41 protein-coding genes are annotated in these 41,481 nt (G+C 37.6%); 17 read left to right on the forward strand and 24 right to left on the reverse strand.

Annotation, left to right across the window (positions count from 1 at the left end):
- Window positions 1-189: 189 nt before the first annotated feature.
- Entirely contained in the window at window positions 190-558 is a 369-nt protein-coding gene (locus tag BUB12_RS11380) for a DUF4870 domain-containing protein (protein WP_234982682.1), read from the reverse strand.
- 171 nt (window positions 559-729) lie between these two features.
- Window positions 730-2,097, reverse strand: coding sequence for an FAD-binding oxidoreductase (locus BUB12_RS11385; RefSeq protein ID WP_072890995.1), 1,368 nt, complete (start codon window positions 2,095-2,097; stop codon window positions 730-732).
- 263 nt (window positions 2,098-2,360) lie between these two features.
- On the opposite strand from BUB12_RS11385, the gene BUB12_RS11390 reads away from it, so the two are divergent.
- A complete protein-coding gene (locus BUB12_RS11390) occupies window positions 2,361-3,959 on the forward strand; it encodes an amidohydrolase (RefSeq protein WP_084063314.1) in 1,599 nt (532 codons plus the stop codon).
- A gap of 305 nt (window positions 3,960-4,264) precedes the next feature.
- Here the strand turns inward: BUB12_RS11390 and BUB12_RS11395 are convergent, their stop codons facing one another.
- Window positions 4,265-5,818: a Na+/H+ antiporter NhaC family protein gene (locus tag BUB12_RS11395; protein WP_072890998.1), complete on the reverse strand. Its 1,554-nt coding sequence runs from the start codon at window positions 5,816-5,818 to the stop codon at window positions 4,265-4,267.
- 229 nt (window positions 5,819-6,047) lie between these two features.
- Here BUB12_RS11395 and BUB12_RS11400 point away from each other — a divergent pair, with 229 nt between their 5' ends.
- Complete coding sequence (locus BUB12_RS11400) at window positions 6,048-7,205, forward strand: acyl-CoA dehydrogenase family protein (protein WP_072891000.1); 1,158 nt, start codon at window positions 6,048-6,050, stop codon at window positions 7,203-7,205.
- 103 nt (window positions 7,206-7,308) lie between these two features.
- Here the strand turns inward: BUB12_RS11400 and BUB12_RS11405 are convergent, their stop codons facing one another.
- On the reverse strand, window positions 7,309-7,758 hold the full coding sequence (locus BUB12_RS11405) for a hypothetical protein (protein WP_072891062.1): 450 nt from the start codon (window positions 7,756-7,758) through the stop codon (window positions 7,309-7,311).
- A gap of 169 nt (window positions 7,759-7,927) precedes the next feature.
- Here BUB12_RS11405 and BUB12_RS11410 point away from each other — a divergent pair, with 169 nt between their 5' ends.
- Window positions 7,928-8,890 carry a hypothetical protein gene (locus BUB12_RS11410; protein WP_072891002.1) on the forward strand — a complete coding sequence of 321 codons (963 nt, stop codon included), beginning with the start codon at window positions 7,928-7,930 and terminating at the stop codon, window positions 8,888-8,890.
- A 117-nt stretch (window positions 8,891-9,007) separates the two neighbouring features.
- Here the strand turns inward: BUB12_RS11410 and BUB12_RS17710 are convergent, their stop codons facing one another.
- Complete coding sequence (locus BUB12_RS17710; RefSeq protein ID WP_159431575.1) at window positions 9,008-9,148, reverse strand: hypothetical protein; 141 nt, start codon at window positions 9,146-9,148, stop codon at window positions 9,008-9,010.
- A 313-nt stretch (window positions 9,149-9,461) separates the two neighbouring features.
- The gene (locus BUB12_RS11415) at window positions 9,462-10,838 is read right to left on the reverse strand and encodes a leucyl aminopeptidase family protein (protein WP_072891004.1); all 1,377 of its coding nucleotides are present in this window, start codon (window positions 10,836-10,838) and stop codon (window positions 9,462-9,464) included.
- Between the two features lie 131 nt (window positions 10,839-10,969).
- On the opposite strand from BUB12_RS11415, the gene BUB12_RS11420 reads away from it, so the two are divergent.
- The gene (locus BUB12_RS11420) at window positions 10,970-11,431 is read left to right on the forward strand and encodes an SRPBCC family protein (protein WP_072891005.1); all 462 of its coding nucleotides are present in this window, start codon (window positions 10,970-10,972) and stop codon (window positions 11,429-11,431) included.
- A gap of 102 nt (window positions 11,432-11,533) precedes the next feature.
- Here BUB12_RS11420 and panD read toward each other — a convergent pair whose 3' ends face one another.
- The 5 genes from panD to cyoE all read right to left on the reverse strand — a co-directional run bounded on the left by panD (window position 11,534) and on the right by cyoE (window position 15,917).
- Window positions 11,534-11,914 (reverse strand): aspartate 1-decarboxylase, encoded by a 381-nt coding sequence (panD, locus tag BUB12_RS11425; RefSeq protein WP_456093737.1) that lies wholly within the window; start codon window positions 11,912-11,914, stop codon window positions 11,534-11,536.
- Between the two features lie 39 nt (window positions 11,915-11,953).
- Window positions 11,954-12,796, reverse strand: a complete 843-nt coding sequence (gene panC / locus BUB12_RS11430; RefSeq protein ID WP_072891009.1) for a pantoate--beta-alanine ligase — start codon at window positions 12,794-12,796, stop codon at window positions 11,954-11,956.
- Between the two features lie 26 nt (window positions 12,797-12,822).
- On the reverse strand, window positions 12,823-13,650 hold the full coding sequence (gene panB, locus BUB12_RS11435; RefSeq protein WP_072891010.1) for a 3-methyl-2-oxobutanoate hydroxymethyltransferase: 828 nt from the start codon (window positions 13,648-13,650) through the stop codon (window positions 12,823-12,825).
- Window positions 13,647-14,489: a Rossmann-like and DUF2520 domain-containing protein gene (locus BUB12_RS11440; RefSeq protein ID WP_072891012.1), complete on the reverse strand. Its 843-nt coding sequence runs from the start codon at window positions 14,487-14,489 to the stop codon at window positions 13,647-13,649. The genes panB and BUB12_RS11440 overlap by 4 nt, the downstream gene beginning before the upstream one ends.
- Before the next feature lie 552 nt (window positions 14,490-15,041).
- Window positions 15,042-15,917 (reverse strand): heme o synthase, encoded by an 876-nt coding sequence (cyoE, locus tag BUB12_RS11445; RefSeq protein ID WP_234982684.1) that lies wholly within the window; start codon window positions 15,915-15,917, stop codon window positions 15,042-15,044.
- 142 nt (window positions 15,918-16,059) lie between these two features.
- On the opposite strand from cyoE, the gene BUB12_RS11450 reads away from it, so the two are divergent.
- Window positions 16,060-16,500 carry a YndM family protein gene (locus BUB12_RS11450; protein ID WP_072891015.1) on the forward strand — a complete coding sequence of 147 codons (441 nt, stop codon included), beginning with the start codon at window positions 16,060-16,062 and terminating at the stop codon, window positions 16,498-16,500.
- Window positions 16,501-16,548: 48 nt separating this feature from the next.
- Here BUB12_RS11450 and BUB12_RS11455 read toward each other — a convergent pair whose 3' ends face one another.
- A complete protein-coding gene (locus tag BUB12_RS11455; protein WP_072891016.1) occupies window positions 16,549-16,863 on the reverse strand; it encodes a hypothetical protein in 315 nt (104 codons plus the stop codon).
- 124 nt (window positions 16,864-16,987) lie between these two features.
- Between BUB12_RS11455 and BUB12_RS11460 the strand changes: the two genes are divergently transcribed.
- Complete coding sequence (locus tag BUB12_RS11460; RefSeq protein WP_072891018.1) at window positions 16,988-17,866, forward strand: superoxide dismutase; 879 nt, start codon at window positions 16,988-16,990, stop codon at window positions 17,864-17,866.
- A gap of 13 nt (window positions 17,867-17,879) precedes the next feature.
- Here BUB12_RS11460 and BUB12_RS11465 read toward each other — a convergent pair whose 3' ends face one another.
- Window positions 17,880-18,269: a hypothetical protein gene (locus BUB12_RS11465; RefSeq protein ID WP_084063316.1), complete on the reverse strand. Its 390-nt coding sequence runs from the start codon at window positions 18,267-18,269 to the stop codon at window positions 17,880-17,882.
- 333 nt (window positions 18,270-18,602) lie between these two features.
- Between BUB12_RS11465 and BUB12_RS11470 the strand changes: the two genes are divergently transcribed.
- Window positions 18,603-19,937, forward strand: a complete 1,335-nt coding sequence (locus tag BUB12_RS11470; RefSeq protein WP_143155629.1) for an MBL fold metallo-hydrolase — start codon at window positions 18,603-18,605, stop codon at window positions 19,935-19,937.
- Between the two features lie 12 nt (window positions 19,938-19,949).
- The gene (locus BUB12_RS11475) at window positions 19,950-20,213 is read left to right on the forward strand and encodes a DUF3006 domain-containing protein (protein ID WP_072891020.1); all 264 of its coding nucleotides are present in this window, start codon (window positions 19,950-19,952) and stop codon (window positions 20,211-20,213) included.
- A gap of 296 nt (window positions 20,214-20,509) precedes the next feature.
- Here BUB12_RS11475 and BUB12_RS11480 read toward each other — a convergent pair whose 3' ends face one another.
- From BUB12_RS11480 to pxpB, 3 genes are read right to left on the reverse strand one after another with little or no spacing between them, the layout of a single operon-like run.
- Window positions 20,510-21,445, reverse strand: a complete 936-nt coding sequence (locus tag BUB12_RS11480) for a 5-oxoprolinase subunit C family protein (protein ID WP_072891022.1) — start codon at window positions 21,443-21,445, stop codon at window positions 20,510-20,512.
- A complete protein-coding gene (locus tag BUB12_RS11485) occupies window positions 21,432-22,208 on the reverse strand; it encodes a 5-oxoprolinase subunit PxpA (RefSeq protein WP_072891023.1) in 777 nt (258 codons plus the stop codon). The genes BUB12_RS11480 and BUB12_RS11485 overlap by 14 nt, the downstream gene beginning before the upstream one ends.
- Window position 22,209: 1 nt before the next feature.
- Complete coding sequence (pxpB, locus tag BUB12_RS11490) at window positions 22,210-22,905, reverse strand: 5-oxoprolinase subunit PxpB (protein ID WP_072891067.1); 696 nt, start codon at window positions 22,903-22,905, stop codon at window positions 22,210-22,212.
- Between the two features lie 753 nt (window positions 22,906-23,658).
- Between pxpB and BUB12_RS11495 the strand changes: the two genes are divergently transcribed.
- The 4 genes from BUB12_RS11495 to BUB12_RS11510 all read left to right on the forward strand — a co-directional run bounded on the left by BUB12_RS11495 (window position 23,659) and on the right by BUB12_RS11510 (window position 26,798).
- Window positions 23,659-24,201: an SCO family protein gene (locus tag BUB12_RS11495; protein ID WP_234982686.1), complete on the forward strand. Its 543-nt coding sequence runs from the start codon at window positions 23,659-23,661 to the stop codon at window positions 24,199-24,201.
- 21 nt (window positions 24,202-24,222) lie between these two features.
- A complete protein-coding gene (locus BUB12_RS11500; protein WP_072891027.1) occupies window positions 24,223-24,681 on the forward strand; it encodes a FixH family protein in 459 nt (152 codons plus the stop codon).
- A 149-nt stretch (window positions 24,682-24,830) separates the two neighbouring features.
- Entirely contained in the window at window positions 24,831-25,610 is a 780-nt protein-coding gene (locus BUB12_RS11505; protein WP_072891029.1) for a Cof-type HAD-IIB family hydrolase, read from the forward strand.
- Window positions 25,611-25,676: 66 nt separating this feature from the next.
- A complete protein-coding gene (locus BUB12_RS11510; RefSeq protein WP_072891030.1) occupies window positions 25,677-26,798 on the forward strand; it encodes an amidohydrolase in 1,122 nt (373 codons plus the stop codon).
- A gap of 891 nt (window positions 26,799-27,689) precedes the next feature.
- Here BUB12_RS11510 and BUB12_RS11520 read toward each other — a convergent pair.
- A complete protein-coding gene (locus tag BUB12_RS11520; protein WP_072891035.1) occupies window positions 27,690-29,555 on the reverse strand; it encodes a DUF2207 domain-containing protein in 1,866 nt (621 codons plus the stop codon).
- A gap of 84 nt (window positions 29,556-29,639) precedes the next feature.
- On the opposite strand from BUB12_RS11520, the gene corA reads away from it, so the two are divergent.
- Window positions 29,640-30,590 carry a magnesium/cobalt transporter CorA gene (gene corA / locus BUB12_RS11525; RefSeq protein WP_072891037.1) on the forward strand — a complete coding sequence of 317 codons (951 nt, stop codon included), beginning with the start codon at window positions 29,640-29,642 and terminating at the stop codon, window positions 30,588-30,590.
- Window positions 30,591-30,625: 35 nt separating this feature from the next.
- On the opposite strand, the gene BUB12_RS17715 is transcribed toward corA, so the two are convergent.
- From BUB12_RS17715 to BUB12_RS11540, 4 genes are all read right to left on the reverse strand, one after another.
- Entirely contained in the window at window positions 30,626-30,769 is a 144-nt protein-coding gene (locus tag BUB12_RS17715; protein ID WP_159431576.1) for a hypothetical protein, read from the reverse strand.
- Between the two features lie 164 nt (window positions 30,770-30,933).
- Window positions 30,934-31,782: a hypothetical protein gene (locus tag BUB12_RS11530; RefSeq protein WP_072891039.1), complete on the reverse strand. Its 849-nt coding sequence runs from the start codon at window positions 31,780-31,782 to the stop codon at window positions 30,934-30,936.
- Window positions 31,783-31,903: 121 nt separating this feature from the next.
- Window positions 31,904-32,980 (reverse strand): AbrB family transcriptional regulator, encoded by a 1,077-nt coding sequence (locus BUB12_RS11535; RefSeq protein ID WP_072891041.1) that lies wholly within the window; start codon window positions 32,978-32,980, stop codon window positions 31,904-31,906.
- Window positions 32,981-33,021: 41 nt separating this feature from the next.
- Window positions 33,022-33,492, reverse strand: a complete 471-nt coding sequence (locus BUB12_RS11540) for a VanZ family protein (RefSeq protein ID WP_072891043.1) — start codon at window positions 33,490-33,492, stop codon at window positions 33,022-33,024.
- Between the two features lie 354 nt (window positions 33,493-33,846).
- Between BUB12_RS11540 and BUB12_RS11545 the strand changes: the two genes are divergently transcribed.
- Complete coding sequence (locus BUB12_RS11545) at window positions 33,847-34,827, forward strand: proline dehydrogenase family protein (protein ID WP_072891044.1); 981 nt, start codon at window positions 33,847-33,849, stop codon at window positions 34,825-34,827.
- Window positions 34,828-35,556: 729 nt separating this feature from the next.
- Here the strand turns inward: BUB12_RS11545 and BUB12_RS11550 are convergent.
- Window positions 35,557-35,757 carry a hypothetical protein gene (locus tag BUB12_RS11550; protein ID WP_072891046.1) on the reverse strand — a complete coding sequence of 67 codons (201 nt, stop codon included), beginning with the start codon at window positions 35,755-35,757 and terminating at the stop codon, window positions 35,557-35,559.
- 154 nt (window positions 35,758-35,911) lie between these two features.
- Here BUB12_RS11550 and BUB12_RS11555 point away from each other — a divergent pair, with 154 nt between their 5' ends.
- Window positions 35,912-36,946, forward strand: a complete 1,035-nt coding sequence (locus BUB12_RS11555; protein ID WP_072891048.1) for an N-acetylmuramoyl-L-alanine amidase family protein — start codon at window positions 35,912-35,914, stop codon at window positions 36,944-36,946.
- Between the two features lie 68 nt (window positions 36,947-37,014).
- Here BUB12_RS11555 and cbpA read toward each other — a convergent pair whose 3' ends face one another.
- Together cbpA and BUB12_RS11565 are read right to left on the reverse strand one after the other, a co-directional pair.
- Window positions 37,015-37,641, reverse strand: coding sequence for a cyclic di-AMP binding protein CbpA (cbpA, locus tag BUB12_RS11560; RefSeq protein WP_072891051.1), 627 nt, complete (start codon window positions 37,639-37,641; stop codon window positions 37,015-37,017).
- Window positions 37,642-37,907: 266 nt separating this feature from the next.
- Window positions 37,908-38,144 (reverse strand): glutaredoxin family protein, encoded by a 237-nt coding sequence (locus BUB12_RS11565; RefSeq protein ID WP_072891055.1) that lies wholly within the window; start codon window positions 38,142-38,144, stop codon window positions 37,908-37,910.
- Between the two features lie 167 nt (window positions 38,145-38,311).
- On the opposite strand from BUB12_RS11565, the gene BUB12_RS11570 reads away from it, so the two are divergent.
- Window positions 38,312-39,703 (forward strand): TldD/PmbA family protein, encoded by a 1,392-nt coding sequence (locus BUB12_RS11570; protein ID WP_072891057.1) that lies wholly within the window; start codon window positions 38,312-38,314, stop codon window positions 39,701-39,703.
- A 3-nt stretch (window positions 39,704-39,706) separates the two neighbouring features.
- Window positions 39,707-41,059, forward strand: coding sequence for a TldD/PmbA family protein (locus BUB12_RS11575; protein ID WP_072891059.1), 1,353 nt, complete (start codon window positions 39,707-39,709; stop codon window positions 41,057-41,059).
- Window positions 41,060-41,481 lie beyond the last annotated feature (422 nt).

Genomic DNA, 41,481 nt, shown 5'->3' on the forward strand with positions numbered 1-41,481 from the left:
CTCGGTACAAGGCAGCAAAGAAGTTTATTCAAGTAGTCGCCTGGCTGAGGCCGTGCCCGCGGAAAGCGACTGTCCGCAGTGCAAATCAACAAAGCAGTTACATCAGAATTGAATAATTCATTGAAAATTAGACTTCCTCTATAGTATCTTTAACTCGCAATGATATCCTGCCATGACTACATTTTTCAACTACGAAAGAATGTTGATTCCTCCAATTAATGGTAATGCTTTTTTCTTTCCATTAGCTGCATTGATAATGCCCATAATTGCCAATACCAACCACGCTAAGTATCCAAAAGGTAGAATAATCAACCATCCGATAAACGGTATAATGGATCCTACTATTGAAATAGCAACACCAAGTATAAATAATAGAATTCCTTGATTTGTGTGGAACTTCGCAAACTCCGATTCTTTTGCTGCTAATAGTGGTACGATAAATAAGAAACCAATATAAGCTAGAATTGCCATCCCCTTATTCTCACTTGCATCCTTAGACATTTCCTCTGACTCTTCCTGTTCCTCCACTTTTTCATCTACTACATTCTCATCTGCCATATAACCTACACCTCCTTCATTAAATTTGCACTACAATACAAGACATGAGTCTTGCTTAATTTATATGATAAAAAAATCAAAATAGTGCTTTTAAATTAGAAAAAATTTCTTTTCCTGACTCAAATTTGAAAGATAGGCTAGAGTTTAGTAAATATACTCTAGCCTTTTTGCCTATTCTTTCGGTGCTATATTATGGTTATGACAAAATAAATTATCCGGATCATATTTTCCTTTTATTTTTGCGAGTAGCTCGTAGTTATTTCCGTACGTACTTTCCGTAATGTTCGCATCAATTCTAGCTCCGTTGACGTAAGCTGATTCTCTCAAAGAGTGTGGTAGTAAGTCTTTATGCAATTGGTTCACCCAATCCCTACATTTTTGTGGGTTATCTTCTGGAACGATAGCATCTACAAGGAGTAGATAACCTGCATCTCTTATAGAAAAGGCTTTTTCATCTGCAGGTATTCGATTCATTTTTCCATGTAATGCCCAAATTTGAACTAACGTCATTGGTAAATCTGCATTTTCAATTGCATTCATGAGTGTAGAGATTGCATCCTCTGGTAGGTCTTCAAAAAACAATGAAGTTCCATCAAATGGTGCAACATCTATCATTGCATCTAATTTTTTCTGTAGTTCAACATAAGGCAATATGCCAGTTTGATCCATGATAGGTTCGGCAAATGACACTAAAGGTTCAATCACATTTTCTTCTATTTCACGATTCAGTTCACCGATATACATTCCTGATAGTGAAACCACTCTTTTATTATGAAGAGCTTCTGGCAAAAATGGTGCCGGTGGAAGTTGCATAATTGCTAGATTAACAGATATCTCATCAATAGCTGATTTCATATACTCTTTTAGACCATGCAAGATTTGTTTTAAATCTCTGTAATCATACATTACATCTATTCCTAATACATTCGGTCCTACTGGATATAGCTGAAATTCAAAACTAGTAACTACCCCAAAATTACCCCCACCACCACAAATGGCCCAATATAGATCAGGGTAATTGTCTTTATTAACTGTTATTGCTTTTCCATCCGCTGTTACCATTCTAGCACTTACTATATTGTCGCACGTTAAACCGTATTTCCCACGTAAATAGCCAAAACCACCACCAAGTGCAAGGCCAGCAATTCCCGTTTCAGATACAGTTCCAGTCGGGGTTGCTAAACCATATTTCTGCGTTTCTGCATCTACATCTGCTAATGTGGCACCACCCTCAACGACTGCTACCTTCCTATTTTCATCTACCTTTACGTCTTTCATATTCGATAGATCGATCATGACACCACCATCACAAACAGCTGTACCATCAATATGATGCCCACCACCACGAATGGAAATCTCTAAATCTCCTTGTCTCGCATAATTAACTGCAGAGATTACGTCTGCTTCACTTTTACATTCAAAAATAACTGCTGGTCTTCGGTCAATTCTAGCATTCCAGACTTTCCTTTTTTCATCATATCGATCATGGTTTGGTAAAATGATGGTTCCACTTTTTTCTACACGTACTTTCTCATTCATCGTATTCCCTCCATGTTCCTTCAACAATGACTAATGAAGCTACCTTACTTCCAAAGGAAAAGATTTCTTTCAAGCTTTTAAAAATCGTATCATAGACAGACTTACTTGTAATGTATACTTAGGTATACTCTTTTTAAATCGGGATAATTGCTTGTATGGTGGGAAACTATCTGATACGATTATCTCAATTTCATTGACCTTAAACAAGCCATAAAAGAGGTCTAATACAGTAGAGTCTGATAGTCAATAAGGGGAATTCGATGATGAAGAGAATATATAAAAATGGGCAAATTTATACATTTGAACCAACTAAACCAATCGTACAGGCGGTTGTGATTGACAACAATCGTTTCATTGATATGGGGTCAACAAATGAGATGATGTTGCAGTGGGAATCTCAAGTAGATGAAGTTATTGATTTAGAAGGAAAAACAGTGACACCTGGACTTATGGACAGTCACCTGCATCTTTCTTTGATCGCTTATAACTTCATAAACTTGGACTTAACCGGTGTACCTACCAAACAGTCTATGCTTGAAAAGATTAAAGAGAGAGCATCTGACTTACAACCTGGCGAATGGCTAGTGGGAAGTGGTTGGGATGAAAACATCTTTACTGACGGGAAAATCCCTACAATTAATGAACTAGATTATGTTTCACCACAAAATCCATTACTATTAACAAGGATTTGTACACATGCTTCTGTCGTTAATAGTAAGGCATTGGAAATTAGTCAATATCATCCAGACATGACAATTCCTGAAGGCGGCTCAATTGTACTTGACGAACAAACAAAGAAACCCACAGGACTTGTCTTAGAATCTGCTGCTGAGATTTTCAAAGCACATATCCCTGACCATACGTATGATGAATTAAAAAAAGCGATGAGAAAAGCCATCCAGTTTTCGATAAAAAACGGCTTAACGAGTGTTCATACGAATGACACGCTTTTCTTAGGTGGACTTGATCAAACGTACCAACTATATGATGAATTATTAAACGAAGAAAATCTCGGGCTTCGTACAAATCTACTTATTAATCATGACTTCTTGGGTGATTTACGTAGAAATGGAATGTATGCAGGTTTCGGGAATGACACTTTAGCAATTGGCGCCGTAAAAATATTTGCAGATGGTGCTTTTGGAAGAAGAACAGCTTTATTATCGGAAGCTTATTCCGACGATCCAACGAATTACGGAGAAGCGATGTATGGACAAGAACAGCTTTATGATATCGTTCGGGAGTCAAGAAAGCTTGGTATGCCAATTGCGGCACATACAATAGGAGATCAAGCGCTAGAAAATGTGTTGGATGTACTAGATCAATTCCCTCACGTTTCCTATCGTGACCGACTCATTCACACACAGGTTTTACGCCCTGAATTAATTCAGCGTTTGGCCGTTCCAAGCCGAATTGCTGATATTCAACCTAGGTTTTTAGCAAGTGACTTTCCATGGGTACAGGTTCGCTTAGGAGAGGAGCGTATCCAATTGTCATACGCATGGAAATCTTTATTACAAGCAGGGGTACTTTGTGCAGGTGGATCTGATTCACCCGTTGAACCTGTCAATCCATTACTTGGCATACATGCCGCTGTTACTAGAAGAGTACCAGGAGACAGCCGAGAATGGGGACCCGATGAGAAACTCTCCATGCATGACGCGTTTCGTTTGTTTACAGAAATGGGAGCTTATGCTACCAATGAAGAATTATTGAAAGGTACGATTTCAAGAGGGAAGCTAGCTGACATGACCGTCTACTCTAAAAATCCATTTACAATGGAGGACCCAGATGAACTCTTTTCTACAGAAATTGAAATGACCATTATTGGTGGAGATATTAAGTGGTGTCGAGAGGGTTAGTTCTCAGTTCGTGGCTGTAATACTGTGTGGCGACGGTTGTGGCGATGGTGATGGCTATGGCGATGGGACATTTATTCCGTTATTGTTGGTAAAATAGTAGTTTGTGGGTTTTCACGGACATTTTTTCCTTTATTAGGCCAATAGAGGAGTAGTTTCTTATAAACTCTGCTGTATAGCGTACTATTTGTCATCTAAATTAATATATAGAGGGAATTATCAAAAATAACGCATCTGATGTCCTAAAAACTCCCTTCATAATCAAACAAACGCTTGGATTCGCAAAAAATCCAAGCGTTTGTTCTTTCCTACGCTGCTTTATAATCTCCGTTTGTTTCCTTCAATCCCCATATTCGCTTAAATACATATGCTAACAAGATTAATACAATAACCCCGACAACGATCGATAGTATTACTGAACCTGTAAATCCAGCTACTAAGAAGGATACGATACCACTTAAGCCTGCTGTTATTGCAAATGGCATTTGGGTATTGACGTGATCCACGTGATCACTTCCAGCCCCTGCTGAGGAGAGGATCGTTGTATCTGAAATTGGTGAGCAGTGATCCCCAAAAATTCCACCACTAAGTACTGCTGCAATCGCAAGAAGCATTGAAATATCCATTGTTTCAGCAAGTGGCATAGCAATTGGAATCATAATAGCGAAAGTTCCATAAGAAGTCCCAGTTGTGTAAGCAACAATTCCAGCTACAATGAAAATTAATACTGGAATAATTGCTGGAGAAGTAAATTGTTCTGCAATCCCAACAATATAGGCTGCTGTACCAAGTTCAGAAGTCACACTTCCAATAGACCATGCTAATGTTAAAATAATATAAACTAACATCATACTTTTAAACCCAGATACAATTAACTGCATAGATTCTTTAAAATTGAACAGCTTCTGACTCATTCCCATAATTAAACCAACAATAACGGCAGCAAATGCCGCTATCAAAATTGATAACCCTCCATTGGATTCTCCAACTGCTGTGACAAGATCATTCTCTGGGAAACCACCTGTCCATAAGAACAGAGGAGGAATTAATCCAATTAGCACGACTAGTGGAACAATCAAATTACGCATTTTTGGTGTATGTCCTTCTACCATTTCCACATCTGTCATGGAATCTTCTGATGGAGGCTCAGCATCATCACGCATTACTTTTCCAGTTGTTCTAGCACGATGTTCTGCCTTTGCCATTGGTCCATAATCCCAACGTTTATAAATAACAATTGCAACTAATAGTAGAGCTAAAATGGAATAAAAGTTAAAAGGAATCGTTCCCAAATACGTTACATATTCTGATCCTGAAATCCCTAATTCAACAAACTGTGCTCCAATTAAACCCATAACAAACACTACCCAAGTAGAAACTGGAGCCAATAAACACATCGGTGCAGAAGTCGAATCTACTATATAAGCCAACTTCTCTCTAGAAACTCTCATTTTATCGGTAACCGAACGCATCACACTACCCACCGTTAAAGCATTGAAGTAATCCTCGAAGAAAATAATAATACCAAATAACATGGTAGATCCCTGTGCTCCACGGTCTGACTTTACTTTTCTTGAAATGGCATGTGCAATCGCATGCGCCCCACCTGTCTTTTGCAAGATCGCTACTAAAACACCAAACAAACCACAGTAAAGGAGGACAGTCGCACTCCATTCATCCCCTAAATTCGGCAAAATAAACTCACTGAAACTAGTATAGATTCCCATTAACGGGTTTAAATCATGAATCATCGTAGCACCTAACCAAACCCCAGCGAATAGTGCAGGTATTACGTTTCGAGTGACTAGAGCTAGTACAATGGCAAGGATTGGTGGTAACAATGAAAGAATTCCATATTCCATTTCCAAACACCCCTCTCCATATTCATCCTTAACCGTACCAACTACCCTCCTTTTATAAGTTTGATCTTAAAAAGCTTCTTTTAATAGTAAGAATTTTCTATACATTATATTTCTATCCAAATTCATATATGCATGATTGTCTCATCTGAATTGAACATTAAATCAATACATGAAATAATATATATAATCCCTACTTAATTAATAGGAATTATAGGTATAGGAGGTAACTATGAAACTATTAGAATTGAGTACACATGAGGAGCGGTTAGACTTACTAAAACAAGTCGTCAAACCTTTTCTAGAACGAGCAGATAAACATGATAAAGAAATAAGCTTCCCTTTTGATAATTTTCAGGATTTAAAAGAAATAGGCTACCCTGCTGTCACAATCCCAAAACAATATGGAGGATTGGGAATTTCTTTAAGTGAATTGTTACAGTTCCAAGAAGTAATAGCAAAAGCTGATGGTTCGACAGCACTAGCGATTGGATGGCATATGGGACTTGTCAAACATATAGGAGAAAATCATAGTTGGAAAGAGGATCAATACCGAAAACTTGTACAGGACATTATGGAAAAAGGATCCCTGATAAATGCTGCCGCTACAGAACCAGCAACTGGGAGTCCTACCCGTGGTGGAAGGCCAGAAACTACAGCTAGAAAAGAAAATGGGAAATGGATAATCTCAGGAAGAAAAACCTTTACTACCCTAGCACCAACATTAGACTATATTATCGTTCGAGCAAGTATAGAAGGAACGGATAAAGTAGGAAATTTCCTCGTTAAACATAACCTTAAAGGGGTTAAGATTGTAGAGACGTGGGATTCGATTGCGATGCGCGCAACAGGAAGTCATGACCTAGTGTTGGAGCAAGTAGAACTAGAGGAAAATGACTTTTTAGAAGAATTACAAGGAGGAAAAGCCCCTGCAACGGGTTGGTTACTCCATATTCCAGCTTGTTATAACGGAATTGCAAAAGCAGCCAAAGAGTATGCAACTCATTTTGCAACAACGTATTCCCCAAACAGTATGGAAGGAACCATCTCCACCATCCCTTCAGTTCAGCAAAAAATTGGAGAAATGGAATTACTAACAATGCAAAATGACCAATTCTTATATGGTGTCGCTGCCAAATGGGACCAGAGTGACTACGAAACAAGACAGAAAATGCAGTCAGAACTGGGAGCAGCAAAATATACAATCGTTAATCAAGCCGTGAAAATAGTTGATTTAGCAATGCGAATTGTTGGAGCTAGAAGTCTTTCAGAAAAAAATCCACTCCAACGGTATTACCGTGACGTCCGGGCTGGAATCCATAATCCCCCAATGGATGATATGATCATCACGCAACTAGCTAAAAAAGCAATAAATGAAATAGAAAACTAATTAAGAAAAGCGCAGAGCACTCGGAACTAGATATCACTGAAATTTTATACTTTCTTACCTTAGAACAAAGGCTAACTTTCCTTACATCAGGAAATGTAGCCTTTTACTTATTATAGTCCCATAAGATTTTCCACTCTCCATCAACCTTAGTTGCATAAACATCTTGACTGATCGTAAAATTTCCATACTTGCCTTTATATGTTTTATAAACAGGAACGACAAATGCTTCACCTATTGCTTCCGTTCCTTCTTCCATTACCCAATCTTTCACCTTTTTGACTGATCCCAATTCAAAGGAAAATGTCGTTACCCCAAAATGATTCATAAATACATGAGCACGATCTTGGATGTAATGGCCTTTATTAAATTTTTCCTCCATTTTTGGATGAAATAGCTTCCAAGACTCAGAAAAGGCTCCATCCTGTTCATAAAGATAAAATTCCTCCACTATACTTTTCGCTTGTCTGTCCTCCGACTGATTCAAAAGGACAAACACTAGAACGCCTAACCCAAGAATGATAACAACTGCTAGTAATATCTTCTTCTGTTGCATCATGAATCCCCTCCCTATTCCATCTATACGTTCCAACATGTCCTTTTTATAACAGAAACCATTATTTCCTGCATGTGAACTCTTCCACTTGCATAGTGTTCATTTATAAGAACATTTTGGAAGTTATAGAATGGCTAGTTGTGTTCTATAACGGAAGGGGGAAGACGAAATGTCTGTTGTTGGATTGGTTAGAAAAACATTACCATTTATTTTTGCTCGACTCGCAGTATATGCACTATTTGCTGTCATTGCTTTTGTTTTTCTAGGAATTGTGATTGGGATTAGTCTATTTTTATTTAAAACCTTTGAATTTGGTTCAGGCTTTTTCATTTTAATTATTATTATTAGTTTCTTTTCAGTTATTGGTGGACTCAAATTTTTCGAAAGGTATGCATTGTATATTGTTAAAGTGGGCCACATTTCTGTAATAACTGAGCTACTTGCTAATGGAAAAGTACCAGATGGTAAAGGTCAATTAGCATATGGAAAAGATCAGGTGAAAGAAAACTTTGGATCAGCTAATGTTTGCTTTGTAGTAGACCGATTGGTGTATGGAGCTGTAAAACAAATTCAAAGATGGTTAATGCGAATAGGAAACTTTTTTAGTTTTGTACCGGGTTCTCAAAATATCATAGCCATCATAAATCGAATTTTATCAGTCAGTCTAAACTATATTGATGAAGCGATTTTAAGTTATATTTTACTTCGTAAGAAACAAGAAAAAGATGAAACGGTTTGGAAGTCTGCTGCTGATGGTGTTGTGTTATATGCACAAAGTTGGAAAAAAATCATTATGACTGCAATTGGTGTTGTTGTATTTATCTATGTACTAAGTTTCACTGTATTTTTAGTCTCTGTATTTCCACTAATGGGATTAGCAAATATGATTGCAGATAATAATGAAGCTGCCTCTGTCTTTGGATTCTTTGCTGTTGTTGGGGCATTTATTATTACTTCCTTTGTTAAACGTGCACTAGTAGACCCTGTTGCTACAGTAGCTATGATCCGTACTTTCCAAAAGAACATAGAAGGTGTCGAGCCGTCTATGGATTTACACGAAAAACTAACAGGCGTATCGAAGAAGTTTAAAAAACTAGCCGACAAAAAAGATGACCCTGAAGAATCTAAATAAAAAAGAAAGAAAGAGTAGTCCTGGGGATGGGCTACTCTTTTCTTTGAAGATGGAGGGCACTAAAGATAGGATGGTTTGAGGGATTTAGAGAAAATGGAGTATCCTATGAAAGCCGACTCAAACATAATATTTATTTGTTAACTCCGAAATACGACGATTCGTTGCAGCAATGATTTCTAATAATTGAACAATTGTCTCTTCATGCTGCTCTACCTTTCGTCTTAAATCTTGTAGAGTTATTTGATCGTTATCTTTCATGGTTACTCCTCCTCTCTATGCACTATAGTTAATATATACCATGAATAGGTATTTAAGCCCAATTCCCCTTTTCCTTTTTTGGCTTTATTTATAGGAGCAAAATCCCTAAAACAATATCCATATTATTACTTTAGAATAGAAAAATAATAGAACACCAATTAATTATTATTTATTTCAAATTTTTAGATATTCTATTGACATATTTCGACATCCATCTAAATCATCACTTTCAAAAACTTCTTGAACATATGAAAACGTTCTGTAAAACAAAAAACCGGTCATATGAAGACCGGTTTTTAAACGTAACAATCACTTATTTAGAGACTAATTCGGTAAAATCGGCTAGCAATCTAGCTCCAAAACCTGTTGCCGCTTTTGAATAATAGCCTTTTTCTTGGCCCATCATTACTCCTGCCATATCAACGTGGAGCCACTTGCTATCTTCTGGTTTAAAGCGTCTTAAAAAGAGACTAGCAGTAATCGATCCTGCATGTGCTTTCGAACTTGTATTACTAAAGTCTGCAAAATCACTAGCTAAATAATTATCATAATCATCAACGAGTGGCATTGGCCAGTTATAGTCCCCATTGATATCTCCTAGCGTCTTCATTTGAAGCGCTAATCCTTCATCACCAAAGACCCCTGCTAGTTTTGTACCGAGGGCATTTAAAATGGCACCTGTTAATGTTGCAATATCAACTATATATTCAGCACCTAATTCACCTGCTCTTATTAATCCATCGGCTAATATTAGGCGACCTTCTGCGTCTGTATTCCCAACTTGAACGGTATGCCCATTTTTATAATGAATCACTTCACCAGGTAATACAGAAAGTTTATCTGGCATGTTCTCAACGATAGGTATTAATGCAACTACATTTACGTTTGCATTGGAATCAGCTAATAGTTTCATAGCACCAGAAACAGCAGCTGCTCCCCCCATATCCATGCGCATGCTACTAATGTCTTTTCCTTTTTTCAAGCTAATTCCACCTGTATCAAAGGTAACACCTTTTCCAACTAGAGCTACTAGTGGTTTGGAATAATCACCCTTATAAGTTAATTCAACAAAGGATGGTTCATACTTACTTCCCCTTCCAACCGTGAGAACACCATTCATTTCCATCTCTTCTAATGCAGCTTTATTGTGTACTTTCACTTCTACATTCGTTCCAGAAAATTCATTGGATAGAATTTCAGGGAATGTTTCCGGATTCAATGTGCTTGGAATTTCGTTCATTAAATTACGTGAAAAGGCAACTCCACTTGCACGAATTTTTCCTTGTGTTACGTATGTATCCCATTCTTTCCCATTTAGAATGAATTTTGTTGCAAAGCCTTCTTTCTTTGTTTTATATTCTGTGAAAGTATATGTACCTAGTTCCCAACCTTCCACAAATGCTGTCACAACTTTCTCAGCTTCTAAATTAGAATAATGGTTCACCAAGGCAGCTCCTGATAGAACGGCTTCTGGTAGATTTTGTTTACTTAATGAACGAGCAATCGAACCTGCTGTCATACGAATATCTTCATATGTCGGTGCATCTGAATCTTTGATCACTACTAACTGTTCATCATTTAGGAATACATCCACGAATGAAGATGATTGTTTATCCACAAATTGTTTTACTGATTCACTAGATTGAATACGACTATTATTCTCGAAAACAAGGCTTATTGAGTTTGACATAATTATTTCCCCCTTTTTAATAGTTTAATATAATTCGACACCCGAAGTAAAATTCCTGCTACTTTTTTCATTTGTTGTGAATAATTACTTTTGTATTTAATATACTTAACACTATGTAAAGGAGGGGTCACATGCCACGTGGGACATACCAAGTGGAGCTGAATATTCCCATACATCAAATTTGGGATTTTATTAGTGATTCAAAGAATTGGGCACCTTTAGTACCTGGATACCAGAAACATGAAGAACATAGTTACCGAGAATCAACTTGGACGTTAAAAGGGGACATCGGGGTTTTGCAAAAAACGGTCAAGATGAAAGTCAATATTACAGAATGGCAAGAGCCAACGAAAGTTTCCTTCATTTTAACCGGTTTAAATGAAAAATTTAATGGGAAGGGTACCTTTGAAGCACAGGCTTTACCTAATTCTCACACAAAGATGACCAGTAATTTGGAAATTGCTGCTAAGGGAATGAAAGGTTCGATTGTAAATCCTGTTTTAAAAACAGTTATTCCTAAACAAACGAAAGAATTAACGGAGAGAATCATAGCAAAAATAAAAGAAAGAAGATATGTACGGCAAGTGGACTAAAGTAAATTACCATTAGAATTTAGAACAAAAACGAACTTCTTCAAATCTTCTACATTTTAAGCTAAATACCTGGGACATTGACCAGTCCCAGGTACCTCTACCTTATATCAATTCAATTAGCTTACCATGCTTCTCATAATTGGTAACTGATGCAATCCGATTGCCGTCATCAACAAATACGACTTTAGGTTTATGCTCTTTTGCTTCTTCTGGTGTCATTTCGGCATATGCCATGATTATTATTTTATCATTAACACTAACACAGCGTGCGGCAGCTCCATTCAAACAAATCATACCACTTCCACGCTCACCTGCAATCGTATAGGTTTCAAAACGCTGACCGTTATTAATATCGACAATCTGTACTTTTTCATATTCTAAAATACCTGAGGCATCTAATAAATCCTCGTCCACCGTAATACTGCCTACGTAATCCAATTCAGCTTGTACCACCGTTGCACGATGAATTTTACTTTTTAACATTTGTAGTCTCATCTGTTGAAAATCCCCTTCCTACAACCATCACTCCACTATAAAGTTATCAATTAATCTAGTTTTTCCAATATGAACAGCCATTGCAACCAATGTTTGTGGTTTAATCGTTGCTACTGGTTTCAATGTTAGACCATCTACTACGTTGACATATTCCACCTTAGCTAATGGTTCTGAATCTACTATATTTTTCATTGTGGTAACGATTTTTTCTGCGTCAATTTCACCACTCTTCACCAATTCTTCTCCAGCAAAAATGGCTTTACTTACAATCTGTGCTGCTTTTCGTTCCTCGGATGATAGATAAGCATTTCGGGAGCTCTTTGCCAACCCGTCTTCTTCTCGGATAATCGGACAGCCAATGACCTCTACATTCATATTCAAATCAGTAGCCATTTGTTTAATAATCGCTAATTGTTGGGCATCCTTTTGACCAAAGTAAGCACGGTTCGGTTGTACAATATTAAATAACTTATTAACTACTGTACATACACCGCGAAAATGACCTGGTCGACTGTCTCCACAAAGTCCTTCCGTTAAACCAGACATATCGACGTAAGTATAAAAATCTTTCGGATACATCTCTTCTGGTGTTGGATGGAAGATGACATCTGCTCCAAGCTCTTCACATATCTGACGGTCTCGCTCAATGTCATGTGGATAGCTATCATAATCTTCTGTTGGCCCAAACTGTAATGGATTAACAAAAATACTGACAACTACCTTCTCATTCTGCTGTCGTGCAGAAGTAATAAGGCTACCATGCCCTTCATGTAAAAATCCCATTGTGGGGACAAACCCAATCGTCTGGCCTGCGCTTTTCCACTGGTTTACTAGATTTTTAACTTGTTCTATCGTTGATACGATCTTCATGATTCATTAACTCCTTTTCAGTACGACTAGTATAACCGATCAATGATATCATCAGAAATAGAATAGGAATGCTCTTCTGCAGGGAATTTCCCTTCTTTTACTTCGGTTATATAATCCTGGAATGCTTGTTGCATCATTCCTCCAACATCGGCAAACTGTTTTACAAACTTTGGTGTGAAATCAGAAAAAATTGTTAGCATATCTTGATATACTAGTACCTGTCCATCACAACTCGCCCCAGCTCCTATACCGATTGTCGGGATGCTTATCTCTTTTGAAACTAATTCTGCTAATTTTGCCGGAACCCCTTCTAGCACAACGATAAATGCTCCTGCTGCCTCAACCGCTTTGGCATCCTCGATCAACTGTTTAGCCGCTTCTTCCGTTTTCCCCTGTATTTTAAACCCACCAAACGCATTGACAGACTGTGGGGTTAAACCGATATGAGCACACACTGGGATAGAAGCATCAACAATCGCTTTAATCTGTGGGCAAACCTTGACTCCACCTTCCAATTTCACACCATGTGCTCGGCCTTCTTTTAGTAATCTACCAGCATTGGATACGGCATCATAAATAGAAGTTTGATAGGACATAAATGGTAAATCTGCTAGCACAAAGGCATTACTTGCTCCTCTAGAAACCGCTCTTGTATGGTGAATCATATCCTCCATCGTAACCGACAACGTATCTTCATACCCGAGTACAACTTGACCAAGCGAATCCCCGATTAATAGCATATTAATTCCTGCTTCATCCATTAACTTAGCCATGGAATAATCATAGCAAGTGAGCATCGTAATCTTATCGCCTTCATTTTTTTGCCTTTGTAAAGATGTTACGGTATTCTTCATTCTTTCATCATCCTCCTAATATTTGTATAGTTTCGATCTTTATGTTTCTCCTCTGCTAGCTTCAGCACAAGATTGGATAATACTTGATAAACTTCCTTTTCTTGTGACTCTAAAATTTCCAAATGGTTCCGAATCGTTTCGGTATCATTTCTTTCGATGGGTCCTGTTAGCGCACGCTGCGGTCCATAGGAGAGGATATTTGCTGTATTCCCCTGTATCAATGGTATCAGTGCTTGATGAGCCTCATCTGATTCAAAACCACAATCCTCTAGCATCTTCTCACCTAAAGACACTAGCCCTACATATAGATTACTAACCATTGTTGCCGCAGCATGGTAGCGAGTCTTTTCTTCAGATGGAATGACCTTTACTTTGTTTCCTAAACGCTCAAAAAGTTGAACTAACGTGTCTAAATATTTTTCATGTCCTTCGATAGTGAAAAAAGACTCCGATAACTCTTTATACGACTGATGCTTATCATTAATTGCAAATAGAGGATGGATTGAATAACCATATGCATGATAATTACGTATATCCGTAAACAAAGCTGAGCTTAGGGAGCCGCTAAAATGACTAATTACTTTATTTTCTATTGAAAGCACTTTCAATTTGTCCCATACTTGTTGAATCATTCCATCTGGAACAGTTATAAATATCGTATCACTAACTTCCACTAGCTCTCGCATATGTTCATACGCTGTTGTGTTCGTGAATTCTGCTGCCTCTAAGGATGATTGCCAGGTTTTACTGTAATAGCCTGTCACATGTACACCATGTTCCGCAAAATACTTTCCAATAGAAACCCCTACTTTTCCTGCCCCAATAAATCCAACCTTCATCTGCATCCCCCCTATTAATCCAACATTCGTTATATTGATAATCCCTTCGTTTCAACTAAAAGGAAGCTATTATCTACTACATTATAATATAATAGAAAAAAATGTAACTCTTTATTTAATATTCTACACAAAGTAAAGTGAAATAGGCTGGGATAAATAATAATAGTCGCTCTAAAGACAAATGATTTAAAAAACTAGGGTTTGAATGTTTGGTTTCTAGAGGTTTGGTTATCACTTATAGGGAATAAAATTCAAAATCAGAGTTTTACTAATTGCCAGTGATTCCCAAACTAGTGGAGGAAATACACGTAGACTCCTACGGGAGCAGAGGCATAGGTGAGACCCTTGATGCGCTTGCGTCTACAAGTAAAGCTACGATGCAGGATTCCTCAGCGCAAGGGAGCAAAGAAGATTAATCATGTAGTTCCCTGGCTCACCAGCCGCCCGTGGAAAGCGAAGTGTATTTACGAAACGGCGGAAATTACGTCAATCTAAGAAATTCTTATAATCTAAAAAATTCCTTAGTATTAATAGCCAAATACTATTTTCTACTTAAATCGTTACAACAATCATCATTAAAAACATCACTGTTAAATAATATACCGAGTATTTGAACATTCCATTTGCCCACTTCAAATTATCCTTAACAAAGAAACCGACGATCGATAATATCAGCCAACCAATATGTATAATGGTGGATAACACAACAAAAAGCATCCCTAACTCTGTTATTAAAAATGGTAACGGGATTAAACAGGCAATCCAAAATGTAGTATGCCATTTCGTAACCGTATATCCCCGAACAACTGGTAACATAGCAACATTTGCTGCTTTATATTCATCATACTTCCGAATAGCAATCGCATATGTATGTGGCATTTGAAAAATAAACAGAATCAACGCAACGACAATTGGTACCATATGCCACGCATCATCAACGACAGCCCAACCAATAAGAGGCGTTACTGCACCAGAGATACTGCCAATAATTGTGTTCATCGTATAACGGCGTTTTGACCACATCGTATAAAAGATCACATAGGTTACCCATCCTACCAATGCATAAATAGCTGACTCAATGGACACGAAGAAAATAAAAATTATCCCGATAATACTGAGAACAATCCCGATAGTTAGTACGCTTGATAAAGACATGTTCCCCGTCACAGTGGGGCGCTTTTGGGTTCGCTTCATAATTCGATCGATATCAACATCATACCAATTATTTAATGTGAGTGCCCCAGCCATAACCAGTGTACTTCCAATTAGGACAAGTAGAAAATTGCCCCAAGATTCACCCAATGTATAATCTGTAAAAGCAATTGCCAACCAAAATCCAGTTATTACAGGAAGTGCATTTGCTATTAATACGCCACCTTTAAAAAGATATTTTAAATCAGTAAGTAGTTGGCCTTTTTGTTCCCCCACTGCAGTCACCTCGTTCTTTCTATTCTTCCTCAATCTTATCACGAATTGTTTAGGTATTCTATTAACTCTATTGTCATCGTACTAATATTTCCCATATAGCACATAATAGTACTAATTTCACTTCTAGAAAGGATGAATAAAAATGGCACATCTAAAAACACTTGGAATTAAACTAATCATTAATATTATCGTTGTGTTTTCGATTTTCGGTATATTTAACAATTCTTCATTAAATAATTTATTTTGGATAAGTCTGGTCGTAACCTTAGCTGCTTATTTAATTGGAGATTTATTTATTTTACCAAGGTTCGGGAACTTAGCTGCGACAATAGCTGATTTTCCATTGGCATTTTTAGCGTTATGGTTACTAGCCAATATGTGGATTAGTGCACCATTACCAATTGTATTGGCATCTCTATTTGCAGCATTCTTTATTACATTTACTGAGCCATTTCTTCACATGTATATAAAGAATCAAACTGAGGACAAGGAAGAAACTCCAAGAAGAGTAGCTTCTCACCAGTTACAAACAGAGTTTGCCGAAGAAACAGATGCACAGGACATTAAAAGAAGAGATAAGTAATGCAAAAGGCTGTCCCACTCATCTCCTAGCTGGGACAGCCTTCACTTTTTAATTATCTTTATGTCGTTCACTATGAATAATTTCTTCTAGGTGGGTTTCTGACCGTGTGTGATCATGAGCGTCACAATAATAAACCGTCGTTTTTATTCTATGAGAAATTTGACATGTACGTTTCTGACGGATAAAATTTTTCCAATAGGTATATTCATGTGTCCCTACATCAATTTCTTCATAATCCGTACTATACACCTGCCAGTTATGTTTATTAGCTTGTGATTCATCGTTCACTTCTTCTGCAAAGCTACTTCCCAAAGGTAAAAATACTACAAGAATAAGCAACACACTCGTCCATTTTCTAAGCAACTTCATCATCCTTTGCTTCTAGTCTAGGTAGCTTCCCATTAGTTTATCCCAATTGTTGGAAAGTATACTACCCTTACAAGCACTCGGAAACATCACTAGGCATATGCTAATCCGGGGTGATGAAATGGAAAATACGAATCAAAACTATTTAGAAAGTCTTATCGAATGGGGCGAGAGAATTAAAGATATTTTAAAAGAGAAAAATATCCCAGAAGAAGAATTACAGGATTGGACCATACAAATTGAAGACTGGCAGAAAACCGTACAATTACAGATGCACGAAGAAAGAGCGAATTCACAAGATATAGCTAATATCAAAGAGGAAGGAAAACGTATTTTAGATTCTATAAAAGGACAAAAAGGCACTCCAATCAATGACAGTCATATCTCCTACGGAAAACATAAATTACCTGAATTACCGTATGCATATGATGCTTTGGAACCTTTTATTAGTGAGGATATTATGCGCCTTCATCATGATGAACATCATAAATCATATGTAGATGGATTAAACAAGGCTGAAGATGCATTGTATTCCACAAAAAAGGATAGGGAACCCATTAAACATTGGCTTAGAGAACAAGCATTTCATGGGTCTGGACACTATTTGCATACGATTTTTTGGAATAATGTGTCTCCTAATTCCAGTAAAAACCCTACAGGTGAGTTTTTGATGCAACTTGATCAAGATTTTGGGTCATTTAAGAATTTCAAAACTCTCTTTACAGAAACCGCGGCTTCAGTAGAAGGTGTCGGATGGGCCGTATTGGTTTGGGAACCTAGAAGTGGACGATTGGCAATTCAATCGTTTGAAAAACACCAAATGTTTCATATAGCTGATACCATTCCATTGCTTGTTTTAGACATGTGGGAGCATGCATATTATTTACAATATCAAACGGACAAAAGAAGTTATATTCAGAACTGGTGGAATGTCGTTAACTGGGATGATGTTTCTAAGCGATATACGGAGGCAAGAAAACTTAAATGGAAGTTATCTTAGAGTGTAAGCCAGGTTATTTTAATGACCTGGTTTTCTTTTCCCTTAGTTGCTCTAATAGTGCTTTACTTTTATTCATTTGTTCATGTTTATAATTTTGATCGTGATAAATATATAACACTTCCCCCTCCCTGTTTAAAACTAAATGAAAGCCACTTTGAACCGTACTTCCAAATGGCAAAGCATACTTAGGTACGATAATCTCCTCCCCAGTAGATTCGATCAATAGTACAGCATAATAATTGTTTTCCAGCCTGTCGAATATTCCTTTCACACTCCGATAATAACTTTGATCATTTTCATTAATGATTGGAGTACTCGTAAGATTAAGTTTCATTGCATAGCTTGATTGATTAAACACTAACAACAATAAAATAATCCCAATAATTTTTACTAAGTGACTCATCATATCCTCCTTTTTTATTCATTATCTCAATTCCTATCATTTTACGCACATAGCTAAAATTGAAAAATAGAGGGGAAAAACATGCTGAAAATACAATTTTGTGCTAGAGAAAATTGCATTTTACGATACCTTTTCATGGTCAAAATAAAATTTTAGCCAATTTTGAGGAATTTTCCTATCTTACCATCCATTCATCTAGATTTTCGTCTTTGCATTTGATACGCTAAGAATTAGAAAAGCTAGAGAGCGCCCCTTTTCGACGTAAGGACTGCACTGAGGCGCTCGGATTTAGGCATCTATGGATGTAAAAATACTTCAAAAGGGGGAAGCCCATTGTTTAAAAAACTCATCTTGGCCATGATTCTTTCAACATTATTAGTGGCCTGTGGACAAGACACAGATGATTCTACGAACGAAAATGATGAGTTAGTAGAAGAATCTCAGGAAACTGAACAGAACAAAGAGAAAGATAATAACTCTGAAGAAGAAGAGGAGCAGCCTGATAGCAATAATAATGATGCTGACAATCAGGACTCCAACAACTCTCAAACAACAGAGGAAGAAGAAACAGAAGAAAACGAAGAAAAAGCGAAGACAACCAACGTTTCCTCTGATTTAAACGTACATTTTATGGATGTTGGACAATCAGATGCTACCCTTTTCCAATACAGTGATAACAATAAAACCTATAATATCCTGTTTGATACTGGGGACTGGAGAAGAAATGATGTGGTCAATTACTTGTCTTCACAAGGAATATCATCCCTTGATCTAGTAGTAGCAAGTCATCCAGATGCTGACCATATCGGGCAATTGGCAGAAATTATGAATAAGTTTGACGTTGATGAAGTTTGGATGTCAGGTAATGAAAGTTCTTCCAAAACATTCCAACGTGCAATTGAGGCTGTTATTTCTAGTGATTCAGGATACCATGAACCACGTGCTGGAGAGGTATTTGCGATAGGACCAATGGAAATTGACGTTCTTTATCCAAATCGAATTACTGGAGCTTCCAATGAAGAATCTGTCTCCCTTTTATTCACCTATGGGAAAGTGAGATTTTTATTAACTGGAGATGCAGACCAAGGTGCTGAAGCATCTATGATGGCTAGTGGTAATGTTGATGCTGACATATTACAACTCGGACACCACGGATCGAATACTTCTAGTTCTGCATCGTTTATCAAAGCAGTTAGTCCAGAAGTAGCGATTTATAGTGCTGGTGCTGGCAATAGTTATGGCCACCCACACGCAGAAGTAGTTAATCGAGTTAAAAATGCTGGTGTTGACCTATATGGTACAGATGTTCACGGAACTGTGATTGTTACAACTGACGGGAAAAATTATTCCGTCAAAACGAACAAGGATGGAACAGTAAGTCCAAAAAGTACTGGCTCCACCAATAGTGGTAAATCAACAAATAATAATTCAAGCAAAGAAACTGAAAAAAATGATTCGAGTAATGATAATGCTACGAATGCATGTGTAGATATTAATTCAGCTTCTGTGGAAGAAGTACAAAAGATTAAACACATTGGACCTGAGCGTGCTCAAGATTTAATTGATTCAAGACCATATTCTTCTGTTGATCAATTAACCAAAATTAAAGGTATTGGTCCTGCAAGAATTGACGATATTAAAAGTCAAGGCCTTGCATGTGTGAAATAAGGAGGAAGAATCATGAGAGGAATACTTGATCGCTTCGAAGACCAAGATAAAGCGGTTATTTTGATTGAAGACGAAAAGGAAGAAGTAATTATTCCAGCATCTGATTTACCAGAAGGAAGTAAGGTAAATACCTACTTTAAGATGGAAAAACAAGATGGAACATACCGAATCATCTCAATTGATGAATCAGCAACCGAGGAAGAAGCGCAGAAAACTTCTGACTTAATGGCAAAATTACGCGCTAAAAAAGGAAACGGAAGTAAATTTAAAAAATAGTTTTGGAAAGAGACAAAACTAACATTAAGCGTCTAAAGAATAACAATGGCGGGGAGTTTATTTATGTATTTCGCTCCCCGACCGTTGAAATTCGCTCGCAACTAGGCCGCATTCGCTCCTCACCCGTTAAATTTTGCTCGCTCCCAGGGTGAATTCGCTCCACAGCCGTTAAATTTTGCTCGCTCACAGGGTGAATTCGCTCCCCAGCCGTTAAAATTCGCTCGCCACGCTGTAGAAAATGCTCCATAGAAGGGGTAATTTAATATCCCACAATTTGAGCCCTGCTCCTTATACCCTCATCCATTTATCCCTATTCTTCGTACGAACTTTTCATGTTCCACGTATTTTTTATGTGCTTCTTTAATTGTAATTGGTCTGAATTTTATTTTCCCACCTGGGGGAAGTTGAGCGACCTTTGGTATATCGGTTGAAATAACCGTCGCAATTCGTGTATAGCCACCAGTTGTTTGTCGGTCAGCCATTAAAATTATTGGCTGACCATTCGATGGAACTTGAATACCTCCTAGTGGCACAGCACTGGACCATATATCTGCTCCATTCTGGTGACGAATTGGGGCACCCTGTAGTCTATACCCCATGCGATCAGATTGTGAGGCAACGACATAGGTCTGTTTGGAAAACGTCTCTAATGATTCTTTCGTAAACTGATTGGAATGTGGATCTTGTATATAATTAACTTCAGCTTCTCTTTCATAATTTGGAATCATCGATTGTTTTAGCCCAATGTCTCGGTTATTAGTCGAGGGCCAACCTAATAAAATAGATCCCTTTTCCACTTTTTGTCCTAATTTAGCTCGTAAATAGGTCGACTTGCTCCCGAGTACAACTGGAATATCAAAGCCCCCTTTTACAGCTAGATATGTACGAACACCATTTTTAGGTATTCCAAATGAAAGAAGGTCTCCCTCCTTCATTCGAAAAGTCTTCCAATTTGTTATCGACTGACCATTTATTGTTGGTGATAAATCAGCACCACAAATTGCAATCGTTATTGGACTAACTGCTTCTAGTTCCGGCCCAATCATCGTGATTTCCATTGCTGCTTCATCTTGTTTATTTCCAACTAAAAGGTTTGCTACACGTAGTGAAAAAGTATCCATTGCACCAGAAGTAACGACTCCGAATTGTTGAAACCCATGGCGACCTAAATCTTGAAAGGTTGTTTGAAACCCAGGCTTTTTCACATAAAAAATCGGCTTACTTTTCGTCATTTGTATCACCAATGCGTTTCAACTGAATTCCAGCTTGCTCTAATTCTACTTTCAATCGTGATGCAAACTGTATGGCATGTTCCCCATCTCCATGAACACAGATCGTATCGGCTTGAACAGGAACTTTTGTCCCATCTGTTGCTGTCACTGTCCCTTCTGTTATCATTTGTAACACTTGTTTAACAGCCTCAGCGTCATTAGAGATGACAGCATTAGTAGAAGTCCGTGGGGTCAGTGTTCCGTCAGATTGATAGGTTCGGTCAGCAAAAACTTCTGAAGCCGTTTTTAACCCTGCTTTTTTCCCCATCGTTAATAATTTGCTGCCTGCTAATCCATATAAAATTAGATTTTTATCAATATCATAGATTGCTGTTGCAATTGCATGTGCAATCTCGGTATCTTTTGCTGCTAGATTATAAAGGGCTCCATGTGGTTTTACGTGCTGCATAGAAACTCCATTGATTAAACAAAAAGATTGCAATGCTCCGATTTGATAGGCAACCATTCGATAGATTTCTTCACTTTCCATATGGATCATTCGTCTACCAAAGCCCATTAAATCGGGAAAACCAGGATGAGCACCGATTCCAACATTTTTTTCTTTTGCTAACTTTACGGTTTGATCCATCACATTCGCATCTCCTGCATGAAAGCCACAAGCAATATTCGCCGATGAAATCATGTTTATGATCGCTTCATCAGAGGTTATTTTATATGCACCGTACCCTTCCCCAATATCACTGTTTAGATCCACGTATTTCACGTCATCTCACTTCCTTTCTAATGGTGTAACGATTTTCTTGTATATCTCTTTCAATTTGTTGATATTCATCTTCAGTAATTCGTTTAAAACGAATATAATCCCCTGCTTTAAATAGAAATGGGTTACTTATCTTCGGATTAAATAATCGTAATGGGGTTCTGCCGATAATATTCCAGCCGCCTGGGGATTCAAGTGGATATATTCCAGTTTGTGATCCAGCAATGCCCACTGAACCTGCTGGAACTTTCGAACGGGGACTTTCCAGCCTTGGTGTTGCTAGTCTTTCTGGCAACCCTCCAACATAAGGAAATCCTGGTAAAAAACCAATCATGTATACAAGGTATTCTGGTTTTGAATGCATTTCAATGACTTTTTCAATTGGTAGGTTACTAGATTGAGCAACCCTCTCCATATCGATTCCATATTCATTACCATAAAGTACTGGCACTTCAATCAAGTAAGACTCGGTGTTCGTTCTTCCTGTAGTTTTTGATAGATGGTGGATATGTTCTGATACTTGCTCGTAGGATAGTTTATCTGGTTGATAATAAATTGTTACGGTATCAAAAGAGGGAACCCATTCCACAATGCCTGGTAGTGTTTGATTTTGCAGGGATAGACATAGGGAACGAATTTGCTGATTTAAAGTTGGGGTGACGTTGTCATTGAATTTTACAAGAATTGCTTTATCCCCCATTGGATAACATTGTAAGGAAACCACCTATATCATCTCCCCTTGATTTTATTTTGTATGATTTTTTTAAGATTGTTGATATTCATATCTTTCCTAGAGACGGGACTTTTTTATAGTGATTCTCGCTATAATAAATGGCTTTTGTGTAGTACACCAGCGTAGGAAATACACGTAGACTCCTGTGGGAGAATAGGCATCGGTGAGACCCATGATGCTCTTGCGTCTACAAGTAACTCTACGAAGCTGGCTTCCTCAGCGCAAGGGTGCAAGGAAGATTAATCACGTAGTCCCCTGGCTCACCAGCCGCCCACGGCAAAGAAGACACTGTGAAAGCGACCGTAGGAAGCTTGAACAGATGTCGCACTTGTGCTGGAAGTGAAAGCGAAGTGTATTTCCGTAGCGATAGTAATGCTCCAGAACAAAAAGCTTAATTATATCACTGAGTATTCTCATAATAAAAGTATATCATTTTGAGGGATGAAAATCTTTAGTTATAAATTCGGAAACGATTTGATCGTGGTGATTTTAAAGGTAAAATATATTTCTATCTTTACTGGTTTTAAATTGGAAAATATTAGCCAAATATCTGTAACATATCGTTCACACATCTTCCATTGCTTTTCAGCTTTACTTTGATAAGCTTAAAGTAATTAAATTTCATTGAAACAATGTAAATAAAGCAGATGACAGTAGAAAGGACGAACAAATATGAAGCTCAAGTATTTCCTTTATCCCCTGGTTCTAATACTGTTACTTTTGTCAGCATGTAATGAGTACAGCAGTATTGAAACAAATTTATCAGAAGAAATTTTACCATTTGAATTTACAACACAAGATAACGAAACACTGAGTAATGAGGATTTAGAGGGGAAATGGTGGATTGCTGATATGGTGTTCACCAATTGTACAACGATATGCCTTCCAATGACGACAAATATGAGTACACTGCAGGACTTACTTGAAGAAGAAGGATTAAATGATGAGGTAGATCTCGTATCGTTTAGTGTCGATCCTGATTACGATACTCCTGAAGTATTAAAAGAATATGCTCTAGGATATGATGCCAACCTAGAAAATTGGACCTTCCTAACAGGATATGACTTTGAAACAATCAAGAAAATATCTGTTAAAAGCTTTAAATCATTACTTGGAGAAGACCCTACTGACGATACCCAATTCATTCATGGTACAGGATTCTTCCTAGTGGATCCAGAAGGAAAGGTTATAAAAAAATATAATGGCACTTTATCAACTGAAATGGAATTAATTGTTAACGATTTAGAAAAATTACTTAAATAAAACCGACGAGGAGTGAAAGTCATGAAAAAGAGATCCTGGTTACTTATTCTAGGTGTTGTATTTCTAGCAATTCTTACAGCGTGTAATGATGAATCAGCTGAAGAAAACGAAAACTCAGATGAACTGCTTATGTTAGAGGTAGAGTTAAATGTTGCTGAAACAGTAGATGTAGGTGAAACGGTTGATTTATCAGCTACAGTAACATATGGCGATGAAGCAGTAGCTGATGCAGATGAAGTGGAATATGAAGTGTGGGAGAAAGGCTTAAAAGATGAAAGCTACCGATTGGAAGCAACGAACAACGAAGATGGAACCTATACAGCAGAAACTACTTTTGATAAAGACGGCATCTACCATGTTCAAGTGCATGTGACTGCCAAAGACTTGCATACAATGCCCCAAAAAGAAGTTACTGTCGGTGAAGGTGGAGACTACTCTGATTTGGAAGAAGAAAATGACGATAGCCATGGTGATCATTAAAAAAGCGCTCAATTTGGGCGTTTTTTTTTATGAAAACATAACTTTAAGCGTTTGTGCAAAACTATCGTACATGAAGCAATTTAATTTGACATGGAAAGCCTTTCATCATCTAGAATGGATATAGTACATAGAAAAAGGAGTATGCTTTTATGACAGACAGTAAATTAATATTTTTTGATATAGATGGAACCTTGTTAGATGACAACAAGGATTTACCACAATCAACGTATGATTCGATTCAAAAGTTAAAAGAACAAGGACATACCGTAGCAATAGCAACAGGACGTGGACCATTTATGTTTCAATCTCTCAGAAAAGAACTAGGTATCTCTACCTTTGTAAGTTTTAATGGTCAATATGTTGTTGTTAATGATGAAGTGGTACACGAAAACGCTTTGAATTTTGCTTCATTAGAAAGATTAACAGAGACAGCTTTACAAAATAACCATCCACTTGTCTTCATGGACCCAAGCAATATGGTTGCCAATGTTCCTGAGCATCCATTTATAACAGAAAGTATTGGATCAATGAAACTAGGTATTAGCCCTAGCCATGACCCAGAATATTACAAAGGCCGTAAACTCTATCAAGCTCTTCTTTTCTGTGAAGAAGGAGAAGAAGCTATTTACGAAGAAACATATAAGGACTTTGACTTTGTACGTTGGCATCAATACTCTACAGATATTTTACCTACAGGTGGTTCAAAGGCAACTGGAATCCAAATTGTAGCCAATAAACTTGGAATCTCTGCTGATAATATTTATGCTTTCGGTGACGGATTAAATGACATTGAAATGCTTTCTACCGTTAAAAATAGTGTTGCAATGGGAAATGGTAAAGATGAGGTAAAAGCAGTCGCCAAACATGTTACTAAGTCTGTTAATGAGAATGGAATTAAACATGGGTTGGAGCAAGTAGGCTTATTATAGGAGTGCATTTTAACAATTCTTCCTATGCTATAATGGAAACAAACTTGTTAGTAGGAGGTTGTTTTTATGTTAGCGCTAGTCAACGGAACAATTTTAGACGGAACTGGAAAAACGATAGAAGATAAAGCTATTTTAGTTAAGGACGGCAAGATTGAGTCAATCATCGCAGTCCAAGATGTTCCATCTGATTATGAAGCACTTGATGTAAACGGAAAGGTAATAACCCCAGGTTTAATTGACGTACATACACATCTTGGGGTTTCTGAAGTTGGAGTGGGCTCTGAAGGCAGTGACTTCAATGAAACAAGTAGTCCTGTCACCCCAGAAGTACGTGCTATTGATGGGATTAACCCTATGGAAGAGGGCTTTGCCGATGCCCGAAAATCTGGTATTACAACTGTACAAGTCATGCCTGGTAGTGCCAATGTCATTGGTGGGGAGATGGTAGTTTTAAAGACTGTTGGAAACATTGTGGATGAAATGGTCATCAAATCCCCTTCCGGAATGAAAGGTGCTTTAGGCGAAAATCCAAAACGTGTCTATGGTAGCAAAGGGAAAATGCCTGTAACGCGAATGGGAGTAGCTGCAAAACTACGTGAGGCACTTATTGAAGCACAAAACTATTTAAATGGAGATCAGAAAGATAGAAAACTAGGATTAGAGAATCTTTCTAAGGTATTAAAGAAAGAAATTCCACTCCGAGTCCATGCTCACCGGGCAGACGACATTTTAACATTACTTCGGATCCAACGTGAATTTGATATTGATATCACAATTGAACATTGCACTGAGGGACATTTAATCGCGGATTATATCGCAAAGCATGATGTACGTGTGTCTCTGGGACCAACTATGTCAACTAGATCAAAAGTAGAATTAAAAGACAAAGGCTGGCACACAGTAAAAACACTAATGGATGCTGGCATCTCTTGCTCGATCACAACGGATCACCCAGTTGTAAGTATTGAATACTTATTAAATAGTGCAATTCATGCCATTAAAGCCGGAATCACGGAACAGCAAGCATTAAAGGCAATTACATTAGACGCTGCCAAACACTTAGGCGTAGAGGATCGTGTTGGCTCTATCGAACAAGGAAAAGATGCAGACCTTGTAATTTGGAGTGGTAACCCGTTTGATTTAACAAATGAAATAGAAAAAGTTTATATAAATGGTGAGTTAGTTTAATAGATTGTTAGGGGGATGGCGGTTTTTACGCTTGGATTAGTAAGTTCTGCGTTGGGGGTGGGAGCGAATTCACCCTGGGGGGGAGCGAGTTCACCCTGGGGTGGAGCGAGTTTCACGGGGGGCGAGCGAGTCCCTCCTACATTGGAGCAAATTTCACCCGGGGGCGAGCGAGTTCCACTCTGTGGGGATCGAATTCACCCTGGGGTGGAGCGAATTTCTCCGGGGGGCGAGCGAGTTTCATCCTGTGGGGAGCGAATTCACCCTGGGGTGGAGCGAATTTCACCCTGTGGGGAGCGAATTTCACCCGAGGGCGAGCGAGTCCCTCCTACATTGGAGCAAATTTCACCCGGGGGCGAGCGAGTTCCACTCTGTGGGGAGCGAATTCACCCTGGGGTGGAGCGAATTTCTCCGGGGGGCGAGCGAATTTCACCTGAGGGCGAGCGAGTCCCTCCTACATTGGAGCGAATTTCACCCGGGGGCGAGCGAGTTTTCACTCTGTGGGGAGCGAATTCACCCTGGGGTGGAGCGAATTTCACCCGAGGGCGAGCGAGTTCCACTCTGTGGGGAGCGAATTTCTCCGGGGGCGAGCGAGTTTCACCCTGTGGGGAGCGAATTTCACCTGGGCCGAGCGAGTTTCACCCTGTGGGGAGCGAATTTCACCCGGGGCGAGCGAGTTTCACCCTGTGGGGAGCGAATTTCACCCGGGGCGAGCGAGTTCTACCCATTACGGAGCAAGTTTCACCCGGGGGCGAGCGAGTTCCACTCTGTGGGGAGCGAATTTCTCCGGGGCGAGCGAATAACACCTACCTTGGAGCGAATTTCACCCGAACCCCACTCCCCACCATAAAAAAATCGGTGCCTGTTCCATATCACGGCACCGATTTTTCTTATTTAAAATGCTCCTGCTCCTCCGCCTCCAGTTGGTGAAGTTGTGTTTGAGTTTGTTCCTCCTGATGTACCTGTATAAATAGCAATATTATGACTTGCAAATGTGGTAATAGCTATATCAGGATTATAGAGTAATGGGAATGCAGGTGTTATATTTTCTGCAAAGTCTACCTTTCTACATAGCTTTGCATATTGTTTTCCTTTTCCAAGTACCACAGCATATTCAAGCCGTTTCTCCATTTTGATAGGGTCAGCTTCAACTGGGTACTGCTCTTTATGGAACAAAGCTTTTGCCCGTTTAATTGCATATTTTAATTGTTGAATCTCTTCATTCGAATAAGAGTAGGCTGGTGTTGCGATTAATACAGTAAATACTAGTAAATAAAATAGAATTACAAAAATTGTTGCACTCGTAAATGTAAATCCGATCGTGTGAACAATTAATGCGATTGGGAAATAAAAGACACTTACCCACTTCCATTTACTAAATAAAACACTAATAATAGCTAGTGCTCCAACTACAATCGGAATCACTAATTGCTCTGTTTCAGAGATAGGATAAAATGTTGTTGAAAAATAGATCAATCCAAATGAAACAAAGGTAAACAAAATCGTTAACCAAGGATAAGGTTTGAATGGAGTCCTTACTTTATAATAGGCATCTCTGGCTAATACAAACTCTGACCATACCTTAAAATGGTTTTGGAATTTTTCTGCTTTTTTCTGTTTCTCCTTATCCGATGCTTTTTCACCAGCAGTAAGAGACTCTAGTAAGAAGTATTCGCCTTGCTTATCCTTTTCAGTAAAGAGCCATGAGTATAAGTAACTATCTGCCATATCTAAGTCATGACCGGAGGAATCCTTCCAAGTGAATCGGATTGTTTGGTCTCCTTCTTTTCTTTCTGATGCCACTTCCTCTAATGTCACAATCCCACGCTGTTTTAAAGAAAATAAAGCAGCAAGAAAACTATCATTTGTTAAAAATCCTTTTGAATCTAAGAAATATGCATCTAGGAATTTCACGAATAAAGGATCTGTATCCTCGACAAGCCGAAGCAATGTATCATCACTTTTATTTCCACGATAACGGGCTGGATGCTTCATGTACAACCAAATCCCGATCAATATTGTTAGCACAATTAAACCAATTAGGATTGGGTTAAGACTGCTTATATTTTTATCTAAGTTAGCTACTCTTAATTCATATTCTGCTTCCGACGCCAAGATAGAGTCTAACATTTCTTTATCTTTCGTTAAGCTTACGGTGTCACTTAGTTGATTCGCTGGGAAAACTACTCGAATATACGAATCTTTCCCTTTCTTCAACAGGGGATTAGAATAATGAAACTGGTTGTTGGAGATTTGCCAACTACCAACCCCATCTTCATGGAGAAAGAAATTTGTATCCTCCGTAATTGTTTTAGCCGGTGTTTGAATCCAAATATCAACATTATTTAAGTCCGTTTCCGATGATGAATCAAAGAAGGCATATGTCATATCTGCTACATCTACGTATTTTTCAATCGAACCATGGACTTCATATTGGTATCTCACTGTTTTCGTTTCATTTTCCGAGGCAGAATAGATTTTAAAGAAATCATCATCTTTTTCTACTTCAAGCTGTTTAGGGGCATTCCCAATTAAAAAGGCTTCAAAGTTTCGCACATCTGACTCAATTTGTCGAGTCATCCCCTCAAAACTATCGTTAAATGTATACGTAAAAAACTCTTCAACATGCATGACGCCATTTTCATCAATTTCAGCATATATCTCAACTTTATCAATCGTAAGTTCTTCATCCGCATGAATGGTCAATGGGAAAAAGAATAAGATTGGAATCATTAGCAAGATAATACATATCTTTTTCATAAGTCGCCCTCCTTCATTCCATACTATACGTACGAAATAGTATTGTAAAAAGTTTCATCAGGCTTAGTAAAAAGGAGAAGTGGCATGATACAAATCATTGCAATTACTTCGGATAACAAACGGAAAACGATGAAATCCATTGATGAGGTACTAGATGGAGATTATCAGTGGTGGTGGATCGATTTTAATAACCCGACAGATGAAGAAGTAAAACAATTGGATACGAAACTTCACTTTCACCAATTAGCAATTGAGGATTGCATACTGGGGCAACAACGGCCAAAAATGGATTATTATGATGATTTTTCTCTCATTGTTACGCACACAATTGGACCTGTGTCATTTGACCAACATGAAATAAATGTTTTTATAGGCGATCAATTTATTGTGACTTTTCATAAAGATGATGTTCCCGAAGTTAATCAAGTATGGAACATGGCAATTAAGCAAGAGGATATGAAGGATTGGGATATTTACCGAATTTTTTATGAAATATTAGACAAGGTCGTCGATCACTATTTCCCAATCATCTACCAGTTGGAGGATTCTATAAATTTAGTTGAGGATAATCCTGAGGAATTGTCCATGAATGTGTTATTGGAACAATTATTTGAGTTGAGACATGAATTGTTAAAATTAAGGCATGCCATCAATCCAATCAGAGACTTGGTTTATCGAATCTTAAATTCTTCTCATCTACAAGGAATAGAAGACAGACGAGAATATTTTGCTGACATTTATGACCATTTATTAAAACTATCGGAAATGGTGGATTCCAACCGTGAAATCACAAATGATATTAGAGATAACTTTATTTCGCTAAACTCTTACCAGCAAAATAAAGTGATTCAGGTTTTAACGGTAATCACGTCTATTTTTGCACCACTTACGTTTATCGCTGGGATTTATGGAATGAATTTTGTAAATATGCCAGAACTCGAGTGGCATTATGGCTATTATATTATTCTTGCTCTCATGTTTGTACTTAGCCTAGCCATGATCATGTGGTTTATAAAAAGAGGATGGTTTGGGTGAAGGGAAGAAATAAACTTCTTCCCTCATTTTTTATGTTATATCCCATTCAACAACAAGAATATAGCTACCACTAATACCCCAATTCCAATAATAAATGTAATGGCCTTTTTCACTAATTTAAATCCAATGACAATAATAAATAATGCAAGCACCACTAGAAGTATGGCTAATAAATCCATAATTCCCCCTCCAATCAATATCTACTACTTTATCTTATGCAACTCCCATTTATAAGATTATCATAGATTATGAAAATTCCAATAACCTTTTTTAAAAAAATAGTAGCTAGACAACCTAAAAAAGATGAACAACACTAAGTGCCATTCATCTTTACTATCAACGATTATTGTACCATTGGTTGAATCGGTTCATCATGGTGATTCTCTATTTTTCCTCTATATTCACTTATATGATATTCAACATCGTCAATCTCATCACTTTGGACTTCCTCTTCTCCCTCTTCCCAATCAATGGTTACCTGTAAGCTATCTTTCATATTCATCAACTTCATGACTACCTTCATCATTTGACTGAACTCCATATTTGTTTCCATACTGCTTTGTAGTTTAGTCATCATCGGGATCGACATGGAACTTTGTATTGTATCGGCTATATTTTCCACAGATTTCATACTGTGGTCAGTCAGATTCCGAGAGTTCTTCAATTTTTCAATATTCGATTGGAGGGATGGGTCGTCTATCTCTTCAACAATAGATGATATTTTTTCCATATCTATTTTTAAGAAGTAGTCTAATGGAACATCTAGCTCTTCCCCTGCTTGCTTTAACGATGCTTCCACACTTGTATCGCTATCGTCACCAGAGGATGCAAAAACAGGAGCCACCTCATTCTTTATAGGTTTTATCTCAACCACTTCTTCATTTGCATTGATAGAAAGTAATGCTTTAAAGTTTGAAAACTCACTAAAGGTTTGTTCAGGATCTTCTGCAAGTAATAATACATGTAAAAAATCAACATTTTTACTGTTTTTACCTAAATCAAATGGTTCTTTAGGTATAAGCTTTACTTCATTTAAACTATGTTTCAATTTATCCGATACATCATTAATAAAATTTCCGATGTTATTATTATCGTCAGTCGCCTGTTCCTCACCAGTTTGTGCGAATGTCCAACCTAGCGCAAAAAACAACGCCAAAGTGACAACGACATTTAAGAACTTTAACAATTTCATAATACGCCCTCCAGTTAAATCAACCTAGTAGGCATTATTTCCAAAAAAATGGTTGTATAACCTGGTAAACCAATAAAAAATCCCCTATTCGCAGCGTTTTCCACGATTAGAGTATTTGGTTTCATGATATTTCATCTAACTTCAAATTAGCTGGTGGTTTTCTTCGGAAGAACCACCCTAACACTGGGGGTACAAATAAGACAATAATTAAGATTCGCATTAGCTGCAAGGCACTAACAATAGCTGGGTCACCACCAATTTCTGTTGCCGTAATTACCATTTCAAAGAGCCCACCTGGAGCAATGCTTAAAATGGAAGTGGTAACAGATAGTGGCGAAAAATAAGCGAGTAACAGTCCAAGCCCTGCACTCGTTAATATTATCAGAAGGGAAAGACCTAAATAGTAAAACGATAACTTTCCACCGAGCTTCAAATCACGGAATAGTATTTTTTTACCTAAACTAGCCCCAACTGCAATTTGACCTAAGATAATTAATTGCTGTGGTAGTGTTGGCAACTGAATCCCACTTACATTCATAATTGCAGTAATTCCTAATGCACCAATAATAATCCCAGCAGGAAGTTTATCTTTAATTAATAATGCAATAATTGCTGGAATGAAAAACCACATATACTCTAAAATACTTGTTGTTTGAGAGTTCGTGGCTACTGCTTCAACAAGTTCTGTTTCATTTCCAGCAAAAATCAATGTCATTGCAGCTGGAATCGTAAATAAAACGGTTAATAGACGAATTGTCTGGAAAATAACAACTAGTGAAGATTTTGCTGAAAGGGATTCACTTGCCAGTGCCATTTCTGAAAGCCCACCTGGGATACAGGAAAACACACTTGTGACAGGGTCTATTTTAATCCATTTGGTTACCATGAACCCTAATACAACACTTACAACAATTAGAACAATGGTTAACAACAAGTACGGTATTAGGTACGGTAAAATTGTTTGGAAGGTCTCTGCTGTAAAGTATAGTCCAAACGAAATACCTAGAATGGCGAATCCTCCGTTTTTTATTGCTTCTGGCACAACCATTTTCCTTTTGAAAAAGCCTTGCCATAAAGACACAGCTATAAGTGACCCCAACACCCATGGTAATGGCAGCTGAATAAAATAAAATAGCATGCCTCCTAGAAATGCAATTATGATCGTTTCAACGATGGAAAATACTTGTTTTTTTTTCATAAATTTCTCCTTTTGTTTCTCCCAAAAAAGTGAATCACTCATTATCGTGATTCACTAACGTTTTGCTTTTTTCGATTAATGATAGCTATCATTAACATATAAAGCACGATTCCTACAAATGCCCCTGCACTATCAATCCCAACATCTTTCAACTGTGGGCCACGTCCAGGTATAAAGGATTGATGATATTCATCGGATGCAGCGTATAGAACTGCCAAACAAAAGGCCCAAATAATTCCTTTCCACCCTTTTATTCCACTACTTCTTAATGCATGAAGCAGTAAAACTCCTAGTACAAAATAAGCGAAGAAATGTGCATTTTTCCTAATAAAATGATGGAATTGTTCTACATCAAAAGTTGCACTTGGTACTACTTGTTCAATTGTTTGGAGGACGATTTGCATGACACCATTGCTAAGTTCACTTGATGCTGAACCAGGTTGATGGGATAAGTAAAAAATGACACTCATCCATAATATTACGAAAGACCATGCTACATATTTGTATTTCATCGCGTATAAATTCCTTTTCTTTATATTAATCTATAATAATACGAACATAATTGTATCATATTGTATGGTTGTAAGGGAGTACTACTCACCTTTCTATTTTTTATAAAGACTGAATACTTTTTCAAAAAAGTAACAAGAATTATACAAAAAATGCTATAATACTTTATATAGAGACAATTAATTACTAGATATGCTATAATTATGGAGTTGGGATGTAGTGATTAAGACCTAAACATTCTATGAATCTACGTCTTTAGATTAGATGTACTTAATTATGAAAACGGTCACATATGCTACTTTACCGATATATTGCATTCTAGATCACTTTTTATACGACATGGGGAGGTATACAATATGGGATTGGCAAAAGATTTTTTCATTTATTTATCACAGAACAAAGTACTGAACAGTGGAGCGAAGCGTTACGGATTAAAACTAGGCGCAAAATCTGTTGTTGCCGGTACTAATGTTGAAGAAATGATTGAAAGTGTAAAAGCACTTAACATTCAAGGCATCTCCTGCACCATTGATAATTTAGGAGAGTTTGTTTATGAAAGAGAAGAAGCAACAAAAGCGAAGGAACAAATTTTGAATGTCATCGAAGCGATTCATGAACATCAAGTCGATGCACATATATCCTTGAAGCCAACTCAGTTGGGTCTTGATATTGACTACGATTTTTGCTTTAAAAATTTAAAAGATATTGTTGAAGCAGCAAATCGTTATAACATTTTTGTAAATGTTGATATGGAAGACTATGGCCACTTGCAGCCATCGTTCGATTTAATCGACGAGCTTTCCAAATCGTATAACAATATCGGTACGGTAATTCAAGCATACTTCTTCCGTGCTGAAGAAGACATTGAGAAATATAAAAATTACCGTTTACGCCTTGTAAAAGGGGCTTATAAAGAATCTAGTGAAGTAGCTTACCAAGATAAGCAGTTAATTGATCAGAACTTTGTCCGTTTAATTGAATATCATTTATTACATGGTAAGTTTACATCGATTGCAACTCACGACCACAACATTATTAATCATGTAAAACAATTTGTGAAAGACAATAATATTCCATTAGATAAATTTGAATTTCAAATGTTATATGGATTCCGTAAAGATATGCAGGTTCAGCTTGCTAAGGAAGGATTTAACTTCTGTACGTATGTGCCATTCGGGGATGATTGGTACGGTTATTTCATGCGTCGTCTAGCTGAGCGTCCAGCCAACTTGCAACTAGTTGGAAAACAAGTTTTCAATAAGAAAACAAATACGGTGTTAGCAGTTGGGGCAGGAGCTTTCGTACTCGGCCGCCTATCTAAACGTAAAAAAGACTAGTTAAATATGTTAATAATGGTAAGTTTTCTGAGGATTGGTTACTTTTATAGTTAATTGAAAAGTCAAATTTAGAGCTTAGTTGATTTCCACTGCTGGCATTCGCTTTCCGCGGGCACGGCCTCAGCCAGGCGGCTACTTGAATAAACTTCTTTGCTGCCTTGTACCGAGGAATTGACTTCTTAGAATTTCTAGTAGACGCAGGTACATCTCTCGGGTCTTCGGACACGTGCTGTTCCCGCAGGATAAGGAAAGCTACTTTTGCGAAACATCGCACGCAGAAAATGCAAATGGAAATGCATTTTCAAGGAGTCGAATGCCATCCGCTCCAATCAACAATCTATATTGCAATATTTTAAATTAATATTTATGCCAAATCTAGCGAAGGAAATACATGAAGACTCCTGCGGGAGCAAAGGCATAGGTGAGACCCCTTGATGCGCTTGCGTCTACAAGTAATGCTACGTAGTGGGCTTCCTCAGCGCAAGGGTGCTAGGAAGCCTAACCAAGTAGTTCCCTGGCTCACCAGCCGCCCGCGGCAAAGAAGACACTGTGAAAGCGACCGTAGGAAGCTTGAACAGATGTCGCCCTTGTGCTGGAAGTGAAAGCGAAGTGTATTTTCCGTAGCGGTCGAATTCACGCCAAAGATCTGCTCTATTGCAAAAATCCGAACAAATTCTAAATTGTTCGGATTTTGATGTATCTAGTATATTTTCGCCCCTGACGCCATTTTTATTTCTTCAAAAATAGCTTTCGTGTAATTATGTAGATTGGTACAAAGATTACTAGAAATAGACCTAGATCTTTTAATAACATTATTAAATCAAATCCATCACGAAACAGATTATAATCAAAATCATATAGAGCTGTTATGCCTGAATGTATAGTAATTGTCACGATCAGGATAACAATGTTTAATAAAATATTTTTCATCTCAACCACCTCTTTTAGTGAATCCATTATATAAGATATTAATCTTAAGGTACAAGTAAATCATTAAAAATATTCGTATAATTAGGTATACTCTCTATTTTTTCTGGAAATGATAGTTTACTAGAATACAAAATTTCTAGAAGGGATATGAGAAATGATGAGAAAGAACATGAAAAATATAATGATTACAGGGATCGTTTTATTAATATGTACATTTGCATCTAGTCTTACAGCAAGTGCAGATAGTAATGGCTCTTTATTTGAAGTAGATGCTTCCTTATTGAATATGCGCTCAGGCCCTACGCATGAAGCACCAATTGTAGGACAATTAGAAGATGGAGACCAGTTACGAACATTTGAAGAACAAAATGGATGGGTAAAAACATTCTTTGCAGGTGAGCCAGTCTGGGTGAACTCCGAATATTTAAAGCTTATCAAAGAGGATCACAATAAAGAAGATGAAAATATAGAAGATAGTAATTCAATAAGTAAAACAGTAGAAGAACAAGTTGAGAAAGAAAACGACGTTATTTTTTCATCAAGTGAACCTATTTTTATAGATTTACCGAAAGACTACGAGTTTTTCTTAGAATCTAGGGAAGTTAAAATTTCTGAACACGCAGTAACGGTAACGAAAGAAATTCTAGAAGACTATCATATCGTATTAGATGCTGGACATGGTGGCCATGATTCTGGTGGGACAAATAATGGATTAAAAGAAAAAGACTTAACAATAAAAACTGCATCCGTAATTGGAGAAATGCTTGAAGAAAAAGGAGCAAAAGTTAGTTACACAAGAGAAGAGTCTGATAAAGAATTTATATCTTTACAAGAACGCGTAAAAATGAGTAATAAGCTAGATGCAGATGCGTTTATCAGCTTACACTATGATTGGTTTGACGATCCAAATGCAAATGGGATTGGTACGTATTTTTATCATAACAACAACAAAAGTCTGGATTTAGCAAAATCCGTTCATTCTTCATTAATTCACCATGTGGATATGAAGGACAGAGGTGTGCGCAATGTGCCATATTATGTACTTCGCAACAATCAGGAACCAGCTATTTTACTAGAATTAGGATTTATTTCTAATCCTAATAATTTTGAAGTGATTCAAAAAGACGAATATAGGGAGAAAGTAGCAGAGGCAATCACGAACGGCTTGATTGAGTATTTTAGCAAGTAATTAAACACTTTAAAAGAAGACTTTCCAAAATGAAGACACCCGAGAAAAATTCTCGGGTGTTTTACATATTAATTCAATACTTCTATATCGGTAACCGTAAAGTTATGTTTTTCTAAATCCTTTTGGACCTTAGTCGCCAACTCTTCATTGACTTCTTTCGGCAAGACAACACAAACTCTACGCACAAAATTCAAGTTATTTTTTAATGAAATGACACTTTGTACATTACAATGCTTGTTCACTACTTTTAACATTTTTGCTAAAGCACCAGCATACTCAATCGTTCCAACTGTTAAGCAATAGCTTCCTTCATTCACGCCCCACGCATCCTCCAACAATTGAAGGACATTTCCGTTAGTCAAAATTCCAAGGAACTCTTTCTCTTCATTAACAACTGCTAAATACGGAAGTCTTTTAATGGAAGAAAATACTTTAAAGAATGGATCATTTTCTCTTACAAACCCATCTTTGTCTTCAATTAATGAAGAAAGTGGACCAGTCAAGGAATGGTCAATCTCATACTCCAGTAAATCTACTTTGTAAATATTCCCAACAAAGGTAGTTTCCGATTCATCAAGTACAGGGATACACCGGTAACCAGATTTATCTAGCACCTCTAACACATGTTCAATACTGTCATCCTGTTTAACATGGACAACATCTTTCTTATTTACATAATCATTTTTTACTAACATGTTAATCCCCCTAACGGTTTATAGGCTTACCTTTATTTTCCTACACATTGAGTTATTTAGCAAGCAATACCTGAAGGAATCAACCTTGAACTACCTTATTAATTCCGAAACCAATATATAGACAAATGCTCCTGCCATTGCGATATGTCCGATGCAAATGTTAGGGAACCATTTTTTAATGAACGATTGTTCAGATTTGCCTTTAGAATTTGGAGTACTGTTACAAGTAGTACATGATAGAAGATTTTTTACACGTTTCTCCATCATTATGCACCCAATATTTCTTGAACAGCATCTGGATCAAACCCAAGGACCCATTTTCCATTGATTTGTGTTTGCGGAACCCCTGTGTGGCCAGTTTTAGCCACTAAACGACGTGCTTCCTCTTGATTTTCTTGTACATTAATCGTTTGAAATGGAATGTTTTGCTCTGTTAAGTAATTTTTCATCATTGTGCAATAAGGACAAGTTGACGTTACATAGACTTTTGCTTCATTCTTCATAGCTTGTTCCCCCCTTTATTAATACATTTATCATATACCCCACACAGTATAAAAGTCAACTTTTCTAGTCTAATTTAAGACATTTATTCTGCTTTCATTTATAGAATCGTTAGAGTATAATGATTTTATAGTTTTTTATCAATTTATAGAAAATAGGGGGAATTTGTATGCTAAATAAGTCGCTAATTGAAGATGTATTATCAGCGGCATTAACGACTGGTGGAGATTTTTCTGAAGTATTTGTTGAAGATCGTTACACCAATAATATGAAACTCCAAGGTGGACGACTTGAGACAAATTTATCTGGTCGTGACTTTGGTGTTGGCATACGTGTCTTTAAAGGACTACAAAGTGTTTATGCATTTACGAATGATTTTTCGCAGGAAGGTCTTATTCAAGCTGCCAAAACAGCAGCTCAAGCAATACAAGGCGCACCAACAGATAAGACAATCGTACTTCCAATGGAAAAACAAACTCTACAAACTTTGCATCCCATTGAATTGTTACCTAACAGTGTAGAAAAAACTCGTAAACTAGCAGTTATGCGAAAGGCAAACGAAATTGTGACGAATTATGACCCTTCGATTGCACAAGGGATTATCTCTGTAGTAGATGAGGAACAAAACATTCTTGTTGCTAACTCAGAAGGTACCTTTGCTGAGGATAAACGAGTGAGAAGCCGTATGTCGATTGTGGCTGTTGCGAGTGATGGGAGCGATATGCAAACGGGTCATTATGGTCCAGGTGCTCATCAAGGGTTTGAATTTATTGAAAACCTTGACCTCAATCATTATGCAAAAGAGGCAGCAAGAATTGCAGTTACTATGTTAAATGCTGACCCTGCACCAAGTGGGAAGTTTCCAGTCATCATCGATAATGAGTTCGGTGGGGTTATTTTCCATGAAGCTTGTGGTCATGGACTTGAAGCATCTTCAGTTGCGAAAAACAACTCTGTTTTTGCCAATAGAGTAGGAGAAAAAGTAGCTTCTGACTTAGTTACCTATATTGATGACGGTACACTACCAAACGAGTGGGGTTCATTAAACATTGACGATGAAGGGGAAAAAACGCGTAAAAACACCCTCATTGAAAATGGAATTTTAAAAGGATATATGATTGATAAATTTAATGCACGACGAATGAATGCGGAATCCACAGGTTCTGGTCGTAGAGAATCATACAAATTTGCTCCTACTTCACGAATGACAAATACATATATTGCTCCTGGAAAATCAACACCAGAAGAGATTATCGCAAATACGGAACATGGTATTTACGCCAAGTATATGGGTGGTGGCTCTGTTAACACAGCAACTGGTGATTACAACTTTGCAATTAATGAGGCCTATCTAGTGAAAAATGGAAAAATTGATAAGCCATTACGTGGGGCAACTTTAGTTGGAAATGGCGCAAAAACGATTCAGAAGATTGATATGGTCGGCAATAATCTTGGACATGGTGCTGGTATGTGCGGTGCATCAAGTGGAAGTTTGCCAGTTAATGTCGGGCAACCAATGGTACGTGTTAGTGAAATTACAGTCGGTGGAACGGAGGCGTAGAGAATGGAATTAACAAATTTTCGTGATCAATTGTTTGCTAAAGGGGAAAAATTAGGTATCACAGATTTAGAAGTATATTACGAAAAGCAAGATAGTTTTTCATGTAAAGTTTTTAAAGGGGAAGTAGACGGCTATGAATCTTCTTCAGTCCGTGGTGTATCCGTACGCGGTGTCTACCAGGATAAGATGGGTTATGCGTACACTGAAAAATTAGATGAAGAATCTGTATCCTTTTTATTAAATAGTGTTCAAGAAAATGCAGCATTAATGGAAGAGGAACCAGAAGAGTTATTTGAAGGAAACGTTGATTACCAAGACTATGATTTCTTCTCCCCTGCTCTAACGGACGTTTCGGCTGAAGAAAAGTTAGCCTTAGTAAAAGAAATTGAAGCAAAAATTCTAGCTTATGATGAACGTGTTGTACAGGTTGGTTATGCTGCACTTAGTGACCAATCCATCGAAAAAGCCATCTTCAATAATAAAGGGCTTGCGTTACAAGATAAAAATAATTTCTTATATGTGATTTTTTCAGTCACTGTAAAGGAAGGCGAGGAAATTAAATCAGGTTTTTCATTTAAGCTAACAAAGGATTTTGCTACTTTAAATGCAGATGAAATTGCTAAAGAAGCTGTTGAAAAATCGTTGAGTCAACTTGGAGGAAAAGAATATCCAAATAAGAAATACCCTGTCATCTTCCAAAACTTTGCAGCATCCTCCCTTGTTGCAACATTTGTCTCGTCATTCTCAGCAGAATATGTTCAAAAAGGGCAATCGCAATTGAAAGGAAAATTGGGTGAAAAAATAGCATCTGATCATGTTACATTATCCGATAATCCATTTTTACCCGAAGGCACACAAAGTGGAACATTCGACTCGGAAGGTGTACCGACGAGAGAAGTAACTGTTGTCGAAAACGGCGAATTAAAAACGTACTTCCATAATTTAAAAACTGCGAAAAAAGATGGCGTAGAATCAACAGGACATGGTTATAAATCGTCCTATAAAGGAACTATTGAAGTTACTCCATCTAACTTCTATGTTGTCCCGACGGAAAATAAATACGAAGATTTATATTCAGGGTTGGAAGAAGGAATTATCATTACTGACTTACAAGGTCTACATTCTGGGGCTAATCCAATCTCAGGTGACTTCAGCCTTGCAGCAAATGGTTTCTACGTTAAAGATGGAAAAATTGCCGGCCCTACCAACCTAATGACAATTGCAGGAAACTTCTTTGATGTATTAAAAGACGTTGAACAAGTAGCCGACGATTTAGAATTCTCACCTGGTGGAGGAGTTGGCTTTATCGGCTCACCATCCATAAAAGTCAAAAGTCTATCCGTAACCGTGGATTAAGAAATTAAAATTATACGGAGATGACAGTAAGAGTCTCCATGTTGAACAAAGCCAGCGTAGGAAATACACGTAGACTCCGGCGGGAGCAGAGGCATAGGTGAGACCCCATGATGCGCTTGCGTCTACAAGTAATGCTACGCAGTGGGCTTCCTCAGCGCAAGGGTGCTAGGAAGCCTAACCAAGTAGTTCCCTGGCTCACCAGCCGCCCGCGGAAAGCGAAGTGTATTTCTGGAGCGAAGGTAAAGCAACTTTCTCGAAGATAATTACATCAAAAAACCCAAACAAATACGTTTGGGTTTTTTATGTATTTTTCTCTTGCCTTACCTATACTTCTTACACATACTCTAAAACTCTATGATTTGATTTCACAATTTGATAGTCATTCGTTAAACTACTTACCACTAATGATTCCGTTTGATAAT

The sequence above is a fragment of the Ornithinibacillus halophilus genome, assembly GCF_900129485.1.
Taxonomy (GTDB): domain Bacteria; phylum Bacillota; class Bacilli; order Bacillales; family Amphibacillaceae; genus Ornithinibacillus; species Ornithinibacillus halophilus.

What these genes read in the sequence shown, in the direction of transcription:
- BUB12_RS11380 (WP_234982682.1), bottom strand. Translation starts at nt 558, where the DNA reads ATGGCAGATGAGAATGTAGTAGATGAAAAAGTGGAGGAACAGGAAGAG.
- BUB12_RS11385 (WP_072890995.1), bottom strand. Translation starts at nt 2,097, where the DNA reads ATGAATGAGAAAGTACGTGTAGAAAAAAGTGGAACCATCATTTTACCA.
- BUB12_RS11390 (WP_084063314.1), top strand. Translation starts at nt 2,361, where the DNA reads ATGAAGAGAATATATAAAAATGGGCAAATTTATACATTTGAACCAACT.
- BUB12_RS11395 (WP_072890998.1), bottom strand. Translation starts at nt 5,818, where the DNA reads ATGGAATATGGAATTCTTTCATTGTTACCACCAATCCTTGCCATTGTA.
- BUB12_RS11400 (WP_072891000.1), top strand. Translation starts at nt 6,048, where the DNA reads ATGAAACTATTAGAATTGAGTACACATGAGGAGCGGTTAGACTTACTA.
- BUB12_RS11405 (WP_072891062.1), bottom strand. Translation starts at nt 7,758, where the DNA reads ATGCAACAGAAGAAGATATTACTAGCAGTTGTTATCATTCTTGGGTTA.
- BUB12_RS11410 (WP_072891002.1), top strand. Translation starts at nt 7,928, where the DNA reads ATGTCTGTTGTTGGATTGGTTAGAAAAACATTACCATTTATTTTTGCT.
- BUB12_RS17710 (WP_159431575.1), bottom strand. Translation starts at nt 9,148, where the DNA reads ATGAAAGATAACGATCAAATAACTCTACAAGATTTAAGACGAAAGGTA.
- BUB12_RS11415 (WP_072891004.1), bottom strand. Translation starts at nt 10,838, where the DNA reads ATGTCAAACTCAATAAGCCTTGTTTTCGAGAATAATAGTCGTATTCAA.
- BUB12_RS11420 (WP_072891005.1), top strand. Translation starts at nt 10,970, where the DNA reads ATGCCACGTGGGACATACCAAGTGGAGCTGAATATTCCCATACATCAA.
- panD (WP_456093737.1), bottom strand. Translation starts at nt 11,914, where the DNA reads ATGTTAAAAAGTAAAATTCATCGTGCAACGGTGGTACAAGCTGAATTG.
- panC (WP_072891009.1), bottom strand. Translation starts at nt 12,796, where the DNA reads ATGAAGATCGTATCAACGATAGAACAAGTTAAAAATCTAGTAAACCAG.
- panB (WP_072891010.1), bottom strand. Translation starts at nt 13,650, where the DNA reads ATGAAGAATACCGTAACATCTTTACAAAGGCAAAAAAATGAAGGCGAT.
- BUB12_RS11440 (WP_072891012.1), bottom strand. Translation starts at nt 14,489, where the DNA reads ATGAAGGTTGGATTTATTGGGGCAGGAAAAGTAGGGGTTTCTATTGGA.
- BUB12_RS11450 (WP_072891015.1), top strand. Translation starts at nt 16,060, where the DNA reads ATGGCACATCTAAAAACACTTGGAATTAAACTAATCATTAATATTATC.
- BUB12_RS11460 (WP_072891018.1), top strand. Translation starts at nt 16,988, where the DNA reads ATGGAAAATACGAATCAAAACTATTTAGAAAGTCTTATCGAATGGGGC.
- BUB12_RS11465 (WP_084063316.1), bottom strand. Translation starts at nt 18,269, where the DNA reads ATGAGTCACTTAGTAAAAATTATTGGGATTATTTTATTGTTGTTAGTG.
- BUB12_RS11475 (WP_072891020.1), top strand. Translation starts at nt 19,950, where the DNA reads ATGAGAGGAATACTTGATCGCTTCGAAGACCAAGATAAAGCGGTTATT.
- BUB12_RS11480 (WP_072891022.1), bottom strand. Translation starts at nt 21,445, where the DNA reads ATGACGAAAAGTAAGCCGATTTTTTATGTGAAAAAGCCTGGGTTTCAA.
- pxpB (WP_072891067.1), bottom strand. Translation starts at nt 22,905, where the DNA reads ATGGGGGATAAAGCAATTCTTGTAAAATTCAATGACAACGTCACCCCA.
- BUB12_RS11500 (WP_072891027.1), top strand. Translation starts at nt 24,223, where the DNA reads ATGAAAAAGAGATCCTGGTTACTTATTCTAGGTGTTGTATTTCTAGCA.
- BUB12_RS11505 (WP_072891029.1), top strand. Translation starts at nt 24,831, where the DNA reads ATGACAGACAGTAAATTAATATTTTTTGATATAGATGGAACCTTGTTA.
- BUB12_RS11510 (WP_072891030.1), top strand. Translation starts at nt 25,677, where the DNA reads ATGTTAGCGCTAGTCAACGGAACAATTTTAGACGGAACTGGAAAAACG.
- BUB12_RS11520 (WP_072891035.1), bottom strand. Translation starts at nt 29,555, where the DNA reads ATGAAAAAGATATGTATTATCTTGCTAATGATTCCAATCTTATTCTTT.
- corA (WP_072891037.1), top strand. Translation starts at nt 29,640, where the DNA reads ATGATACAAATCATTGCAATTACTTCGGATAACAAACGGAAAACGATG.
- BUB12_RS17715 (WP_159431576.1), bottom strand. Translation starts at nt 30,769, where the DNA reads ATGGATTTATTAGCCATACTTCTAGTGGTGCTTGCATTATTTATTATT.
- BUB12_RS11530 (WP_072891039.1), bottom strand. Translation starts at nt 31,782, where the DNA reads ATGAAATTGTTAAAGTTCTTAAATGTCGTTGTCACTTTGGCGTTGTTT.
- BUB12_RS11535 (WP_072891041.1), bottom strand. Translation starts at nt 32,980, where the DNA reads ATGAAAAAAAAACAAGTATTTTCCATCGTTGAAACGATCATAATTGCA.
- BUB12_RS11540 (WP_072891043.1), bottom strand. Translation starts at nt 33,492, where the DNA reads ATGAAATACAAATATGTAGCATGGTCTTTCGTAATATTATGGATGAGT.
- BUB12_RS11545 (WP_072891044.1), top strand. Translation starts at nt 33,847, where the DNA reads ATGGGATTGGCAAAAGATTTTTTCATTTATTTATCACAGAACAAAGTA.
- BUB12_RS11550 (WP_072891046.1), bottom strand. Translation starts at nt 35,757, where the DNA reads ATGAAAAATATTTTATTAAACATTGTTATCCTGATCGTGACAATTACT.
- BUB12_RS11555 (WP_072891048.1), top strand. Translation starts at nt 35,912, where the DNA reads ATGATGAGAAAGAACATGAAAAATATAATGATTACAGGGATCGTTTTA.
- cbpA (WP_072891051.1), bottom strand. Translation starts at nt 37,641, where the DNA reads ATGTTAGTAAAAAATGATTATGTAAATAAGAAAGATGTTGTCCATGTT.
- BUB12_RS11565 (WP_072891055.1), bottom strand. Translation starts at nt 38,144, where the DNA reads ATGAAGAATGAAGCAAAAGTCTATGTAACGTCAACTTGTCCTTATTGC.
- BUB12_RS11570 (WP_072891057.1), top strand. Translation starts at nt 38,312, where the DNA reads ATGCTAAATAAGTCGCTAATTGAAGATGTATTATCAGCGGCATTAACG.
- BUB12_RS11575 (WP_072891059.1), top strand. Translation starts at nt 39,707, where the DNA reads ATGGAATTAACAAATTTTCGTGATCAATTGTTTGCTAAAGGGGAAAAA.